This window comes from Paenibacillus sp. YYML68 (genome assembly GCF_027923405.1).
In the GTDB taxonomy this organism is placed as follows: domain Bacteria; phylum Bacillota; class Bacilli; order Paenibacillales; family NBRC-103111; genus Paenibacillus_G.
Map to the genome: position 1 here is coordinate 4,282,501 of NZ_BQYI01000001.1, position 57,671 is coordinate 4,340,171.

A 57,671-nucleotide genomic window follows, 5' to 3' on the forward strand; every position below is an offset into this window, starting at 1 on the left:
CATTATAGTTATAATCTCGAGATTGATCGGTGATCAAACTCTCCAATATAGTTCCTCGATATTTCCGAGTTTGATCGGGGATCAAACTCTCCACCAAGGGCTTAAGTTGAGTTGACTTGCTCATTCAAAGCTATCTGAGATCCTAAGATCTCATATAAAGCACTCACTCATTGTTCAGTTTTCAAAGGGCAAATCAATCAGTTGTACTTGTCATTTCTTGTCGCTTTGTTTAGCGGCGACTTTTTTAATATACCACATTCACCATCTGAGATGCAAGCTTTTTTTAAAACTTTTTTTCAAAGCTTTTTTGAAGCTCTTTTCCTCAGCGGCAGAAGGACAAGTCCTTCAAGCGGCGAGGTTTAATTTATCATAAGCTCAAGAGTAAAGTCAAGTGTCTGTCTCAAAAAAATTAATAAAGGAGCTCGGCATACGCCAAGCCCCTTCATGCACTACTCAATCATACCTACTTCAGGGCTGCTAGCAGACGCGTAACGCTTCTTCGGGATACGCCCTGCAAGGAAGCCCTTACGGCCCGCTTCTACGGCCAGCTTGAACGCTTCTGCCATCAATACTGGATCAGTTGCACCAGCAACAGCCGTGTTCAGCAGCACACCATCTGCGCCAAGCTCCATCGCAAGTGCAGCGTCCGCAGGTCCGCCAATGCCAGCATCCACAATAATCGGAACTTTAGCCTCTTCAATAATGAAACGCAAATTACCCGGATTCACAATACCTTGACCAGACCCGATCGGTGATGCGCCAGGCATAACGGCAGCTGCCCCCGCCTCTTGCAGCTTGCGAGCAAGGATTGGATCATCAGAGGTATACGGAAGCACGATAAAGCCTTCATCTACTAAGATTTTAGTCGCCTCCAGGGTGCCTATCGGATCTGGCAGCAAAGTTTTCGGATCGCCGATAACCTCGACCTTAATCATATCGCACAATCCGGACGCTTTCGCGAGTCGAGCGATACGCACTGCCTCCTCCACCGTATAAGCACCTGCCGTATTCGGGAGCAATGTGAACTTTTTCAGATCAAGACTTTCCAGAAAGTTCGGCGCATCCGGGTTGTCTATCGGCAGACGTCTGATCGCAAAGGTCAGTACCTCCGCCTCAGAAGCCCGAACAGCCCGCTCCTGAACGTCTAGCGCCGCAAACTTCCCTGTACCGAGCAGCAAGCGGGAACGAAATTCGTACGGTCCTATCTTTAATACTTCACTCATTGAGTATCGTCTCCTTAATAGATGTTGGATTCATTATGACCGTAGCAGAGCCTGACTCCTTAACCTCCGCCTACAAAATGTACAATTTCCAGCTGATCGCCATCCTGCAGCTGTGTCATTGCATAGTTCTGACGTTCAATAATGTTCCGATTGAGCTCGACGACTAATATTTTGTTCTCCAGCTTGAAATATGCGAGAAGCTCCTCGACCGTATGAACACCCTCTAGCTCACGCTTCTCTCCGTTAACGACTAGTGTCATAGCCATACCTCCTTCGCCCTGACATGAGAAACGAAGCCCGTCGCTCAAAAAAGCCAACCCGCTAGGAGTTGACTTCCTGAATGCACAGCCCCGTTCGAAAGCATCAGCACTCGTCCACTTCCCTACGCTGGCATGATCCAGTAGCATCCGAATGTCCATTCAGCAGCAATCGAATGCTTGTACAGGTTCCAAGGGTCAAAGAAACGCTTCTTTATCTCAGCTCCGCAATGTGGAGCACCCCTAGTGGTTATGAAATTGTAAATTGATTATATCATACTACCGCTTGTTTGACATCCTGGTATCTGAGCTCAAGGCTAGAAAGCTCCGGGTCAGCTGCCGCGATTACTTCTTTGGCCAATGTTTTTTTGACAAGCTTGTTCAGCAGGAGCGGCAGCTCATTACGCACATCTGTCAACTGAGGGCACTGCTGCAGCTCTTCCAGACTCCAAGCTTCACTTCGGCTGCCAAGCTGCTGAAGAAGCGGCTTGCAGCATGCGGCCATTTTGGACATAACAGAGAATTCGCAAGCAAGCAACACAAGCTCAACTCTCTGCTTCAGCGTCTCCTTGCTCAAAGTCAATTCCTCATACAGCTTATAGATGCCATGATTAATCTGCTTGACTTGACTCCATACGGTGACCTCCGGATGAAAGCCGGCTTCGATGATCGCAATGCGCGCCCAATGGTGCAGCGCCTCCAGAATATCATGGTAAGCATCGAGCAAATGCTCCTCTGACAAGTAATCCTTGCTGCGCATGTAGCAGCGCAAAAATCTGGAAAACTCGATAAGCAGCTTCTGATCCCGAATTTCTTCCGGAAACTCCAGCATACGATGACGAAGGCCTTCCAAGAATGTCTCCCGATCCAATAAAATCTCCCCTTTGAGAACCCAATAAATAAAGCTTCGCTCTACGCCATGAACAATTTGTTCCTCCAGAGCCTCCGGGGTGATCCAACGTTCTTGTATACGAAAGTTGTCTTTTATATAATGAACATGGTGCCGCTGTGCTTGTCCGTCCTGACGGGTGACGACGAGAAGCAAGCAATCGAAGCCATCGGTCACAGCCGAATACAACGAAGGCTTATGCACTGCCAATACGCTGACAATGGCATTGTGCTCTCGAATGACCTCCAAGCGCTGTTCGATGAAATTATGCATGATGGAAACGGCCTCCTGACGTTTGACAGTCAAGTCACTTTAGTCATGTTATATTTCTACAAACATCCGTCGTTTCCTGCAATATTTTCGCGATTTACTCAAACTTTTGGCGAAAGAAGTGAAAAAACGTGCTACTTAGATCGAGTAAGGCTAACGAGTTCCGTTTATGGGGATTATTGCTCACCATGTTCGGTATGGTGTTTATGATCGCAGGCTTGGCCGGGATTGTCTTCAAGTGGGGAGCGCTTGGACAAGTCATTGCCGCCTTCGGCATGGTCATCGGGGCCATTATGATGCTGGCGAGCATGGGCATTTATTTCGCAGCGGGCATGATGTCAACCAGCGCAACGGTCGTCGTATGTCCAGAGTGCGGGAAGGCGACCAAGATTATTGGCAAGACCGACCGCTGCATGTTCTGCAAAACGATCCTGTCGCTCGACCCTGCTCATGCGCCGCAAGCGAAGGAGCAAGCAGACGCTGACAAGGAAGTAGAACAAGCTTCAGACAGCAATAACGGCGATACGAGTAATAAGCCTACTTCCTGACAAAAAAGGCTTGCCCTCACTTATCTGTGAAGGCAGGCCTTTTGCATGTACAGCTTTCTACTGAAGCTCCTCCTGAATCCATCTCCATACTTCTGGCAGCTCGAAGCCTCTCCGCCACGAGGCCACCCCGGCTAGCCCATACTTATGCACAAGCTGAATGCGCGCTCGCACGCTGCGCTCATCCTCAATCCATATTTGGTGAGGCTTGCCGTTCTCCTCGTACTGGATATAGTTCTGACCTGTCTCCTCCGAATATACGGGATTCAGCTTATGCTCACGGATGATGCGCTGAGGCATCTCCATATAGACGGCCCGCGACTTCACCTGCCGCTTGCCGTCCTTCTCCTCCTCCGTCCATACACGAGTATAGAAGGGAACGCCCAGCACAAGCTTCTCCGGTGGGATGCGATCGTCCTTGAGCAGCCCCTGAATGGAAGCCTCCACCCAAGGAAGCGAAGCGACGGAGCCAGCCTTCGGACTGCTTGCCCAGTGCTCGTCATACGCCATCAGCATCATATAGTCGACGGATTCGATCAGCGCCTTACGGTCGTAGAACAACGACCACATCTCACTGTTCGAGCGGGGCGTCACATCAATCGAGACGACGAGTCCCTGCTCATGCAGAAGCGGAGTCAGCTCGCGTACGAATTGCACGAACGGCTGCTTGTCGGCGGTTCTCACATTTTCGAAATCGATATTAATACCATCAAGCCCATACATCTGTGCATACGATAGCAGCTGCTTCGTCATCTTCATTCGCGTATCATACGTGGCAAGCGCCTTACTTGTTCGATCCGGATCGAAGCCGTTGCTGAACAACGCCCATACGTGGTAGCCTTGCGCCTTCGCCCATTTCATATAGGATGCATCTGCCAGATTGCTTAAGCTGCCATCTCCGTCTTGAAGATGAAACCATGTCGGACTGATCACGTTCACTCCGGGCATTTCGCCAATTTTGGAGGTGTCCGGATTTTTCGTGACGACGTGCTCCCAGGTCATATTAATCTTCCCCGTAATCGGCTTCTTCGGCTTGAAGCTCGCCTCTGCCGCAGGCAACGGGATCGTCTCGATATCCGCAGATGTAAGCTCTTGCTTGTGCATATAGCCAATATGACCATTGGTCAGCTGGACGCGATGCCAGTCCCCTTGCTCGCCCCATACGATCAAGCGCTCTCCATGAGCGATCTCAGCAAGGATCGGTGACTTCATGGAAGGGTCGCGGCGCAGGATGACGGTCTTATCGTCATTGGGCGCTCCGTTACCCGCCGTATACCAGCGTATGCGCTCGCCCTGCTTGAACAGCAGCACAGCTCCTGTATCCGCCGATTCACGCAGCTCAATCCCGTACAAGCTCTTCAGCGGCTCAATAGGTACATACAGCTTCTCGCCCGCCTTCTCAAGCGGAAACTTGAGCGTAAATGGCTTCTCGTTGATCCATCCTGTCAGCTCGCTCGTCCGCAACCGAACGACCTTGTTCTGTGTCGTAATGATCGTCGACTCCGTCTTCGGCTCATAAGCAATAGCGGGGTCGATCTGCTCCCGAACGAGGTCGAAGGTCAGCTTCAACGTCTCCCCCGTGCCGCTCGCGGCATCCTTCAGCATGGAGCCTTGATAGAACACTGGCTTCGGATTGCCGTGAAAATGCGGCGTCTCACGCTCCCAGCTCGGCATAAGGACTATGACATAGTAGATCCCCCACGCAATCGCAACAAGCAAGGTCAAGCCTGCAAGTGCCACTGCTCGCTTGCGGCGTCTTGCCCTAAGCTGCTTCCGTTCATTCGATTCCTGTAGCATATGTTCACTCCTGATAACGATAATCTATGACGTCGGCTGATAGACTGTAAATAAATAGACGTGTCCAGCTTGCCCCAAGGCCCCGCATGTACACGTCCATTATACGTTAACTCTATAAGTTGATCATTCATACTTGCTGCAAGCTGCATTCCCCACATACGCCATATACCTCGATGCGATGACTCTTGACATGAAAGCCTGTCATCTTCTCAGCGGCATGCTCCAGATCATTCAGCGGCTTGTAAGCAAAATCGACCAGCTTGCCGCACTGCTCGCACAAAGCATGATAATGCTCGGACATATCGGCGTCGAAGCGGCTGGAATGATCGCCGTACGTCATTTCTCGCACAAGTCTCGCTTCAATAAACACCTTCAAATTATTGTATACGGTCGCGACACTCATGCTCGGAAATTGAGGTGAGAGCGCTTTATAAATATCGTCCGCTGTAGGATGTGCTCGTGTGCCGATCAGAAAGGAAAGAATCGCATGGCGTTGAGGGGTCATCCGAACTCCCATCGACTTCAGCTTGCTTAATGCTTGCTCCAATGTATTCATGATGCTCACCGTCCCGCCGTGAAAGCTGTAATGTCCAGTACACTCATCTCGCTTAGAAATACATATACACGCCTGGAAGGTACGAGCGCATATAGCTGTTTCGTACACCAGACGTGTATATTGTACTCGGTCGGTTTGAAAATTGTCAATCAGCCGCACGAACGGTTATCGAGCTGTTCGTATCGATCGCAAGTAGATACGCGCCCGTACCTACTGTGCCGCGCAGCGTTTTCTCGTGAATTGTAAGTGGCAGGTTAGTGTCCAGATCCCCGTATCCGCCTTCGCCCTCTACGCGGAAGCTGGCGTCTGCGGGAACCTCTAGGTCGATTCTACCATTCATCGTCTCGACGTCCCAATCTCCCCCAAGCTTAGTCGCTCGCACATTAACAGCGCCGTTCGCCGTCTCCACCTGGAGCCGATCCAGCTCGCCGTCAGCTGTCACGGCTCCGTTCACCGTTTCTGCCTTCAAGGAGCCTTGATGCCTGATGACCGCATGCTCACCATTCATCGATGACAGCTCTGCTGCTCCAATATGATCGATCAGCGTCAGCTTACCATTTACCGTCTCCAGCTTCACGGCACCCTTAGAGCGCGATACTTGGATTCGGCCATTCGTCGTAATTAGGGTGAGATCGCCCTCCATGCCCTGTGCGTCCAGCTCGCCGTTAGTCGTCTCCGCCTTCAGCTTCTGGACAAGAGGCAACCCGACAATGTCAATATCTCCGATCGCTTGGCTAATGTCCCAATTCAAGCGTTGTTGCTCCGGCACCGTAATGACGAGGTCCATTCGCGGCTTGCGCTTGCCCCAGAAGCCCGAGCCGTACTCCATCGGATTCGTGCGTATATCGAGCTGACTGCCCTTCACGCTGTGCTGCAGAGTCGAGGCTTCGGCAATCGATTGCGCTTCGGATTCGCTGCTCGTATCTACATATACGGTCAATTCAACCTGAAGTTGATCGACCTTCCCCGTCTTCAGCGACATGTACCCGCTCGTATTGTTAACAGTAACTGCTTGCACCCCTTGTGGCAATTCTATCGAAGTTGTGCCCTGTTCGAAACGATGCCCGCCTCCTGCACCGCCGCCTACAAGGCCAGCGAGCAGACTCCCGAGTCCCGACCGCTCATGCGATGCTGCAGCTGCGCCACGAGATTCCTCTGGCGAACTCGTCACGTGTACCGCCTCAAGCCGGTCCATCAAGCCAATGCTGTGCAGACTCATGATGGCTATCGCTGAAATAATGAGCGCGAGACACAGTCCCTTTATATCGAGACGAATCGAGCGTTCAGCTGCTTTATTCTTATGGTTGACATATACATATTCCAGACCGAGCATGATCAATAAGACGGGCCAGGCGCTCAGAAGCTGAACTGTCAGATCTGTGTCTGCCAGCCGGTCGGACAGCGCAGCTCCGCCAACGGTCACGAGCATTAGCGCCGCCGTATAGCGGCCTACCTTTTGCATCGCGAGCACCTCCTCATTATTTGCGGGACTCCCGCACGAACAGGAACAGCCCTAATCCGATCAATAGCAGCGCACCGAAGGTCGAGCCGAAGAAGGCGAACAGCTGCTCCAGCCACGCCGGCCTGCCGGCCGTAAGAAATATGAGAACGCCAGCGCCAATCAACATATAGCCGAGATTATTTCCCTTGCTCCATCGCTTGTAGAAGGGAGAAGTCGTCCGTTCCTCCGCAGCTCTGAAGCTTCCTTCCTTCTGGGGTCCCTCGCCTCGAGCGTCGAAATAGCCCCAGCCGTTCACCCGATCCGTCTGCTGCAGCGCATCAAAGATGTTGTAGAAGTACATCACCGGCAGCAGAAGCGAGAATAGCACGCTTAACGGGATGATTTCGCTAATGCCAAAAAACACGATCGCAAATATGTTGAGTACGAACAGCACCATGATGCCAAGTCCATGCTTCATCAAGCCGAGATATAGCTGACCGGTGCCTGGGAACAGGAAGGACAGCAGACCTGCCAGCCACTTGGACTTACGAGCTACAGGACGAAGATAAGGCTCATGCAGATACCTTCCCTTCTGCCCCCATCGTTCCATTCGTTCCCGCAAAAACTGGTCCTCCGCATCGTCCAGCTTGTGCTGCTTCACATTAAACTTCGATTCATCCTCCATCATCTTACCTCCCTCTAGGACAAAAATTGCCGCGATATCGTCTCGACCGCTTGCTGCAACTGCAGAGTGCCCACTTGTATGCCGTACTGCAGCCTTCCTTCGTTGAAGGAAGCAATTGCGCCAATCACGCCCGACGATATGAACAGATAGGTCGCTGTGATCGCTACAAAACCGTTCACGAGCTCCGGCCTTGCGTGTCGCTTCCTGCGGGTGCTAGTTGCTTGTGTGCGAGATGAGCGCTTAGTACTCTCAACTACAGCAGCCTCGTCCTCTCTCAGATGCTGCATAATCCGGTCCTCGAGCTGTTCAGGCGCCCTGACTATAGGAAGCTCATCCAGCATGAGCTCGACGTCGATTAATGCTGCAAGCCGTTCCTTGCATAGTCGGCACCCGTGCAGATGACGATGAATGCGCCACGCCTCAAGCTCTGGGTATTGGTTATTCATATAGTGCTGCAGCGCGTGATCGTTCGGATGCGTGTGTGTCATGAGAGCCCCCCTTCAGCCATTGGTCCTTCAGCATCGATTTCCCGCGATATAATCTCGTTTCAATCGTCTTTAACGGCAGCCCGGTTACATCGGATATTTCTTGATAAGACAGCTGCTTATAATGATACAAGTACAGGACGAGCCTATATTTGTCCGGCATGCCGGCTAGGAGCCGCTGCACCGATTCCCGTTCCTCCTGCTGAACGGCCTTCGCCTCCGGTTCCTCCCTGCGGTCACCGAACCATCCCTTCACCTTATCCAGTACAGCCTCGTACGGCTTACGCTTCTGCGAGCGGCGGTAATCGGTCACCAGGTTGACCGTGAGCCGGTACAGCCACGTCTTCAGCAGCGAGTCTCCACGGAATCGAGCCAGTGACCGAAACAGCTTGATGAACACTTCCTGCGTTAAATCCTCAGCAGTTTCCCGATGTTCGACCATACGGTATACGAGCGTATAGATGTAATCCTGATAGCGTTGAATCAGAATACGGTACGCCTGCTCATCACCCTCTTGAATGAGTTCGACGAGCTGCTCATCCGTCATGCCCTCCATCGGTTCACCGCCTTCCCAATTCAATGCTTAACAATGACTTAGACGACGAAGCAAGAGTTATCCCTTCATGATTCATTTTTTATCAGTAGCGTTGCATAAATCATGACATCTAAAATGGTGGAATATTCAGAAATTAGTTTTCAAATTCCAAGGGCCAAAAACTTACGGGGTACCCCTGAAACAGGCAGTTGCTGTCCATTTTGTAATATTCATCCTTTTCAAGTTGATGATTGGTTTTTTTCGACTTAGGCGACTTACTGGTCTTTCTGTTTCTTCTGTCGCCCTCTCGAAGTTCGACTTGGTTTTCGCTCTACTGCTGCGACCATCCTCAGCCACGGTTGCCACATGAGTTCTTTCAAAGCCTCAATGAGTTCCGTTAACGTTCGACTCGTTCCCAGTTCTACCTTCATAAGCAGCAGCAAGCAGTATGCAATTAAACAGATCCAAATCTGATTCATCACTGCGTTCTCGCTGTCACCGTAAAAACAGGTTAGCTTCAGGTTCTGCTTGACCCACCGGAAGAACATCTCGATCTGCCAGCGGCTACGATACAGGTCACCAAGCTCTTCTGCCGTCAGGTCGAACCGATTCGTAATGATACGGACCTCATTACCGCGACCGTCTGTGGTGACGATCATACGAAGGGGGTGCTGCATGCGCTTGTGAGCTTTGCCTAGCACGACTTTGACATCGCGGATGATGTCTGAATCTGTGTTCACCGAAAGTTCTTCCACTTCTTCGACAACAGCATTGTCCTTTAATCGTGATACGAATCGAATGCCACGCTCGCAGTAACTGTCGTATTTGCCGTAGTCCAGATACCCGCGGTCCATCAGATACGTGACGTCCGACTCATCGATCAGGACGTCCATTTGGCTGCGGTCTGCGGGCCTTGCAGGCGTAACCACTGCCTTATCCGGATAAACATGGTCGGGGTCAGCAAATGCCACTCGCAGGTGCAGTTTCACGCCTGCTTTCGTTTTTCGGAAAGTCGCCCATTTATACCGCTGTAGGCAAACGCTGATCGTAGAAGAGTCTATAATCTTGACCGTTCCGATGCGCCCTGATACCGGCCTAGCATCTCGATGCAACTGTGTAATGAGATTACAAAGGATGGCTTGAAGTACTTCTGGGTCCAGTTGATTATTTTTACGGGACAACTGGGATGCGCTGATCGAAGCAATGCCGAGTTGCTTTTGAAATTCCTCGTCGTGCTCCAGCTTTCGCATGATGGAACGAAGACCCTTTCGCTTCTCTAACTGTGCTTCGATGAAGATGTACAGAAAGACTAAGGTGTCGAGCTTTTTCACATAACGGTCGAGCGTAGTCGTGCTTTGCCAATTCGGGATGATGTTTGGATTTATTGGTGCAACCCATTTACCAAATGCAGAAAATAGTGTATCCTTGTCCATGCGTATCTCCTAAGTTAGGGATTTGGACAGGGCTACCTGTTACCCTAATTTTAGGAGTTTTTTGTTGCAGAGGACGACCTATTTATTACAATAATAGCACAATTTGTCCAAGCTGTTCGCGTGTTAGTTTTTATGCAACGCTACTGATTTTTTATGTGATAAAAAAAGCTACTCCATACTAATCGACCGAACCCCTTCAATGTTGAGTAATTGTTCGATCGCCGCAGCAACCTTCATTTCCTTGGATAGCCGCAGCGTTAGCGTAATACGCAGGCTGGCTTCGGACTTACCCTCCAGCTCCTCCACCGACCACTTCTGAATGTCGCAGCCTTGATCGTGTAGCACATGCGTCACACGCCCGACCAAACTTGGCACATCTGCTGTTTCCATAATCAGCTTACGAGAACGCTTGTTCGACATCAGTCGCTTCTCAACGGTGTGGAACACGAATAGGCTCATCAGCGCGAAGAAGCAAGCCAGCACGGCAGCATAGTAGAAGCCCGCTCCGATCGCAAGGCCGATGGCCGCTACGACCCAGAGCGAGGCTGCCGTCGTTAGGCCGGTAATCGTCTTGCCTGTGAACAGAATCGTCCCCGCTCCAAGAAAGCCAATTCCGCTAATGACCTGCGCAGCTAATCGGGCCGGATCCATACGAACATTGGGCAGCTCGGCAAAATCTGCAAAGCCATAGATGGACAGCAGCATGATCAGCGTTGCGCCGAGACAGACGAGCATATGTGTACGCAAGCCCGCCGCTCTGCTGCTATACTCCCGCTCGAAGCCAATCACGCCTCCGAGCAGAAGTGCCAGAGACAGGCGGAGCGTAATATGGTACGAATCAATAAACCACGGATCATTCATGGGGTGTCCCTCCTTCGTGCCGCCTAGCCTTCGATGCAGGAGCATTTGAGCTATATTGTAGCATGCTCAGGGCTGTCTGCTCCCGATTATCGCCGAAAAAAAACGAAAAATCCTTGCAGATGCTCACAAGGATTTCGTAAATCGCGTCAGAAAGATGCCTGGAGCCAGCTCCTGCTGCTCGACAGGCTCGAAGCCATGCTTCCGATACAAGCTGACCGCAGGCTCGTTGTAAGCTCCGGTGGACACAGATAACGTATCTCCGCTGCTCAGCATCGATCCGATCGTCTCGAGCAGTCGGCTCGCAATCCCTTGTCGGAAGAAATCGGGATGTACCATCATGCGTGTAATCGTACACGCTCTCCCGCTCAGCCTGTAGGCGATTGCCCCCACGAGACGCTCATCGTCCCAGTAGCCAAGGAATGCTTCGCCTGATTGCTGCAGCGTCAGCGGCGAATCGAGCAAGGGCGGTGGCTCCGTATACCGCATACGTTCAACCTCGATCCGGTACGCCAGCTGCTGCAGCTCGAGCAGCGGTAGCGTCTTATGTATATCATACAGATCTATTCGCTCAATGCTCATACGACTACCACTGCCTCCTGTATCGGCAAAACGCCGCTATAGCACCTAGGTAAGGCGCGTTATAGCGGCGTACTGCTTCATGCTATTCATATTCAATCAGGTTAACGATTAAGACGCTCAAGGATCAGCTTATTGACAAGACCCGGATTCGCCTTCCCTTTCGTTTCCTTCATAATTTGTCCGACAAGGAAGCCGACCGCCTTATCCTTACCGGCCTTGAAGTCGGCCACGGACTGCGGATTCGCTTCGACGATCTTATCGACGACAGCAGCGATCGCGCCTTCGTCGCTGATCTGAACGAGCCCCTGCTCCTCGACAATCGTTTGCGGCGCCTTGCCCGTCTCCAGCATCGACTTGAATACGGTCTTCGCAATCTTCGTGCTGATCGTGCCCTTCTCGATCAAGCCGATCATTTCGCCGAGGCCCTGTCCCGTTACCTTCACGTCGCTAAGCTCTAGGTTACCCGCGTTCAAGTAGCCGAGCAGATCGCCCATAATCCAGTTGGCAACCGCCTTGGCGTCGCTCGTGTACTTCAAGCTCTCCTCGAAGAAATCCGCGAGCTTCATCGAAGCGGTAATGACCTCCGCGTCATAGCTCGGCAAGCCGAATTGCTCGACGTAACGCGTCTTGCGCGCATCCGGAAGCTCCGGAATCGTCGCGCGGACGCGCTCCTTCCACTCCTCGTCGATCAGAGCGGATACGAGATCCGGGTCTGGGAAGTAGCGGTAGTCATGCGCCTGCTCCTTGCTGCGCATCGACAGCGTCTTCCCTTGCGACTCGTCCCAGCGGCGCGTCTCCTGAACGACCTTGCCGTCGCTGTCGAGTACGTCAGCCTGACGCCACTCCTCATACTCAAGTCCGCGCTGTACGCCGCGGAACGAGTTCATGTTCTTCAGCTCGGCCTTCGTGCCGAACTGCTCTTGTCCGTACGGACGCAGAGAGATGTTGGCGTCGCAGCGCAGCGAGCCCTCCTCCATCTTCACGTCCGATACGTCGCAATATTGCATGATCGCCCGCAGCTTCTCGAGGTACGCTCTTGCTTCCTCGGGAGAACGCAGGTCCGGCTCGGACACGATCTCGATTAACGGTGTACCGACACGGTTGAAATCAACGAGCGACGCGATGCCGCCATCGACGTGCGTTAGCTTCCCTGCATCCTCCTCGAGGTGGACACGGGTAATGCCGATCCGCTTCGTCTGCCCACCGACCTCAATCTCGATCCAGCCATGCTCGCCGACTGGCTTGTCATACTGCGAGATCTGATAAGCCTTCGGCGAATCGGGATAGAAATAATTTTTACGGTCGAACTTCGTCTCAGACGCGACCTGGCAATTCAGCGCCATCGACGCCTTCATCGCATATTCCAGCGCTTGCTTGTTCAATACAGGCAGCACGCCGGGATGACCGAGACAGATCGGACATGTATGGGTATTGGCCGGGGCACCGAAGGACGTGGAGCAGCCGCAAAAAATTTTGGACTTCGTATGAAGCTCTACGTGAACCTCTAGCCCGATGACCGTTTCGTATTTACTGGAAGTCGTTGTCAAGTGATCTCACTCCTTTCCTTACAGCTGCGGACGCTGCTTATGGAATTCCGTATGCTGCTCGTAGGCATGTGCTACGCGAAGCACGGTCGATTCGTCCAGCGCCTTGCCGATAATTTGCAGACCGACCGGCATGCCGTCCGCGAAGCCGCAAGGCACGCTGATTGCCGGAACACCTGCCAGGTTGACCGGAATGGTCAATATGTCGTTCAAATACATCGTCAACGGGTTGCTGACCTGCGAGCCGATGCGGAATGCTGTTGTCGGGGCCGTCGGTCCGATGACGACATCATATTTGTCAAATACATTCTCAAAATCTTGCTTGATCAGCGTACGCACCTTCTGCGCCTTCAAATAATAAGCGTCATAGTAGCCGGAGCTAAGCGCGTACGTGCCAAGCATAATGCGGCGCTTCACCTCGTCGCCAAAGCCGTTGCTGCGCGACTGCACGTACAGATCGAGCAGGTTCTTCGGGTTGTCCGCGCGGACACCGTAACGAACGCCGTCGAAGCGAGCGAGGTTCGAGGATGCCTCGGACGACGCGAGCAAGTAGTAGGTGGCAACCGCGTATTCGGAATGCGGCAACGACACCTCTTCGACGATGGCACCAAGTCCTTCGAGCACCTTCAGCGCCGTCTGGATCGCATCCTTCACCTTCGGGTCGATGCCTTGTCCCATATATTCCTTCGGAACGGCAATGCGAAGTCCCTTCACGTCGCCTGTCAGCGCGCTGATGTAGTCCGGCACGTCCACTTGCAGCGAGGTCGAATCGAGCGGATCGTGTCCTGCGATCGCCTGCAGTAGATAGGCACTGTCCTCGACGTTCTTCGTCAGCGGCCCGATCTGGTCGAGCGACGAAGCGAAGGCGACAAGGCCGAAGCGCGACACAAGACCGTACGTCGGCTTCAGACCGACGATGCCGCAGTACGAGGCCGGCTGGCGAATCGAGCCGCCGGTATCGGAGCCGAGCGAGAAGAACACCTCGCCAGCCGCTACCGCTGCAGCGGAGCCGCCGCTCGAGCCGCCCGGCACGTGCTCCAGATTCCACGGGTTGTAGGTTGGGTGGAAGCTGGAATTTTCGTTGGAGCCGCCCATCGCGAATTCGTCCATGTTCAGCTTGCCAATCGTAACCGTATCGGAGGCGTCGAGCTTCTTCATTACGGTAGCGTCATAGACTGGGTTGTAGTTGCTGAGGAACTGGCTCGCACATGTCGTCGTCAAGCCCTCGGTAACGATATTATCCTTAATGCCGATCGGCAAGCCAAAAAGAAGCCCGCGCGCATCCGCGGACCCAAGACGTTCATCGAGCGACTTCGCTCGAGCGGCCGCTCTCTCTTCATCCAGCTTCAGGAAAGCCTGCACCTTCCCATCGACCTCGGCGATTCGTCGGAACGATTCGTTCACGAGATCCGTTACCGTTAATTCCTTGGCATGCAGCTTGCTATGTACGTCCTGCAATCGTAAATTCAATAATGACAAGCGAGCGTCCTCCCTTCAATGTACGGTTAAGTTCAATCCGGTTATTCCAGTACTGCCGGCACCTTAATCTGTCCGTCCTCTTCATCAGGCGCATTCAGCATGACCTTCTCGATCGGCAGCGACGGTCTGACCGTATCCTCGCGCATCACATTCACGAGCGGAATTGCATGGCTCGTCGGCTGCACGTCATCCGTATTCAGCTCGTTCAGCTTCTCTGCATATTTCAAAATCGCATTCAGCTGCTCCGCGAACTTCTCCTTATCATGCTCACTCAGCTCAAGGCGAGCCAGTGCGGCTACATGCTCAACATCCTTGATCGTTATGCTCATTCTCAACACCTCGCTTCTTGGACAATCATTCCTATTATTATAGCTCAGTTAACAATTGAACTCAATTGCGGAGGCACTCTGGAACAGAAGCTGTTATAATCAAACTTGTGTATACAGAATACAGGTGAAAGGGTTGAATACGAATGAATTGCCCCCAATGTCAATACACAGCACCGATTCAGGATCAGGGACATGTGACGATTCAATCGTTTAAGCCCGACGTCCTCAAGGCGGCAGCCGGCATGGAGCCTTTTGCTCGACCTGCTGCTGTATATAACGAGCAGGAAGGCAAGCTCACGCTTCCCTACAGCTCGAAGGAGGAGCTCCTGCATTCACTGGATACGCTACGAACAGCAATTGCTGTTCCCGATCAAGAACAGCTGCAGCTGCACATCCGCAAGAGCGAATACGTGCCGGAAGATGAGCGAGTTGGCTCGATACCGCTTCCACTGTTTTTTGCGCGCATGCAGCATTACGATATCGTCAAGATTATTACGGATGGGCAATTCACGAGCTACATGCAGCCGATCGTTCATGTGCCATCCCAGAAGCTGTATGGCTATGAGTTTTTGCTTCGCGCGGCGTCAGGCGGTCCACAGTTCAAGCCGTATGAGCTGTTCAAGGTGGCAGGCGAGACTGGTCTGCATTCGTTCCTTGACCGTTCAGCCCGCATATCGGCCATCCAGACAAGTGCAATGCACGTGCGCCGGGGCTTAAAGCGTTTTATTAACTTTTTGCCATCATCTATCTATAATCCGAATTACTGCTTAAGCCATACGTTCGCCGCCATTAACCGCTTCTCCCTCGATCCGAACGACTTCATCTTCGAGGTCGTGGAGACGGAGCAAATCGACAGCATCGAGCACCTGCAGCAAATATTCAACGTATATCGCAGCAATGGCGTCCGAGTGGCGCTCGATGATGTAGGCGCGGGCTATGCGACGCTAGACGTGCTCTCGTCCCTGCAGCCGGATTATGTCAAGATTGACCGCGGGCTTATCGACCATTGCGATGAAAGCAAGGAGAAGCAGGAGAGCATTCGCGACATTATGGCTCGCGCCCGGTCGTTCGGAGCGCTCGTGCTTGCCGAAGGGCTGGAGCGCCCAGCGGAGTGGGAATATTGCAGACAGGCAGGCGTCGACCTCGCACAAGGGTACCTGCTCGGCAAGCCTGCGCCGCTCCCACTGGAAGGTCAAGCGTGGGTGCGACCATTTTTATCATAAGCAACCGTGAATCGTAGTGAAAAAATAAGCACCTCACCTCTGCAAGGGCGGATCCACTATGGGACACACCGATTCAGAGTGAGGTGCTATTCACATGACGACGATCGTTCCAAGCCGTAACCGTTAGATCCAAGCCTTCAGACGAATCTGCCGCAAAAATTCTTGCTGGGACTGCAGCTCATGCGGGCTCGCTTCCGGCTCTTCGTAAGCTTCACCGTTCATTAATCGCTTGAACAGCTGCTCGTTCTTCGTAGACAGCGCGAAGTCAATCAGCGCCTCGCGTTCAATCCGCTCAGCCTCCTGCATCAGCAGCGTTTCCTCCAGCTCAATATCGGCACCGGGCACGAAATGGTGCTTGTTCGTCTTCGGCACGCGAACGACGTAATCAAAAACGTTATCTGCATTGCGATCGTACGCAATAATATATCCGTATTCACCGACAGGCAAGTTTTGCTCGAAGCTGTCACCGATAATAATTACCTTCTCACCTAAGCGCAGCAAGGCCGTTCCCCCTTCACTCAACCGGTGTCTTCCCCTCTAGAGCCACGACATGTACATGAATTCGGCAAAAAACGGGCATGCACCATAATACAAATGTTTAATTCTATTAATCATATCATCTTTTTTTCGTAGAGGCAATTGAGAGAAAGAGAGTGGCAGCGGCCCAAGCAATCCAGCTTACAGCCTGATAATTCCTTCGCGCGTCAAGGTCAGCTTCTCGTATCCGCTCTCCGTTATCGCGTAGCTGTTCTCTACTCCGACGACGCCCTGACCGGGGAACGTAAACTTCGGCTCGATCGCCAGCACCATACCAGGCTCAAGCGGATACCGGAAGCCGCGGGCCAGAACAGGCAGCTCGTCAATCTCCAGACCGATGCCGTGACCGAGAAATCTCGCCTGATCAGCGCCAAAGCCCATATAATGCTCAGACAGTCCCGCCTCCGCCGCCAGCCGCAGCGATTCCATATACAGCTGCTCGCTGATCGCTCCGGGCCGCAGCTGCGCTTCCGTGCTTCGTAAGATATGCTCTGCGACATCGTACGCGCGGGTCAGCTCCTCGGATAGCGTGCCGATGACTACCGTCCGCGTCTGGTCGATGACGTAGCCGTCCACGCAGCAGCCCAGATCGATCAGTATCGGCTCATTCGCCTGAATGCGCCTTCGGCTCGCGCTCTGCGGGAATGCCGGGCTCAAGCCTTGACCGCCTGCTGGCCCGTCGAAGTAGCTAGGCATCGCAACCGCTTCGCCAGCTCCAAGCATGCCTGTAGCGACCTCTTGATTGTACCCCCGCATCCGCATCATGCCGAGGTGACCACGTACGCGGAGGAACAGCTCGACACGGGCCAGCACTTCAAGCTCCGTCATGCCTGGCACTAGCCACGTCAGCGCATCCTCGAACGACTCGTCGATCAGCTGCGCCGCCCGCCGTATGATAGCGAGCTCAGACGGAGACTTGATCATACGCGTCTCTCGAATCCAGGCTGAGCCGTCGACCCACACCGCTTGCGGAAGCGCTGCCTGCAGCCTGTTCAGCTGCAGGACAGGCAGCACATCGTACTCCGCTGCAAGCGTGACCCGTCCACCGCCGCCAGACATGTTCGGCATGCCCGGCATGGCGCGTGCTAGCTGGGCGGCGAACTCGCGCATGGAGCCGAGCGGCTCCACGGGCCAAGCCGACTCCTGCTGCGCCCTTACCGCGCTGCGCCGAACGAAGAAGGTAGGTTCTCCGTCCGCAGGAATGAGCAGATAGCCAGTTTGCATCGAGCCGGTGAAGTAGTAGAGGTCGACATTTTGACTCATCATGATCCCGTCGACGCCTCCCGCCTGCAGCTTCTGCTGCAATCGCTTCATTCGTTCTATATATTCGTTCGTCACGCTGAACACTCCTCTTCGTCCTATGCTTCGATCCTAGCATTCATTCTAATATGGACGACTGACAAAAAAAAGAGCAACGCCGTCTCTGCTTCGAAACGGGCTGCTCTTCAACCTCAGCGCTATACGGGTGACAACCTGGGGACAACCCGGGTGAGAAGCGGTGACACGCAGCCTATAAGCTTCTCCTCACTGTCTTACGCCATGCTAGCGCAATCTCACATTGGCTGCGCTGCTGATGACGACAGGCTCCGTCCGCCCGGTGCCAAGCTGACGCTGCTCCAGCTCCACAATGGCGACGACCGAAGGACCGAATACGGTCACGCTCACACTGCGCGTCGTCTGCCTGTCGGTTCCCGAATGAACCGTGATGGAGCGGCTTAGCGTGTAGGGATACGTCGGATTCGTTACGAACTCCAGTCGATGCACTATCGGTGCCGCTGTGAGCGGACTATTTGTCTTGGGCCGCATATCGTCATGAAGCTTGAAGTTCAGGCGCACGTATTGGGCAAAATCAGCCCGTCCTGCCGCCTCGTCCCACACGAGTCTGCCCATTGCGGCCTGCTCGGGAACGATGTTGAGCGAGGCGGCACGCACCGCCTGATCGAGCAGCGTCTTCGCCTTGTTCACGGTGTGCCCGTGAACTAGCGAGTTCCAGCCGGTAGCCAGCAGCAGCACGGCGAAGGACATCGCGAGCAGCGCCGTCAGCAGCAGATGGACGCCGCCCCGCTCGTTACGGAGCGGCTTCAGCCAGCGCACGAGACGATCCGCCTCAGTACGCCTCGCTTTTTCCATAAAGAACGACCCGGTAATAGCCTGCATCGCTCGCTGCGCCTCCTCCCCCTCGAATAAGTCCGAGCATGCGCGCCAGCCCCGGTGCGGGATACGTCAGCTCCAGCTTCACCGCAGGATCTGCCGAGGAGCGAAGCACCCGAGTGGTCGTGCTCCCCGCATAGGATGGGAATGAAACGCCATTGACAGCGGTCGGCGGCAGCCCGAGCTGCTGGAGCCTCTGACTCAGCCGTTGCTGCACCTGCGGACTTACGTAGCCGACGGCCTCCGCCTCCTTCATGGCGTGACTTGCCGCCGTATAGATATGGTTCGCCTTCATCACATAGACGAAGAAGGGCACGATCGCGAAGGCCAAGAAGAGCATAATCGGCATCACCATCAGCGTCACCAGCATATTCGTCATTCCACGCTCATTGTGCAGCCGTCGATGCATGACGTCCCCTCCTCTCCTGTTCATACGAGCGACTTAGTCTGTAATGTAGTCGAAGCTGCGTATCGTACGGGTCATCGTGTCATGCCCGCTCCGAATGTCAGACTGCATGCCTCCGCTGCCCGGACGAAAGACGTAAGCCGCTGCCCCGAATACGAGCACGACGAGCAGACACATCGTGACGAGCTTACTCATCGGTTACGGTGCGGTAGCCGTCACACCGCCATCGGTCTGACTCACAGTAGCGGTCGAGATGCTCGTATTCAGCTTGGTGCCCTTCCCGCCTACCGCCGGCCCTACCTGTGTTCCTGCCACGAACATCGCTGCTCCTCCGAGCAATACCGTTAATAAGCATGCAATTACCAATTTACCCATCGATTCCATCTCCTCTTCATTATTAAAATATGGTCACTGTTATTGAAACGCGTTCTGAATTTGTACACGAGTTTTCCCACCTGATACTGTTGCTGCCGGTACGAGCTGACCTCCTACTACGTACAGCACGGTGCCGCCCAGCAGCACACTGAGCATCACTGCAATGACGAGCTTAGACATTCCATTCCCTGCTTCCTGTACGAAGCGCCGACGCTACCCTTGAAAGCTCGTCGTCAGCTGCTCCGATATCGTCAACAACCACGGATACAAAAACAACAGCACGATCATCCCGAACGGCACCATGACATAGATGCTAATCCACACCGGCGCATTCTCGAGCTGACGCTCCCGTTCGGCCGACAGCGCAGCCTCAATCCCGGCCGTCTGCTCCTTCAGCACCTTGGCGATGTCCTGAGGGTCCGCCCGGCTGATCGCTTCCAGCGCATTAGCAAGCGGGAACACCTCCGAGATGCCAATCGATTCGCGGAACCGGTAGATGGACGCTCGGCGATCGTTGCCCCACATAATCGCCAGCTCCTGCAAATAAGGCTTCATCAGCACGAGCGGCCTGCCTGCACGAAGGAGCAGCTCGCGAATATCCGCCCCTTCGCTGACACATACGGATAGCCGATGCGACAGCTTCGCGATCTCCATCAGCATCTTGCCTCTTCTCGCCTGCGCCAGCACCGTCATCCAGCCGACAGGCACGAACACGCCGATCCCCGAGGCGACGGCCAGCTTGAACGCTAGCGTCCAGCTGAATGCGAAGCCGCCCTCGACGCGTACAGGTACAGCTGCCGCCCCAAGCGCCCCCGTGTCGATCGCCTCCCGGATGAGCACCAGCGACACCAAGACAGCAGCAGCCAGCGCTTGCAGCAGCCTGAACCTGATATACGTCCACTCCGCCGGAAGGCCGGACAGTCTCGCCTTCTCGGCAAATTGACGCTCCCGAATCGATTGCTTCTCCGCAATGGCGCGGCCGACCGAGGATGACCGGTATGCTTGCTTACGTCGATGGAGCTGCTCGAGCATCCAGGCCAGTCGTCTTTTTCGCCCCCAGTACAAGGCGGACGCCGCTACGAAGGACAGCATGCCGCTGCCTACTATGAAGGCTATTGCAAATACTATCATCGGCCATCCGACTTTTACTTCATCTATATACGTTGTTCATCACCTCCTCAAAATGATTTACGACCAGTTCGCACGACTAGCACCATCGATACGAACATGACAGCAAACGAGGCAGCAAGCACGGCTATACCGCCCGGCTCCGCGAAATAATGCTTGTAATTGGTCGGATCGGCATAGACGTTGAACCCGATCACGAATAGAGCAAAGCCGACCATGAACGACGTGCCTATCCGATAGACGGTAATCATGGCCAGACGCTTGTCCTCATGCCGCTTGGACGTCTGCATCTTGCTCACCAGATGGTGCAGTGATTCGGTCATATCCGCTCCATAATGCGCGCCTATAAGCAGAAGATCGACCAGATCGTGCGCCCACTCGTTATCGACTCTGCGTGCGAACTCATGCAGTGCCTCCTCGATCGACTTCATGTGCAGCGCCAGCTCCAGCCTTCTCCATTCGGCACGAACCTCATAGGGCATCGCCTGACTGCTCCCGGCAATGATCTCTGCCAGCGTCAGACTTGGCCTGTAGTGGCCAATGACGTTCTGAACGAGCACGATCATCCGCAGGGCGATGCGGTGCCGCTTGCGTTGCACGCGAAACCGTATCGCGAAGTACGGGAGCGATCCGCCTATGCCGGCAAGCAGCACACTGAGCGCCCATACGTGCGTACTGCCAGTTCTGTACGCCTCGGGCACAGTAGCGGACATCATCTGCAGAGCCGCGTCCGAGCCGAAGAAGCCAACGAGCGCCGTCAGCACCATCCCAACGAGCGCAAGCTCAGGGCTGACCTTCAGCTCGGCAAGGTCCAGCTCGTCCTGCAGATGCCTCAGCACCTTGCTCAGCAAGCCGCGCCTCGCTTCCGTTCCAGCCTGCAGCCTGTACAGGGCAGGATGACGGCTGCGGTATGTCCAGCTTGAGCTGATGTGTCTGGTCAGCACCAGGATGACCCCTAGCGTACCGGCGATCCACATCGCAAGGAGCAGCGCACGAATGAGGCTCAGCCACAGCTGACCGTCCGCTACAGCTCCCTGCATCGTTCCCATACCCCCAACTCTTCGAAATCGGCAGCCTGCGCTCCGTTCGCGAGCAGATGTCCGGTCAAGGAATGGCTGAAGCGATGCTCCGTGAACTGCCAGCATTGCTTCATGTAGCTCCATTCGACCAGCGGCTTGATCTGCACTGCCCCTTCCCGATCCACATATAGCTCCGTAATCTCGGTGACGATGCGTCTTGGCTTCCCGTCGACCTGAACGATCCGCAGGAACACGATAATATTGAATGCCCGCGCCACCCGACAGATCGTATCCGCCGTATCGTGATGCCGTCCGTCCTGCTTGATCATGTCCACGACGTCGCTGATGAACGATTCCCTGTACTTCGTATGCATCGTCCCCATCATATCGTGACCGCGAAGCGCACCCTGCACCATCTGCGACACCTCCGCCCCCTTCGCCTCGCCGACGATGACCCAGTGCGGACTCATGACGAGCAGCGGCTTGAATGCCTCCTCCATCGTCAGCTTCATATCCTCCACCTCTCGCACGGCCAAAATGTTGCGCGTTCCGCGAAGCCGCTCCCGAAGCGCCACCTCGAACTCCTTCTCCAGCGTCCGAATACGCTCGTGCTCCGGAATTTCATTCGCCAGCGCGAACAGAAACGTCGTCTTCCCGGTCGCCGTCCCGCCGCCGATGAGTATGCTGGCGTGATGACGAACGAGCAGCCGTAGCAGCTGCGCCATTCGCGTATTCAGCGTGCCCAGCTCCACGAGCTGCTCCAGTGTCACATCCTTCACGATGAAGTTTCGAATATGAATGCTGGGCACGTCTGAATAGGGCGGTCTTGTCATCACGAGACGGGACCGATTCCACATGTACGACTGCACGAACGGATGCCGCTCGTTAATCGGCTTCTTCCCGCACAGCGCGAGCCGGTCCTGCAGCCGGAGCACAGCCTCACAGCTCGCAAATACACGCTCATGACGCTCCATCTGCCCACCCTTCAGCAAGTAAATATGGTGACCGATCACCTGCACCTCCTCGACATCGGGCAGACGGTACAGATCCTCAATGAGCCCAGCCCCGCACGTCTCGGCGAAAATGCTCTCCGTCGGCGTCAGCGACGGAATGAGCGTACCTGCATCGACATGAATGCGATATTCAATGAGCAGCATGTCGATCACAGCCTTCATACGCCGCTGAGCAAGCGGCTCGCCGAGTCCGGCTTGGACGATATCGTCGTACAAGGGCTGATCCGTCTTCGACCGTTCGGTCAAATGCTCATAGATGAGCATCGAAGCGTCGGCTAAGCTCATGCTTCGCTCTTCTCTTGTGCTGCTGAGCGGACCTGCCTGTCCGCCACCTCCTCCGTTCCGCCTGCGGATGAACGGTGTCCCCGCCTGCACCAAATCCTTGGCATACCGACTCGCGTCGAAGCGAATGCGTGGAGGATGCGCGATATGCTGCGCTTGTTCAGCCTGCATCGTCATTCCTCCATTCTAGCCGAGCATGGCCGACAGCCGAGTCAGCCAGCCTGTCTTACGCGCCCCAGCGACTTGAGGCTGGTCTAGCTGCAATCGTTCATCCACAGCTGACGGAAGCAGCTGCATCGCCAGTCTGTCGATTGCTTCTGCGAAGCTATCGGCCTGCGGCATGCCATAGAGCGGGATGCCTTCGTCGGCAGAGGTGATTCCGACACCTCCGGGAACATTCGGCACGGCAGCAGCAAGCTTCATATTTAAATATTGAGCGACACGCTCCGGCTTTTCCCCTGGCAAGCAGCGATTCACGACCAGCTCCACATCTGCCGGAGAGAGCCCGCAATAAGCCCAGTAGGAGGCATGCCACTCTCCCCAGCTCGTTCGGTAGGATGCATATCGATTTTGCGTAACCAAGAGCCTCCGGTCCGCCTCACGCACAGCGCAGATCGTAGCCGCGTTATCCGGACATGTGCTCACATCAACGAAGGTCAGGTCGAAGGCCGAGCGTGAGACGGCGAGCAGATGCTCCATCATATCCGGTGACAGGTCAAGCGCCGTATCTCGTCTTGGTGAACCTGGCAAAATATATAGCTCCGGCTGATTGCGATAACGGCTGCACGCCTGCCGCAGCTCATCGGGGAGCAGCCGCTGCGTCTGCAGCTTGGAGCGAAGCATCAGGGACGAGTCCGCCTGCGAACGGAGCGCGAAGCGCGCCCGCAGCTCCGGGTTGCGCAGATTGCCATCCAATAAGCCTACGCGCAACCCGCTTCGAGCTGCGGCAGCCAGTGCGGCGCTCATCGCAATCGTCGTGGCGCCATCCTGACTGGCGGCCGACCAGACCGCAACGAGCTGTCCAGCCGCCTTCAAGCCGAGCTGATGCGGACGGGATGACGGCTCCGAGCCGAGCAAGAAGCTATACAGCGCATCGACCAACTGCTGTCGATGAAGACCTGCAGGTACAGTCGTCATCGACAGCGAATTCGCCAGCCTGCAGATCGCCTCCAGCATGAACGAATCGTACACCTCAGCGTCCAGCACCACCGCGATGCGTGCTATCGGCTGCAGGCGTCTCACCTGCCGCATCCAGTCCCATGGATAATGCTCGCTCCATAACGCCGAATGAACGACGAGCGCCTCGTATGGCTGCTCGATCCGTGTCGAGAGAGCCTCTCTTCCGCATACGTACTCCGGCCGGTCTTGTCCGATCGGCCACACAGCCTGTAGACCGGACACCAGCCCGTCTTCCAACTGTGGCGGCAGGGCTATCAGTATGTTCATGGTCGCTTCACCTCCTTGTGAGCATTCGATGTTGTGTGCTTGTCAGTCGCGGCTCCGGCTGCTGCCTGTGGCTCCTTCGCCTGCACGTGCTGACTCGGTATGTCCGAACGAACATTTACCTCTGACTTCGTTTTGACGAATGCCTCGGCTTCCTTCAGCTGCAGATACAGCTCGGTCACACGTGCGGCGTCGGACGCAGGAGCCGTGTAATCAGGAAGCGCGAGCTTAATTTGGCCGCCGATCGTCCCAAGCACATAGGCTTCGTATACTTCGTCATTCATCAGAAAAGTATTCAGCTCCGGCTTACCGTTCGGCTGCCCGCGCGCGTCCTCTACTGCAGAGGCGCTGCCCGGTACAATTGCGGTTAAGGCTGCGCTGTCCGTCAGCTCTTGACCCTCCGCTGTTTTCACCGATGCCACGGGTAGCTGCTCGATGATCTTCACAGCACCGACGCTCGTCAGCACACCGCCTGGAGTGATGATGGACTTCGGCTGCTCCAGCTCAACCCATACATCGACTCTGTCACCGCGTCTGACCGTATTGTTCACGTTCATCATCGCATCTGTCTTGAAGCTGAAGTACCGCTCCTGGGCCAGCGGCGTTATTCGCTTGTGTGTCAGCTTCCAGGGCAACAGCTCCTCCTGCTCGGATATGGGCACCTGCACCGTCAAGCCGATGAGCGACGACATATTCGTAACGGCCTCCGGATGGTGGGCCGCTTGCGCGATGCGGACCGTCTGCAGCAGGCCCGGTTCTATCACCTCTCCGCTCTGCAGAAGCCGCACCGGCTTGATCGTCTCGACCGTATGCAGAGCAAGCTCCGTATGCTTCATGAAATACCAATAGCCTGCGGCTGAGCCCGCCATCAAGAGCACGCCGATCAAGCCGACGATCCACGATTTATACAAGACATGAACTCCTCCTTCCAAAGCTCGTTCCAGCCTAGACTAGGCGTAGGTATAGCGCTGAGGCAGCTTCAATTCCTTGAGCAGACTGCGCAGCAGCTGCTTCCATCGAAGACGGCGCATGGCGGTATTCCTCCTTCACATTCAAATGATTGATGTCATTAACTAAACCAGCTTCGCAGCGCTCGCTTCACGAGGACCGCTCCGCTGCTACGCTCGGGTGTTACCCCATCGGTCGGTAGCCACTTGCGCAGCCACGATTGGACAAGAGGGCCCGTCGCCGCCCGGATTCTCGGATGCTCCGAGGGCAGCTGCCCCTTCCAGCATGCCTCGACGATCTCATCGAAGGAGACGGCGGGAAGCTGGCAAGCGGGCGGCTCCGGCAGAAGCTTGAGCCACTTGTCGCCAGCGGACACACACTTGTTCGCGAACGCGAACGTTCGGCGGGAAGCATGGACGGGGTGTCCCCCGCCTTCATAGAGCAGTCGCAGCCGTCTGCTGCAGGCTGCTTGCTGCAGCTTGTGAATGAGCGGATCTGCAACATAGATCAGATCGGTTGCCGTCTCCAGCAGCGCTTGCACCGCCGGCCGCTCCCAATCAGCTCCAATGTCCACAATGACAACCGGTCTTCGCAACGTGTGAAACAGCTTCAGCCAGCTGCCCGCCGTATCCAGTGTGACCTCGTCCCTCTGCTTCCACGCTGACAGCTCATCACTTGCAGCCGGCAGCCACAGCGTGTGCCCCGATTGCCAGTACGTATGGCCAATCGTTGCAGCTCCCAGCTCCAGCTCCTCCTGATACGAGCGGCGATGCGAGGAAGACCTGCGGCTTGCCGTCAGCAACGCCGCAAGCTCCGCGTCATGCCCCGGGGGCTCGATGACGGCGTGAGGCACCTCAAGCGCATCCAGCGCTTGCGCCAGCACAAGCGTCGTGAACGTCGCACCCGCTCCGCTATACAACCCGCCTACCGCTATAATGCGCGGCGGCGTCCACACTAGGCCGACGCCGCCGGGCCCGGCCGACGGCTCGAATGTCAGCGCTGTGCGCTGCCCAGGCTGCTTGCCCGCCAGCTCCACTTGGCAGCCACAGAGCGCGGCTGCCGTCTCGGCAGCGCTGCGGAATCGCTCATCCGGGTCCGCGCGCAGCAGCCGCTGGACGATACGCCTTAGCGCAGGCGGAATACGCTGCTCCGCTTCCTCCATCGGGCGAGCGGGGTGATAGTGCAGCCCGCCGCACAGCAGATAGTACATGAGGGCGCCGACTCCATATAGATCGGTGCGCGGGTCCGACTGTCGGTCAGCCTCGAACTGCTCTGGCGCTGCGAAGCCGATCGTGCCGAGATTCACCGTGTCATTGGCTCTACCGACCTTGAAGCTTCGGGCGGTCCCGAAGTCGATCAGCCTTACCTTGCCGGCTGCATCAATCATCAGGTTGGAAGGCTTCAAGTCCCGATGAATGACTGGCTCGGGTTGAATGCTGTGCAAATATTCGAGCAAGCCGCACAACTGCAGCGCCATGTCGATCACATCATGAACATCCATCTGACAGCCTTGCCGTTGGAACCGAGCCTGCACCGTCTCGCCTTCAATGAAATCCATAATGAGATATAGACGTCCGGAAGCATGATTCGGCACGACGTCGATAATGTGCGGTAAGCTAGGATGAGACAGCCGACTCATCGTCTCCGCCTCGGCCGCCATCAGCCTTCTCCATACAGCGTGCTCCTCTTCTGTGGTCACACCCCCTGCTGCTGCGGCACCGCACCAATTCAGCTCCTTGACGGCCCAGCGCTTGCCCCGCAGCTTCAGATCCTCGGCGAGCCATACCCGACTCATGCCCCCGCTCCCAAGCGGCGCCAGTATCCGATATCGCTCGGCCACAAGTGTGCCAGTCTGTAGAGCATTCGGTGTATTGTGCATCGTATTCGTCCCTCTTCTCTCTCCTGAATGGTTCAGCAGTAAGACAACAAAAAACCGCCAAATCAGGCATAATATGCGCTGATCTGGCGGTTCTTCCGCACTAGAGTATAGATTTTGTTAATAAATTAACATAAAAACCTCTAATGAACAAGCGTATTTAATGTCGAAACGACATCAATATTTTGTAAATTTATGTAGAATGTCCATAATAAATTTACATGTATTTGAATCCTTGTTAACAAGCTATCTACGTGAATCCGTGATAAAAGAATATGAAAACAAGAGAAAAATAGAGGGAATCCAAGATTTTGTGTCGAAATTAAAGGATTATAACGATCCAATACTTTCACCAATGGGGTGATTGGCTTGAAGTTCGAATTCGTCCAATCTAATGAGTACTTAACCACACATACCGGGTTAACCGCTATTGGAGCTTTGCTAGCAAAGACTAATCTCGGTGCACGTTTGAATAAAACGGTATTGCCCGAGAACCCGAATCCAGATATCTCGAATGCTGATGTGATGAAAAGCTACTTGGGTCTGCTCTGCCAAGGCAAGAGCGACTTTGATCATATTGAGCCATTCCGGCAAGACGATGCGTTCAGCATCAGTCTTGACATTCGCGATGTTCCATCTAGTCCAACCTTGCGCCAGCGCTTAGATATGGCGGGTTCGTCGATATGGAAAGATATTGTGCTGGAAGAGTCGGCGGACCTGTTACGCCGAGTGGCCGCCCCGCTTACGGGTGTTGATCTTCTTGTCCTGGGCGAGAAGGAACGGACTACGTTGTTGCCGCTCGATATCGATGTGTCTCCCTTTGACAACTCCCGCACGAAAAAGAAGGCGTATCTCGCACCTACAAAGGCCATGATGGTTTTGCTCCGATCTTCTCTTACTTGGGCAAAGAGGGCTACGGCGTCCATGTGGAACTGCGTGAGGGCAGCGTGCATTGCCAGAAGAACACGGATGAATTTTTGAAGGCCAGCATTCAATATGCACGCCGAGTCACAGACCGTCCGCTCCTTGTTCGAATGGATGCAGGCAACGACTGCTTGGCGAATCTGAAGGTCTGTCACACTCAAGAAACTCGTGCCGATTACATCATCAAGAAAAATCTGCGAAGAGATCCAAAGGAGACGTGGCTCTTGTTCGCACAAGATCTGGGCATATGCTGCGAAGAACGCGAAGGAAAGAAGGTATACATCGGGTCGATGCTCATTCGTGAACAAGGATTTGACGAGCCGCTGCGTCAAGTGTTTCGTGTCATCGAACGAACCATAAGCCGTGAAGGTCAAATCTTCCTCGTTCCTGAGATCGAGGTCGAGGTGTACTGGACTTCCTTGCGTTGCTCGGCTTGGCGGGTCATTGAACTGTATCGCGATCACGGCACCAGTGAACAGTACCACAGTGAGATCAAGACAGACCTTGATCTGGAACGCTTGCCCGCTGGCAAGTTTGCAACCAACAATCTCATATTGCATGCGGGCGTGTTCGCATACAATATGCTTCGCTTGATGGGGCAACTCAGTCTGCAGATTCCCGACTCTCCGATTCGAAACAATGTTGGCCGCAGACGGATTCGCACGGTCATTCAGAATATGATCTACCATGCTTCACGACTCGTAAGACATGCTAGGCAAGTCAAATTCGCATTTGGAACGCACAGTCCTTGGTTTCAAACGTTGCGACGTGTGTATCTCACCATCCTAACCACTTGAGACTCAATGTTTAATAGGGGTGTATACGCCTTCACGCGTAGGCGTGTTTCAACATGTGCTTTTTTTGTCCACGCGAGGAAGTTCAATTGAAATGCTCATTACCTTGATGCTTTTACCATTTCCCTACAGTCACGAGCGGGCTGTCACGGATTCACGATCTATATAATTAGGAACGTTCTGACAAGTTTAGTAGGAGGTCCCGCATGTCATATCTGGATCCGAACACCGCTCTCAAGCGTCCCGTAGCGAACGCACGTCAAGGCCGTGCAGCTCGCACGCAATCGCTTCGCTCCTTGAAGCATAAGGAAGCGTTACTCGCCTATTTATTTCTAGCCCCATCCCTTGTGCTGTTTACGATCTTTCTTTTTTATCCACTTGTGAAATCGGTTTATTTAAGCCTTCACTTAACTGATCCGCGCGGCCGAATCGCTGCCTATGCAGGTCTCGACAACTTCAAGGAGCTGTTCGCCTCCGACCTGTTCTACCAGAGCCTTGGCGTCACGCTGGGCTTCACCGCCCTTACAGTGCCAACTGGCATTGCATTAGCGCTGCTGCTCGCTGCACTCACGCATCAGAAGCTCAGAGGGATGAAGACGTTTCGCTTCATTTTCTCCCTGCCGCTCGCGATATCGGTCGGTACAGGCTCTGTCATCTGGATGATGCTATTCCATCCGTCGCTCGGTACGCTCAACTACATGCTGACCCGTATCGGCATGGAGCCGGTACAATGGCTGACGGACCCCGCATGGGCGCTCATCTCGATCTCGATCATGACGATCTGGATGAATCTTGGCTTCAACTACATCGTCCTATTAAGCGGAATTCAAGGCGTACCGGAGGAAATCTACGACAGCGCGAAGATCGACGGCTCCGGCCCGCTTCGCACGTTCTTCGGCATTACGCTGCCGCTGATCTCGCCGACTCTTTTCTTCACAGCGGTGGTCTCGATCATCGGGGCGTTCCAATCGTTCGGACCCATCCATATCCTGACCAAGGGCGGTCCTGCGAACAGCACCAACGTAATCGTATTCAATATTTACCGCGATGCGTTCGTGAATTATAACTTCGGGATCGGCAGCGCCCAAGCGCTCGTCCTGTTCGTCATCATCCTCCTATTAACACTTATTCAATTCCGCTTCTTCGAGAGGAAGGTGCATTACCAATGATTGTGCGAATTCAGCGCATCGTCGGCTATATCATCCTGGTCGCAGCCGCTGCTGCTATCTTATACCCGCTGCTGTACGCGTTCACGGCAGCCATGATGACCGAGGCAGAATCCATTACGTATCCACCGAGATTTATACCAAGCAGTCTGTATCTGCAAAACTTCCTTGAGGTCGGCGCTCTGATCCCTGTTGGACGGTTTATCGTGAACAGCTTCATCGTATCGATTGCGATTATGGCCGGGCAGCTGCTGACCTCCAGCCTTGCCGCTTACGCCTTCGCATACTTACGCTTCGGGGGTAAGGCACTGCTGTTCACCTTATTCCTGTCGACGATGATGATTCCTTGGGAGGTGACGATCATTCCCAACTACTTGACGATCAAGGGCTGGGACTGGCTCGACACGTACAAGGCGCTCATCGTTCCGTTCTTGGCCTCGGCCTTCGGCACGTTCTTGCTCAGACAGTGGTTCCTGCAGCTTCCCCGCGAGCTGTTCGAGGCAGCGAAGATCGACGGCTGCGGCCACCTGCGCATCTTCGCCGGTCTTGTACTACCGCTCTCTAAGCCAGCACTTGCGACGCTCGGCGTCTATTCGTTCCTGAATCATTGGAACATGTACCTGTGGCCGCTGCTCGTCACGAATAGTGAGGACCGTCGCACCGTACAGATCGGCGTCAGCATGCTGCAATTCGAGGAGATGACCGCATGGAATCTCGTGTTAGCCGGCGTCGTCCTTGTGCTGCTCCCATCGCTGCTATTGCTCGCGCTCGGCTTGAAGCAGCTTGTCGGCGGCATGACTGCCGGTGCATTGAAGGGCTGATTCGATGGGGCGGTTACGCTGAATCGATAGAACTGAATCGATAGAGCTGAATCGATAGAACCGTTCCGCAGTACCGTCTAGCTTATCGAAATAGTGCGCTCCCTTCGGCCCTGTTTGCCGAAGCTGACGCTCTATCATACATATATTTATATTAAAAGGAGAGAACCAACAATCATGAAGCTTCTGAATTCGAAAGTAGCCTTGCCGCTCGTCCTGTCCGGGATGATGGCCGTAACTGCAGCATGTGGAGGTACAACACCAGCATCCAGCGGTAACGCAACAGACAACAAGCCTGCTGCCGAGGCTGAGAAGAAGGACGCTCCTGCTGCGAAGACTGCTGAGCCGGTCAAGGTCGTATGGTGGCACTCGATGGGCGGCGAGCTCGGCAAAGCGGTAGACAAGCTCGTAACGGACTACAACGCTTCCCAGGACAAGGTGAAGGTTGAAGCTGTCTTCCAAGGCACGTACGATGAGAGCTTGAACAAGATGAAGGCGTCGATGGATTCCAAGAGCGGCCCTGCGCTTATTCAAGTATACGAAATCGGTAGCCGCTTCATGATCGACTCCAAGGCGATTACTCCGATGCAGACGTTTATCGATAAAGAGAAATACGATGTGTCCTCCCTCGAGGAGAACATTCTGAACTACTACCGCTTCGACGGCAAGCTGTACTCGATGCCATTCAACACGTCGAACCCGATTCTGTACTACAACAAGAACATGTTCAAGGATGCAGGTCTTGATCCGGAGAAGCCGCCGACTACGTATGAAGAGCTGGCGGAAGCGGCGAAGAAGCTGACCAAGGACGGCAAAGCCGGTGCATCGTTCGCCATCTACGGCTGGTTCATGGAGCAGCTGTTCGCGAACCAAGGCGCGGAGCTTGTGAACAATGGCAACGGTCGTACACAGCTGGCTACCGAGTCGCTCCTAGCTAGCGAGCCAGGCGTGAAGACGATGACTTGGTGGAAGCAGATGATCGACGACAAGACGATGCTGAACCTCGGTCGCAAAACAGACGACACAAAGAAAGCGTTCGCTGCAGGTCAAATCGCGATGACGCTTGACTCGACAGCTTCCCTCCGCGGCATCGTAAACTCCGCTGAAGGCAAGTTCGAGGTAGGTACAGCATTCCTGCCGAAGCCAGCTGGCGCTAAAGAAGGCGGCGTGATCGTCGGCGGCGCGAGCTTGTACATCATGAACAATCGCTCCGACGCAGAGCAGCAGGGCGCATGGGACTTCATCAAGTTCCTGGCTGATCCGAAGCAGCAAGCGGTCTGGTCTGTGAACACAGGCTACTTCCCGATCACGAAGAAGGCTTATGACGAGCAGCTGGTGAAGGACAACATGACGAAGTATCCGCAGTTCAAGACAGCGGTAGACCAACTGCACAGCACGAAGGCGAACCTTGCGACGCAGGGCGCGGTCATGGGCGTATTCCCTGAAGCTCGTCAGCTGACTGAGGGCGCGATGGAAGAGATCTTGACAGGCAAGAAGGATGCGAAGACTGCACTTGAAGGTGCAGCGAAAGAAATTACGACGAAGATCGGCAACTACAACAAGACCGTATCGAAGTAATTCACGATTGCACGACTCCTCGGCTGTACACAAAAACTCCCCGGCACCATTCCACATGGTTCCGGGGAGTTCCTCATTCACTCGGTTACTTCGTCATTGCGTTCAACAGGTTCACGAGCACCTGTGCACTCTCTGCGCGTGTTGCCAAGCCTTGTGGGTCGAATGCGCCCTCCGACTTGCCCTGCAGCAGCGACAGCTGTACGCCGGCATGCACGTAGCCTGCCGCCCAGCTGCTGATGCGTGCCGCGTCGGTGAACTTGCTCTCAAGACCGTTCGTTACAGCCTGCTTACCCGTCTTCACCTCATAGGCACGAACGATCATCGCCGCCAGCTCTTCGCGGGTAATCGTCGCGTTCGGTGCGAACGTGCGTGCGTCTCTGCCACTGACAAGGCCGAGCTCAGACGCCTTCGCTACCGCTCGCGCATACCAAGCGCTGCTATCCACATCAGCGAAGCTTGCTTGAGCGTGAGCCGAAGCTGCATCCTCGCCAAGCGCACGTACGAGCATTGCCGCGAATTGCGCACGAGTGACGGACTGCTCGGGTGCGAACGTCGTTGACGTTACACCGTTGATGACGTGCTTCGCTGCAAGCTCCTTGATTGATTGCGCCGCCCAGTGGGCAGCCTTCACGTCTGTGAACGATTTGGTATACTCGAGCACCGCATACTTACTGAAGTGATACACATCTGCATGCAGCTGTCCATCAATCCAGCGTCCCTGCACAAACTCGAGGCTCCCTGTCTCATCGATATAGTAGACGCCGGCCAGCTTCTGATCTGTGCCTGCGTTCACATCGAATACGAGTGTGATCGGCTCTTCGAAGCGTTCTGCCTTCGTTACCTTGCCGTCATCGTCTACGACCGAGAGTGTGAAGCCATAGACCGTGCTCGCAAGCTTCAGCCCAGCAGCAGCCTTCGCCTCGCTCTTGCCGATCAGCGCAGCCGCTTGCTCCTGTGCAACCGGTGCGGCCTGCAGCTCAATGGTCGACTCCGCCTCCTTGCCCTTCGGAGCGAGCTCCTGCAGCTTCTTGAGCAGCGCGGATGGAAGCTGTAGCTTCACGCCTTGGCTGACCACCTCAAGCGGCTTCGTGCCGATCGCTTGCGCAGCTTGAACTGGAATCGCGACCGTCTTTTCTTGCGCACCTAGCTGTATGGTTACTTTGTTCCCGCTGCTCTTCAGCTGCTCCTCCGATACGCGCTTCTTCGACGTGTCAGCAGGCGCTGGTGTCGGTGTTCCTGTTCCGCCTGAGCTTCCACCTGTATCTCCGTCACCCGGTGTCTCTCCGTCGCCCGGTGTGCCTCCGTTATCCGGTGTGCCTCCAGTCGTACGCGTTACCTTCATCGTAATCGTCTTCGTCGCTTGCCCTGCGCGGCCCTTATCGGTGTACCACGGCAGCGCCAGCGTCTGGGCCGTCGGCTCGATATGCAGCTTGAACGTATTCAAGCCTGCTGCGAGTGGAATGCTCGGCACATCGACATGGCCGTATGCATCCATTGTGCCCGCTGCAATCGGCTCATCATTAATCGTGAACGCTACGCCATAAGGCACTACCGCCTTCAGACGAATGCTCTCCTCCGTCGTCTCGAACGTCATATCTTCACCGTACGAGATGCGTGGGATCGAGATCATCATCGGCATATCGACCCAGCGAAGCACGTAATCGTTGACGAGCATCTTGTTATCGCCCTGATTCGTGATCGTCAGCTTCATGTTCGTGTCGGTCGAGCTGTATGCCCAATTACCGTAGTCAGCTGTATCATTTGGAATACGGCTATGGCTTGCGAACGCCTCAGTCGACCAGGATCCGCGCGTATACTTATACTCCATCGTCTTGCCAGCCATCATCTTGAACGTGTACTCTACAACGTTACGACTCGTCGCACCGCTCGGCACATGCAGCTTCGTGCCGCTCGCGTTCCAGCCATTGGTGCTGCCCGCGAGGAAAATATCATCTGTCGTCGGCGTATAACTCGGCAGATGCAGACGCAATGTCACGTCGACCATGACGAGGCTAGGCGTGACTGACTTTTCATCCGAATACGAACGGTTGTACGCCATATCGAAGGCTGCCACCTTGTACGTATAGGCAGTGCCGTTACTTACCGCATAGTCCACATAGCTGGTTGCCGTCTTAGCCAGTGTAGCCAGCTTCGTGTAGCTTGTATCGGTGCCTGACTTCCGGTACACCTCATATCCGGCTGCTGTATCATCGGAGGCCGTCCATTTCACATTCGCCAGATTCGACTCTACTGTAAAATCAGACAGCATCGGCGCAGCAGGTGGAGTCGTGTCGTTCTCATCGGCATACACCTGTACCGTTACGGTAGGCGAATGCGTATAATGCTCACCGTTATCCGTAGAAGCCTTCGCATAGTAGTAGTACAGACCAGCCTCGGTAGGCTCGAAGGACGCCCAGTATATTTTGGAACGGTCGAAATCGGACTCATAACGAAGCTTCGTCTCATCCGCCTTCGCCGGGTCGGTGCCTGCCTTGTAGTACGCCAGACGCGTCAGCAGACCTGGAGCTTCCTTGCCTGCATACGCCGTATTGTCGGTCAGACCGTATACGCTCACGGCTACCGTGATCTTGCCTGTCGTCTTCCCGACACCTGCGTAGACCGCATTCGTCACGTCGGACGGTGCCGCTACGTCTTGGATGACATAGGCTGGCGTCGCTGAAGCCATCTCGCTCAGGAAGCTCTCACCCGTGCCGATCTTCGCTGTTACCGCGTAGTAATACTTGTTGCCGTTCGTCACCGTGCTGTCGTTGAACATCGCGCTAGTCGACGTGCCGACCATCGTCACATCGCCGCCCTCGATTGCCGCGCGGTACACCTGGTAGCTCTCTGCACCAGCAACAGCTGTCCATGTCAGCGCGACGTTGCCGTCATGACCTGTTGCCTGAACATCGGTTACCGTCGGAACCGTCTGCAGCTGTGCAGTCGACACCATCATCAGACCCGCTTCAGCCGGAATCGTCAGCAGCACCTTGCCGCCAGCTACCGTTCCTTCGATCGTGCCGTGCAGCTGATCCTTCAGCGTCAAGCCGTTCGGCAAGAAGCCAGCCACATCCAGCTCTACAGCTCGCTCCTGCTCACTGCGGTTGACCACGAGCAGAGCGCCCTTCGTATCGTTCTTACGTGCATAGGCAATGACATCGTCCTTTGCATGAGCAAGCTTCAGCTCACCGGTGCGGAAGACGTCTTCGTTGTTGCGAATGTGCGAAGCCTTCTGATACGTGCTGAACAGCTCCTCGTACTTGCCATTACCCTTGAAGCTGCCATCTGTATTCATCGCGACGCGCTCCCAAGGGAACGAACGGCGGGAATCCGGGTCCTTCGTACCGGTTACCGCAACCTCATCTCCATAGTAGATCGTAGGCGCCCCCGGATAGCCCATCTGGAAAATCGCTGTAAGCGCCTGCTGCTTCATCCCCTTCGCCGTAGCCTCAGGTGCGATCGCCGTACGCTCTTCCTCCCAGCCTGGATGATCGTACTTTGTAATCGAACGAACCGTATCATGGGATGCGACCAGGTTCATCATCGCCTGCCAAGCTTCCTTCGGATAGTCCTCGCGGATCGATTCGAGCGCCTGATGCATCTGCATCGCATTACCGGAAATCATATAGTTCTGAATCGCCCCGCGGAATCGGTAGTTCATCACGGAGTCGAATTGATCACCGAGCAAGTAATGGGTAGCAACGCCCCACTCCTCCCCGATCAGAACCGGGTCCTCGATCGTCTGACCACTTCCATTCGTACGGCCCTTCGCTGACTTGACCGCCTCGCGGAACTTCTCCCATGTTCCAGTCGACACGTCAGGTGCAACGTCAAGACGCCAGCCGGACGAGCCCATCCACATCCAGCGCTGCGAAGCGACCTTCTGCATCTGCTGCGCAGCTTCGTCATCTGTCTTGCCGTGCAGGTCATAGCCAATAACGTGGTCACGGTAGTGCGTGCTGTTCCACTCATGCTGGCCTGGTAGCGCCATCGTATCGGCTGGTAAATACTCAGTCGACGACGTCTGCGGCTCCTTCGAGTCCATCACTGGAAGCGAGTCGTAGCCCCACCATGCATCGTACTTATAGTGCAGACCGTCATCGTCGCGGTTTTTCACCTTCACGTTCTCAACGGTAAACCAGGTGATATACATGAAGTCTTCCGGGAACTTGTAGTTCACGCCTGTCATCGGATTGATCTGGCTTGTGAACTGAGCACGAATCTGTGTCTCGGCATCCTCCTTCGACAAGCCCGGCGTCGCGTTCATCAGATCGTACACCTTCGCCCAATATTCGTAAGCGCCAATCTCCGGGAACTTGCTGTATCGGTCAAAATAAATCGAATCGTCGCCAACATGGTTAAACACGCCGTCATTAATGACCTTGATGCCTGCGTCACGAGCCGCCTTGGCGAACTTCTGGAACACCAGGTCAGACGCCTCGCGCGTCTTCACATAATCAAGACCAGAGGTCGGGTCTCCCGGCGTATTGTACACCGGCTCACCGAACATCGGATCGAGGTGATTGTAGTCGGTCGCGTCATACTTGTGGCTGGAGGCCGCCCATGCAACCGGATTCAAGTATACGGCTGTGATACCAAGCGACTTCAGGTAGTTAAGCTTCTGCTGAATACCTTGAATATCACCGCCATAGAACTCGTTGTGCCACGCCCCGTCCGTTCTCGCATCTGGGAAATATGGCTTGTTCTCTGCATTCGTACGGTCCGGATTTTCCGGAACGGCGTTCCACTCGCCCCATACTTGAGACTGCGCTGGCTCGCTCGCTACACCGCCATCCATGTACTGCAGCTTCTGTCCGCCCTTGGTCGTCGCATACTCCGGCGTTACAGCACCGCGCGAGCCGTCGAGCAGCTTCGCCCGGTTGTTCGCTTCATTGCCGTCGAAGAAGCGGTCCGGGAATATTTGATACACGACCGCGTGCTTCATCCAGTCTGGTGTCTGGAAGCTAGGCGCATACACGGTCAAGTCATAAGGGATCGCCCCTTCGCTTGTTACAGCGCCTGTAGCCCCGCGGTTGCCGTCATCGCCGTACTCGACCTTCGTTAAGCCGTCGACGAGAATGAACTTATAGCCCCATACGCCGATCTTGCCTGCGAAGGCAGCGGCTGGAATCGTCGCTTCGAAATAATCGGTGTCGCCTACGCTCGTCACACGCTTCATATCGTAAGCGCTCGACAGACCGTCCGGTGAGGTCAGCTCGACCTTAGCCGTCTGCACATCATCGCGCTTCGCGCCGATCCGCAGTGTCAGCTCCTGACCGCCTGCAGGTATCGCGCCGAACGGCTTCTTGTACGTGATCGAGCGGCTGTCGAACTTCAGCTGATCCTTCTGAATGTCGCCGTCATACGTGCCTTCTACAGGCACATAGTTGTGCGTCAGCACCCGTGGATTCGCCGAGTAATCAAGCGTGAACGTCACATCCGCAGGGTCCAACGTGACCAGCTTCACGTCCTGACCATCGGCAGTGCCGTAGTTCTCATCCCAGTTCGGGCCGAACGTTACCTTCGCTGCGTAGCTGCCGGCCGGGAAGGTGCGCTGGATTTTGTACACCGTATTGTTGAAGTTGTAATCGACGAAGAACTGCTGGGCAACCTGCGGACTCCAATCCGCTTCGCCGAATACGGTCTGTACCGTTCCTACGAGTCTTGGGCGCTTGTCAGCCGCAAGAGCCGGCGTATATGGCTCCAGACCTTGGACGCCCGCAAGCGAGATACGCGCCTGACCGAGCTCGTCGTTAATGTAATAATCGACCTTCGTCTGTTCCGACAGGTCGAACGCGAAGTTGCCGCCGTTGTTGCTGAAGCCGTCCCACGTTCCGCTCTTCACGAGCTTGAACTCGTAGTTACCAGGCTCCAGTGTGTGTGAGAATTGATAGAACTCTCCCGCCATATGCTTCATCTGCGTCTCAGTTGAGCTGTTATTCCAGCCCTGGAAGCTGCCGACGACGACCCACTTCGACTTGCCGCCCGGCTGATCCGTCAGCTCCGACACAGCAGCTCTAGCAGCGGGCGTGAACGGACTGACGAACACGCTGAGCACCAGCTGCAGAAGCATCAGCACCGCGGTGAGTAACGCCACGGAGCGCAGACTTCGCTTAGTATGCAATAGTGACATCCTAGGAATGACCTCCTGTATAATGGGGTATGTATATCAACGCAGCAGACTGCGCGGATATCAGACTTGACGCTGTGCAAACGTTTGAATGAATGGATGTTAGCGCTTTCGGAATTAAGTGTAGCATAGGCGGCTGCCGACTCGGTAGGGAGTAATATTAACCGATTAGGTAGACGATGTTGACCTCTATGGGAGCTCGTTGACGATGATGATAGTGACAGCTGCACAATGCTAAAAAGACGACTCCCCCACTGCGTCCGTCAGAACGCAGCCGTAGAAGCCGCCTTATAAGTCATAACTATCGTGTGGATAAAGCCATCGTTCCGCTGCGGTGCCCACCGAGCTAGCTTCTAGGGCGGCGGGCTGGCCGCTTCCTACGCCTTCTGTCTCCTGTGCCGCCGCTCACCTTCGCTTGCATGCGATGGCTGACGCGTTCAGGCTTCGCAAGCTCTACAGTGCGCTTCACCTCGCCAAGCAAGCCGCCAAGCTGCTTCAGCGCAGGCGTCAGCTGCTCCGCCGATTGGCATAGCGTGTTCACCTTCTCTATAGCGAGCAACATTTCGTCCAGACTATCATTCACACTCCGGAGCATACCGGGAAATCGATTCATCGCATCCAACCACCTTACATTCGTCGTCTTATGCTTCATCATATGCGATGAACGCCCGGATTGGGCTAGGCGACTGTACCGACATCTATACCGAAATCTGTATCATATACTTGAATCGGGGGACTATCTCAGGTCTGCCAGCAGCTTCTTATGCTTGGAGTAATAGCCGCCCACGCGATCAATCATATAGTTGTAGACGAGCTGATTTTTGGCAAGACTGGCCATCTCGTAATCAATATCTACGTTGTTCTGATTGTTGTTCATGACCGTATGACTCAGCTTTCTGACTTGGTGCGGGACCTCAGTTGGCGGCTTGTGGCCTGGCAGATGCTTCGCTTCCGTCTGATGCAGCTGAAGCTTCGCCTGATCCCCGTTCTCGAGCTGACGGCGCAGCTCGTCCTGAAAGACGACCTCCTTCGCCTTATAGTAAGGCGTATCGACATTAGCGATGTTATCCGCAATCACCTTGTGCTTGAGAGTCAACACATCCAAGAGCGATTCGTTCAGATTATTTCCAAAAGTAACCACGGTGCATCCTCCTCGGTCGATATAGGTGCTCTCAATATAGCAATCAGTACCGTCTAGCGTCAATGAGGAGATTAATGGTGCACAGGTGTGCTGCAATTGCCCTGCGCACAGCTAGCCCTGCACATTCCGAAACTGACTGTGGAACATCTCGTAATACGTCTTCCTCTGCTCCAGCAGCTCCTCGTGACTGCCCTGCTCGGTCACGGTGCCGCGGTCGATAACCATGATCGTATCGGCATCCCGAATCGTATTCAGCCGATGCGCAATAATGAAGCTGGTCCGCTCCTGCATCATGTGCAGCAGCGCCTCTTGAATGTGCAGCTCCGTACGCGTATCGATGCTGCTCGTCGCTTCGTCCAGAATGAGTATCGAAGGCTGGGCCAAAATCACTCGCGCAATCGCCAGCAGCTGGCGCTGACCTTGACTCAAATTCGCCGCGTTCTCCGACAGCAGCGTATCATAGCCTCCAGGCAGACGGCGAATGAACGCATCCGCATTGGCAAGCTTCGCCGCCGCGACGACCTCATCGTCAGTAGCATCTGGCTTGCCGTACTTTATATTATCCCGGATCGTTCCCGAGAACAGGTACGTATCCTGCAGCACGATCCCGAAGCAGCGACGCAGGCTGTCCCGTGTATAGTCGCGAACATCTCGGCCGTCGATCAGGATGCGACCACTGGTCACATCATAGAACCGTGTCAGCAAATTGACGATCGTCGTCTTGCCCGCACCCGTAGGTCCTACCAAGGCGATCATACTATTGACGGGCGCCTCGAAGCTGACGTCCTTCAGAATCATAGCGTCGGGCCGGTAGCCGAAGCTGACACGCTCGAATACGACGTGGCCCTTCGGCTCGCGCAGCACGACGGCCTCTGGCGCATCCTCCGGCTCCTCCTGCTCGTCGAGCACCTCGAATGCCCGCTCGGCCCCGGCAATACCGGATAGCATTACATTGTACGTTTGCGCCAGTTCGTTGAGCGGCCGTACGAATTGTCTCGAATAGCCAATGAAGCTGGCGATGACGCCAACCGTGATGGAGCCGTTCACCGCGAGCAGCCCGCCGACCAGTGCAATGGCCGCGAAGCCAATGTTGTTAATGACGCTAAGGAGCGGCATCATGAAGCCGGACCAGACCTGCGCCTTCAGCGACGCCTGCATCAGCTTGCCGTTCACCTCTTCGAACTGCTCGATCGACTTGCCCTCGTGATTGAACGCCTTCACCAGCTGTTGTCCAGTAATCGTCTCTTCGATATGACCGTTCAATCGTCCGAGCTGCGCTTGCTGCTCCTTGAAGAGAACTCCCGTTCGCTTCGTAATGGTGCGAGCGAGTAGAAACACAAGCGGCACCGTCACCATCGCAGCGAGCGTAAGCAGCGGACTGAGCACCAGCATCATGACGAGTGAGCCGACAATCGCGATCGTCCCTGACATCAGTTGAATCGTCGATTGGGATAAAGTCGTGCTCACGTTGTCCATATCGTTCGACAGTCTGCTCATCACTTCGCCGTGCGGACGGCTGTCGAAGAAGCCGAGCGGCAGCTTCTGCAGCTTCTCGAACAGCGCCTGACGCATGCGCATGACGACGCGCTGTGAGATGCCTGCCATGTACCAGCCTTGCAGTAACGTAAGCGCACCTTCCCCGATATATGCCGCCACAAGCGCGATGACCATCATCATGAGCAGCCCCGGATCGTCCGCCTTCACCGCATCGACCGCAACGCCAATCAGATAAGGACCTGCGACAGTAAGCACGGATTGAATAAGCACGAACGTCAGAATGAGCGCAAGGCCGCGCTGATCGTTGCCGAAGTAGGCCCACAGCCGGCGTACAGTCGCGCGGAACCGCTTCGGCTTCACGACAGGTGCGCCTCTGCCTGGAGCACCCGGATGACCGGGACCGCCCGGCATTCCTCCTGGCATTCCTCCTGGCCGAACGGGAGCGCCCTGCATCGCAGTAGACGCGGACGCTGCATTCAACTCGGGCCGCCGCTGTTCGTTAGACATGGTCCGCCAGCTCCTTCCCAATCTGAGATTGGTAGATCTCCTGATACACCTTGCAGCCTACAAGCAGCTCCGCATGCGTGCCGATGGCCGCCACCTCACCCTGATCGAGCACGACAATGCGGTCGGCATCCATGACAGATGTAATTCGCTGCGCGATGAGGAGGCACGTCACATCGGCCGCAGCCTCCTTCAGCGCCTCCTTCAGCCTCGCCTCCGTCGTCATATCGAGAGCGCTCGTGCAATCGTCGAGAATCAAAATGCGCGGCTTGCGCACGAGTGCTCTTGCGATCGAGATGCGCTGCTTTTGCCCGCCGGACAAGTTCACACCGCGTTGCCCGAGTCTGGCCCCGTATCCCTCTGGCAGCTGCTCGATGAACGGATGCGCCTGTGCGATGCGCGCCGCCCGCTCGATCTCCTCGGTCGTCGCGTGCTCGTTCCCCCAGCGAATGTTATCGGTGATCGTGCCAGAGAACAGCACATTTTTTTGCGGAACGATTGCGATGACCTCGCGCAGCGAGGAGGGGTCAAGCTGCTGCACATCTACGCCATCGATCCGCACATGACCGGACTGATAATCGTAGAAGCGCGGAATGAGGCTGACGAGTGAGCTTTTGCCCGAGCCGGTAGAGCCAATGATCCCGACCGTCTCCCCCGGCAGACAGGAGAAGCTCACATTCCGCAGCACTGGGACCGCGGCCTCTCCGCTGCCGTAGGCGAACGTCACCTGCTCGAAGTCAATGCGTCCTTGAATACGCTCTGGAATTGTATCCGTCCCCTTCACGACTCCCCCACGCTGCTCTCTGAACACCTCACTAATGCGCTGCGCTGACGCCTTCGCTCGGACGAACATCGCGAATACCATCGATACCATCATGAGTGAGAACAAGATTTGCGTCATATAGTTGATGAACGCGACGAGCTCTCCGATCTGGGCACTCTGCATAGCCCCCCTATGTACCCATTGCCCTCCAACCCATAGGATGGCGACGATGCCTAGGTTAACCGTAAGCATGATGCCAGGGTTAAAAATCGCCATCGCCCGCATCGCTCCGGTCGACGCGTGCTGCTGCTCCTCGTTAATGAGACGAAACCGCTCGGACTCATGATCGAACCGATTGAACGCCTTCACGACGCGCACGCCGGCCAAATATTCACGAACCGTACTGTTCAGACGATCGAGCGAGCGCTGTACTTGTCGGAACCGAACGAAGCCGATCTTCATGTTCCATATGACCAGCAGGACGACGATCGGAATGACGACGGCAAACACGACTGACAGCTGCGGATTGAGCCGAATCGCAAGAATAAGTGCGCCAAGACCAATGAGCGGCGCCTTGACGAAGATGCGCATCAGACCGCTGACGAAGTTCTGCACGACCGTTATATCGCTCGTCATCCGGGTAATGAGCGAGGCGCGCTCCAGCTTATCCATACTCTCGAACGATAGCGACTGAATGCTGCGGAACAGGTCCGACCGTAGCTCGGCTCCGAACTGCTGCGACACTCGAACCGCTACGATGTTGCGAATACTTGCCGCTACTGCTCCTGCAGCCGTAATGAGCAGCATGAGACCACCCATTCGCAGCACCGCATCCATGTCTTGCTTCATCATTCCTTGATCGATAATGATCGCGAGCAGCGTCGGCATCATCAGATCAGCGGCGGCCTCCATCGTCAGGAAGAGGATGGCGAGTAGAAAGCCCTTCCAATATTTCTTCATATATGTACGATACGGCATAGCTGCGACATCTCTCCTCTACATGCGTAATCGTCTCTATATTGTATCGCTAATTGCCGTACGTTGCACATGACAACGAAGCGAAGGGCCTCCCTTTACGGAAAGCCCTTCATCCTTACCTATGAGACTAAAGCTCCGACTCGCCTCACTAGCCGCGGAAGCCGCGCAGAATGATGACAAGCAGAATATATAGTACCAGGATCGCTGCCGTAGACGTCCCGACGCCGCCGACATGAGCAGGCTTCTTGGCAGCAGTCGGAGCGGCGTAGATGTTAATCTCCTCGTAGCTCGCGTGGATGTTTACTGGCGCACTGTACACTGGCTGCGGCATGGCAGCAGGGGATACGTAAGAAGGGGCTTGCATCGCGGCATTCGGCATTCCATAAGATTTCATATGTTCCATTAGGGTGGACACCTCCATAGATTGGGCCCGAGCGGGTCGCTCCTACAGCTCGCTTCGGGTGTGGCTGAAGTCGTATCGATCGGGTCATTCGTTCCTGTCGATCACACCATCAGTCTATGGAGGTTCACCTACTCCGCACACGGTATATACCCATTTTTGGATCGTTGCTGTCAAAATACACATTCGCCCTGTTTCGGCTCCCGCACATCAGACAAGCCCCGATTCTCATTCGAATCGGGGCTCTGCTTACACGTACGGATTATGCTCCTTCTCGTAGCCGATCGTCGTGCGGGGACCGTGTCCCGGGTACACGATCGTGTCGTCAGGCAGCTCGAACAGCTTGCCGTGGATCGACTCGAGCAGTGTACGCTCGCTGCCGCCCGGCAGGTCGGTGCGGCCGACCGACAGCTTGAACAGCACGTCGCCGCCGAACAGCTTGTTGCCGTGCAAGAGGCTGACACTACCCGGCGAATGCCCCGGCGTATGCAGCACGCGGAACGGAAGGCCGAGCAGCTGCAGCTGCTGACCGTCATCCAGCGCATGCTCCGCCGGATCGGTGACGATCTCGGCGCCCAGCTCCGGCCAGCGCGCTGAGCCGTTCTTCTTCGGATTCGTCAGCCAGTCCGCCTCGGCATCATGCAGGTAGACAGGGCAGCTCTTCGCGCGCCGCAGCTCGTCCACCCCGCCAATATGGTCGAAGTGCGCATGCGTAAGCACGATCGCCTCGACCTCAAGACCGGCAACCCGCTTCATCAGCGCACCTGGCTGCATCCCCGGGTCGATGACGACAGCCCGGTTCGAGCCCGGCACGGTAAGGAGATAGCAGTTCGTCTGCAGCGGTCCAAGGCTGAGCGTCTCAACATTCAATGTGATCGTCTCGTTGTCCATCATCCGTCTATTAGAACGTGGACAGAAGCTCGCGGAGCTCCTTCACGATGACCGTCTGGTAGGCGGTGCCTTCGCCGTATTGACGGCCCATTTCTTCACGCACAACCTTGAGCTTGTCCTGGTAATCCGCTGCTTCGCGGTCCGGGTTCTCCTGCTTGAAGCGCACCATGACCTCTTGCACATGCTTCGGACGCGGACCCCACTGGCCGAGCACGAAGCCGCTGAAGTCAGTGAAGATGACGACCGGAATGGCCTCGCCGCCCAGTGTCAAGAACTTCTCCATCACGTCCATATGCTCTTCCTTGATCAGCACCTCAGTCGGAATGCCGGAAATCTCCAGCGCGCGGAACACAGCCGGCACGTTGCGGACGACGTCGCCGCACCAGTCAGCGGCCAAGATCAGGCAGCGCAGATCGTCGCGGTTGTTCATCGATTCGAAGAATTCCTTGTCGTCCTCGCTCTCCCAGGTGAACTTCTCGTACCAGTCCATGAAGGCCTCCTGGTTCTTGGTCATGCCGCTCATGAACTGCTCAGGCGATAAGCCCTTGCGCAGCTTGCTGCTCAAATTCGTACTCATGTCTACGATTCATCCTCCTTGGGGGTTGTCCTGCCTATGGTTTATTGTACCAAAAAACGATCCCCGCTCCAACCGGAAGCGGGGATTTCTCAGTGTTCCTAGGATCAAGCTGCTGCTATGCACAAGAATACGTTTGAGTTACTCATATATTGGGGCGACTACTGGCACTTTTGCCATTCAGTAGCATGCGATGCATGTTAACTGCCATAGACGAGCACGATTTCACTCGCCATAACTCGTCTTGAAGGCACCTTGCAGTTACCCAAGCCATTTATCCGCCATCCGCTACAGCTACTCTAAACTTAAAATAGTATTATTTTACTATTTTAGAATTAAAGAAATAATATACCGTTATTTAAGTTTAAAACTATTTTAAAGGAGAGATTCGAATGTTTAGAGTTAAATTATTAAAACAAATGATCAACCTTCTAGTAGCTTGCACTTTACTTATACCCATAAGTGCTCTTGCCAAGACTCATAGCAATGTTAGTGTAACCCCTAAAGAAGCACAGCAGGCAGCCGCATGGCATGTAATGAACGTAATGAATGGTATCAGTAATGATGAATTGGCTTGGAATAAACTTGGAAAAGACTTTAAAGTTAACAAAGCTGTAGAGGTCTATGACCCGACAGGTAACCATGTAGCATATTTTGTGAATATTGCTAACAGAAATTTCAGCCCTTCTGGCTTCGTACTTGTCAGCGCCTTCGAAGATGAAGAGCCAATCTTAGCTTGGAGCGAACAAGGCGAGTCAATTAATCCAGAAGTGCATTCGAGTATTCTGAAAGAGAAATATACGAAAATTAAACAAACCCACGTGATGACTCCCCATCCCTAAAGGGAGGGGCTTCTCAGGTCAACAGAAACGGCAACCCATTTCCTCGCTGAAGGCTCCATCCGAGCCCGTTCATGCTTAGGCTGTTGCTCTTTGCAAAATATTGATAGCCGCGTTCACGTCTCGATCTGCAACGAAACCGCAATGCGGACAGTGGTGCGTGCGTTCCTTCAGTTCTTTTTTGACGACTTCACCGCAATTCGAGCATATCTGTGACGTATTTCGTGGATCGACTTGTTTCACGACTCTACCGGCACTCTCAGCCTTGTATTTCGTGAATTGTACGAGCTGATGCCAGCCAGCGTCTACGATCGACTTTGCGAGGTTGTGATTCTTGACCATACCAACCGTATTTAAATCTTCGAAAGCGATCAAGCCGAAGCGGCTTACGAGATTACGAGACAGCTTATGCGCGTAATCCTTGCGCTGATTGGCAACATGTTCATGCAGTCGAGCGAGTTCACGGACAGCTTTTTTACGTCGATTAGAACCGCGTTTCTTACGGCTTACGGAACGCTGCGCACGCTTTAACCGCTTCTCACTTTTGCGTAAGTACTTCGGAGCGTCGAACGTCTCGCCTTCAGACGTAATGGCCAGATGCTTGAGTCCAAGGTCAACGCCGATCTGTTCCGAGCAATGCGGTAACTGCTGACGTTCGACTTCAACAGACAGACAAGCGTAATACTTGCCGTTCTTCTGGATGACGGTGCAGGTCTTCATCTTCCCTTCAATCAGGCGATGCAGGTTAATCTTTACATCTCCAATCTTGGAGAGCTTCAGCCTGTTTCCTGTGATGCTGTAACCGCCTTGCGGATACGTGAAAGAATCGTACTGCGAAGCCGGTTTGAAGCGTGGAAAGCCTGGTTTTTCTCCCAACTTTACACGACGGAAGAACGCTTGAAAAGCCTTGTCCAATCGTTTGGCTACGTCCTGTAGTACTTGGCTATGTACTTGCTTGAGTGCTGGAATATACCGTTTCCGCTCAGTGAAGGTATTAGCTTGATCGTAATAGGTAAGGCTCTTACCTTCGTTTTTGTAGGCGTGAATACGTTCGTCCAGCAAACGGTTATACAGCAGGCGGCAACGCTCTACAGTGAAGTGAATCACCTTGCGCTGTTCGCGGCTTGGATAGAGTCGGTATTTGTACGTTATTCGCATGTTCAACGATCCTTCTGTTCTTCAATATATCGCTGTACCGTTTCAAGCGATACGCTTCCAACCGTAGCGACGAAATAGCTATTGGTCCACAGCGACGGAAGCCGAGACGTAAGCTGCTTGAACTCTTGGCGCAACATACGCGACGTATACCCTTTCAGATGTTTCACGACTTTGTGAATGCCGAACTGCGGATCGCACCTAATCAGCACATGCACATGGTCAGGCATGATATCCATATGGACGATTTCCGCTTGAAGTTCGTTAGCTTTCAGCAGGAACAACTCTTTCAGTCGTTCGTCGATTGGAGATACAAGCACCTTACGCCGATACTTCGGGCAGAATACGACATGGTATTTGCAATCGAACACCACATTGTTAGTGCTGTATACGTCTCTTGACACGGTTATCACCTCAAGATCAGCATATCACTAAACAGTAGATAGATTCAAGAAAACTAACGAAAGCTGTTCGCAGATGGCGACTTACATCCCCATAGCTCAAGCAAGGGGTTTTACGTCGCAGACTATAACATGGTTCGGTGGATTAGAATTTGTAAAGCGAGTCACATTCAATGATAATAGCAGTGATATTATTATAAATCAGGGGAATGCAGTTACAGAAATTAGCCCCCAATTATCAGAACAACTACATAAGTCTGCTTCTTATCCAATTCCTACTCAAGTTAATGAGTCAAACAGAAAAAAGTGGGCCCACTTGAAAAAAATCGCATTCGGTGCAGTTGGTCAAAAAAATCCTTCTGATGGTTGGACAAATATTGACCCTGAGACATGGGAAGTAAACTATTCAAGTATTGACCGCTACTACATTGACACTCCTTATAACCAAGCCCAATTCTTGTACGATGGATACAATTCAACAGGGTGTTCTCCAACTGCTGGGTCAAATCTAATTATGTTTTATGCTAATTCATATCCAAGTTTAAATCCAACTAATAGTCAAAGAGACATTGTGATGGCATTGAGAACACACATGGGAACGACCCAAACAAGCGACGGAACAGGCGTCACAAATTTCTGGAATATAGACGATGGCCTACAGTCCTACATTCGTTCAGCCGGTTATCCAAAAGCTATCGCTACTAACGGTGAACTACCAGACTATAGTCACTTTAAAACTGCAATTAGAGGACAAAATAAACCTGTACTTCAAAGTTATTGGAATAAGTCTGGGATGGGTGACCACACTTTATTTATAGTAGGCTTTAAAGAGTTTGTTCGTTCGTGGTATGAGTCTAATTCTAAATACCTAGTCGCTAGAAATAATTGGGGTGATGGCACCTTTAATATTTATGTTAAATGGGGAACTTGGAATGCTTCAGTTATGACAAGGATCGATAAAATAGACTAGCAAGTTTGAAATGAGGGGGAACATGAAAAAAAACGTGAACGTCCTGCTCGGCATTTTATTATCTAGTATTATTATCGTTGACACCTACCTACTCTTCAATGCTAAAGTACCCATTACTAATCAATTATATCGCTACATATCCGGTGCACCAGAGGTGCACATGAAGGGTAAGTTATTACTTTATCGTGGTGCACTACATAATGTAGATCTAGTGCAATATATCGATAGTGATCAAGGCTTACAATTGTACAAAGACCTCGGTGTTCCGGATCGTATTCCGAAGTTGCCGCCATATTTATATGTCAAAAAAGATCATAAGATCTACCAGTATAAAATCCCTAAATCACCCTTTACTATAGGATAATTAATAATTCGGTGTCTAAGGTCAGTCCTAACTCAAGCTCATGCTTCCATGGTAAGTACAGTTGGAAGGATAGGCACTACTGAAGCGTAGTCCTCTCCTTCCAAACTGCTAATCGAACTGTTACTTGCTGCTATGCACCAGAATGCGCTCCATCTCCGCGACCTCGGACGCACTCAGCGTCCGCGATGGACGGTGCGACTTGATCTGCTGTACAAGACGCTCCACCTTCACCGCGTTGAACGCCGCGCTCGTTCCGATGAGCGTGGCATCCGGATGCGTGAAGCAGACGATGCCGACGACGTCGGCGCGCAGCTTATGCTGGCGCAGCAGCTCCTTGAGCGCATGCTCCTGGCGGTACAGCTGGGCCGTCGGATCAAGTCCGGCTGCCGTCTCCGCTGTCTGCAGCTGCCCCTCGCCGCCTGCGCCAAGCTGAATCTCCCCATCCCAATGCTTCGTATCGATGTGGAACAGTCCGTTCGGACCGATCACGAGATGATCGATGTCCAGCTTGCCGCCGCCAAGACGCTTGCCATGCAGGACGCGGTATTCGCCGCCGATATATTTCAGCTGGTGAGCGGCGCTGCGCTCGGTGTTGTGCGCGTTCAGATCGAGCTGCTGTGCAGGCTGCTCGGCCTCTGTCTTGCTCGTCCCCGCAGCATCCGCAGCAGCCCGCTTCCTGCGGCTGACGAGCCATTTCCACAATACATATAGAGCTGCTAGCGCAATCGCTCCATACAGCAGCGGCTTCACGTACGGGCCAGCGAGCTCGTCGATCTGCTCCCAGTTGTCGCCAAGCGTCAGCCCGAGCCATACGAACAGGATCGCCCACGGGATCGTGCCGAGCGTCGTGTAGAACATGAATGTCGACATCGGCATCCGCGCCATACCAGCCGGAATCGAGATCGCCTGACGCAGAACTGGCACGAAGCGCGCGAAGAACACCATCCCCGGTCCGTACTTATTGAACCAGCCCTCAGCGATGTCCAGATGCTTCGCCTTAAGATGCAAATATTTCCCGAACTTGTCGAGCACCGGTCTGCCGCCATAGCGCCCGATCGCATACAGAATGACCTGCTGCAGCAAGCAGCCGAGCGTTCCGAAGATGACCGCCATCAGGAACGATGCCTTGCCCGTCGAGACGAGATAACCGCCATAGGCGAGCACGATCTCACTCGGAATGACCTCAAGCCCAAGACCGATCAATATTCCCCATACCCCGAGCCCTTCGATAAAATGCAGCGCCGAATCGATAACATTGTGCAACAGCTCACTCATAGTTCTGCAGCCTCTTCCTCTCCCATAGTCATCTCATTCTCTCTACTTCCTGATCTCATACCTGATCTCTTGCATATGACGGTAAAATCAACCAACTCTACGATAAACCTATCTTATTCTACCATATGCCCGCTTAGACCGCACCCTGCCAAATGCCCATGCAGCAGCTCCGCCGCCCGCGGCAGTGGCCTAGCTTTCAGTCGGAGCAGACAGTGTCGGATGGCCCGCCTCCCGAGCTCCGGGCATTCGACAAGCACGCCGCTATCGAGCTCCGCCCGCACACTCGTGCGCGGCACGAAGGCGATGCCCCAGCCGCTTGCCACCGCCTGCTTGATCATCGCGAGCGAGGCGAAGGCAGCCGTCTCCAGCTGGGGCGTAGCGCTATGGCCTTCCTCCTGCCGCAAGATTGCATCGGCTTCGCCGGTATACAAACATTGCGGTCCGAAGCCGACAAGTCTCACGCCTGCTAGCGCCGCGGCTCCTTCCGACCTTACAAGCTCCGCCCGACTGCAGGACGCGATCCAGATCAGCTCATCGGCAGCGAGCGGGACAGCCTCGATGTCTGACAGCGCTGCCTGTGCCTCAACAAGCGGCACGATGCCGAGCTCCACGCGCCGCTCACGCAGGGCGGCAATCGTATCGAGCTGAAAGCCCGGCTCCAGCTCGATGTCAATGCGCGGGTACCGCTCGGAGAACTGGCGTAGCGGCTCCCACACGTACGACGCACCGAACGACTCGAGCAGCCGCACCCGCACCGTCCCTTGCGGCTCCTGCTCCGTCTCAGCGAGCAGTTCCTCCAGCTCGTCCCCGAGCTGCAGGAAGCGCCGTGCATACGCCGACAGCCTTCGGCCATCCTCCGTCAACACCACCCCGCGCGGCAGACGCTCGAACAGTCTGCGGCCGACAGACTCCTCAAGCAGCCGAATGTGCGTCGTCACCGTCGACTGCACATAGCCGAGCTTCTCCGCTGCCCTGCTGATACTACCCTCCTCCATCACTGTAACGAATGTGCGAAAATAACGTCCCTCTAGCCGATCCAGCATAGCCCAACTCCTTAAACTGCAATGTACATGATATTTGTAATTTCGATACCAAGTATCATTAATATTCATTATACAAATGTATGAATAACATGCTAGCATCATGCTTATTAAGCCACTCTAGGGAGGGATTCATCGGATGAAGCATCATCAGCCTCATGCCTTGACTCAGTCTGGGCCCTCTGGGCATACGGAGCAGTCTGGAAATCTCGAGCTGTCTGGGCTGTCTGGGCTGTCTGAGCCGATTGGACCGTCTGCGCAGTCTGAGCTGTCCGCGCAGTCCGAACAGCTCACGCTATCCGGTCATTCCGCGCAGCTCCGACCTCCTGCGCTCGTGCGGCTGCTCACCTTACTCGGCCCCGGCCTTGGCGCCTTCGCCGCCATCTATGCCGCCTGCGAGCTAGGCGCTCTACTCGGCGCGTTGCTCGTCATGGCGCCGCTCGGCGCCTCGTGCGTGCTCGCCTTCGCGCTGCCCGACAGCCCGCTCGCCCAGCCTCGCAGCATCGTCGGCGGCCACCTGCTCAGCACGGTGATCGGCCTCGTGCTACTGCATACGGCAGGCTCACACACCTGGTCCGCTGCTCTTGGCGTCGGGCTCGCTATCGTGCTGATGCAACGAACGCGAACGCTGCACCCGCCGGCAGGTGCTGATCCGCTCGTCGTCCTGCTCGGCGGCAGCAGCTCCGCCTCATGGAGCTTCCTCGTCACACCCGCGTTGCTCGGCTCCGCGCTCATCGTCGCGGTCGCCTGGGCGTACCATCGGCTCGGCTCGAAGCGGCCATATCCACAGCGCTGGCTATAGTCCTGGATGCACCCTATTTGCAGGCAGGAATCAACACAGACATCATAGAATTACATGGAGAACATATACCATTCATAGGAGATGATGGGAGTGCCGTCGTTAACAGATGAGCACCCCTCACTGATGCGGAACTTGCGGAGAGCCATTTGCTGAGGCTGAGATGGAGGATTTCATCAAGACATCGACCGATGCATATGCAAGAAGACAGCCCACTTGCGGGCTGCCTTCAATCTTAAAAAATTGCGTGCTTCACGCTAGCAAGGAGGAGATCCGTATGAACAAGCATGTTATCTATATCATTCTCAGCATATTATCAATACTTGTACCAATCATAGGAATCATTTATAGCTACTGGGATGCAAGTCAGCCCAAGGTAGGACCTATTGGCGATGGCATACAAGTCGTCTTTACTCCCGTTCAGCTGGCTGCACTAATGGGTGTCATGCTAACGGGTGCACTCAATCTCGTAATAGCGATTAAAGCCTACGTTGAGCATACGAAGCCACCCGAAGATGACTCATCAAGAACAAATGACTGAACGATACCCCATGATCCTTCCCAGCCTGTACTTCCAAGACAACCCCTCGCATACGCATAAGGTAACGCAACCTACAGCCTATACGTGTGGTCAGGAAAGGCAGGAGATTCTCATGAACCGATTCATCATCGTACGTCCACGCACGCTTCACGCCCTGAAGGTCGGGGCGCTCACCGCGCTTCTCGCAGGCGCGTCCTTCTTATGGCTGCAGCGGGAGCTGGCGGAGCCGACCGCCTCGGCAGAGCTTGGCAACACCGCGAGCTTCTCAGCGGTCAACGACTCAGCGAGCGCCTCAGCGTCAGGCTCTAGCGCCGCCAAGCCCGCTTCCGCCGCACCGACCAAGACGGTCGAACGGAAGATCCAGCTCGTAACCGGCGAATTCAAGTCGACTGGCCCGGACGGGAAGACGCTTGAAGCGTACCGCTGGGACCCGGGGACCGTCGTCGTCAACAAGGGCGAGCTCGTCAAGCTGAGCATTTACGGTGTGAACGGCGCGAGCCATCCTTTCATCATCGAAGGGTTGAATGTGAAGGGTGAGGTGAAGAAGGGGAAGGAGACGGTCGTCACGTTCCAGCCGCAGGAGGCCGGCATCTACCGACTCATCTGCTTAACGCATCAAGACATCGCCCAGAACGGCCCGATGATCGGGTACATCGTCGTGCAGGATTAGCACGAGTCCCCCTACCCACATCGCACGACAGCTGGCGAACAAACAGCACACTTCAAGGCGGTACACCTGCCTCTCCTCCCGCATACGTTATAGCAGGAAGGAGAGTGCTTGGGCTTATGAACTCGGGGAACAAGATGAAGCATCAGAAGCCGGTGCCGTCGGTGCGCCAAATTCGCCGTACGTGCAGCCGCGAGCTGTACCGCGCCCGCAAGCGGATCGGCCGCTACGTTACGCCGGAGGCGATCCGTGAGGCGGACGACATCTATTTCAAGAAGGTGCTCGCGCACCTGATGTATATTGTAGAGAACGGCAGCAACCGCAAGCTGCTCGCCGACTGGTTCGACGAGCACGTTTGCGGTGAGGTGGCCGTCCTATACGGGGTGGAGGAAGCGGTGCTGTCGAAGGCGTTCCGCGACTCGTTCGGAGGCTGATGCTTGGCATCGGCTTCTTTTTATTGCTACCAGCACGATCTGTCTATGTAAAAAGCTTGATCGTCTCGTACCGCGCACCGAGCACGTCCTTCGAATCGGCGCCGAGCCAATCGTCCAGCATCGAGGCGTAGATCGAGCGGAAATCGACGTTGTAGGTGAGGTCGCCGTTCGAATCGAGCCGCGTCAGGCTCGGATACTCACCGTACAAGCCGCCCTTCACGCGGCCCCCCAGCACGAACACCGGCGCAGCTGCGCCGTGGTCGGTTCCCCCGCTGCCGTTCTCCTTCACGCGGCGGCCGAACTCCGAGTACGTCATGACGACGACGTCGTCAGCCAGACCGTGGCTCTGCAGGTCGTCATAGAAGGCGCTGACTGCCTCATCGTACTCCTTCAGTAGGTCGGCATGCTGGCCGCGCTCGTCGGCGTGGTCGTCGAAGCCGTCCAGCTCCGCCCAGAAGACGCGGGTGCCCGCCCCCGAAGACAGCAGCTTCACGATCAGCTGCAGATCGGCTGCGAAGGCGGTGTCCGGGTACGTCACCGTCTCCTGATACTTCGAGGACAGCGACTGAATCGCCTCGACGCTCGCGTATGCATCCGCCCCGCGGTCGGCCGTGACGCGAATCTTCGTATTCGTCAGCTGCAGGCCGTACATCGACTGGAAGGCGCGAGCGAGGCGATTTTTCTCCTCAGAGGACGTGTTCGGGTTCAGCCATTGGTACGTCTCAATCGACTGCAGCAGCGGCGCGCTCACTTGACCGCTCTTCAGCGCCTTCGACGACAGCTTGCCGATCTCGATCGCCTTCAGCGGATTCGGGTCAGCCGCGAGCTCCGTCTGCATGTAGCGTCCGATCCAGCCGCTCGTCTCGACCCGCTCGGCGACCGCCGTCTGCCAGATGTCCTTCGAGCGAAAATGCGACCGGTTCGGCTGCGGATACCCTGTCCCCTGTACGATCGCGAGCTTGCCCTCGTCCCAGCGTTTCTTGAGTCCAGTTAAGCTCGGATGGAGGCCGAGTCCGCCATTGAGCGCGAGCACGTCCTTCTCCGCGTAAGCGAGCGTGGGCCTGGCGTCGAAGTAGGCGCCCTGTCCATAAGGGATGACCGTATTCAGCCCGTCATTGCCTCCGGCAAGCTGCAGGATGACGAGCACGGGCTGGCGGCCCGACGCCGAGCCTGACGCCGCATGCGCCTGCCCGCCTTGCGCCTTCGGCAGCCACGTTCCGTTCGAGAGCGACCACGCTCCCGCCGTCAACGCTGCCACGAACGCCGTGCCGCCTGCGAGAAATTGTCTTCGATTGATTTTCATCGCATCGTCCTCATTTCATTTGGGCTTCGGGACTGATCAGGAGCAGATGAATAAGCCCCTTGAGCGCGAGCAGCCGGGACTGCGCCGCGGCCTTCTGCGCCTGCTCAGCCTCTCGCGCCTGCGCGGCTGCCTTCTGCGACTTCTGCTTCGATGGCGCTCCCGATTGGGCCACTTGCTCTTCGTGCGTCGATTGTGAGCTACCACCAGCTCTGCCGTCACTTGTCATACCGTTGCCGAAGCCATACGGCTCCAAGTAGCTCAGCAGCACGCGGCGCGTCGTCTCGGACAGCGGATACAGGCGCAGATGCCGCGCCCAGCTGTCCACCCATGCGGCCGCTCCGCCCTGTCCCGGCGATGCCAGCGCCTCGGGAATGAGCCGCTGCTTCACCGCATTAGCGGCTGCCGCCTCAGCGTACGTGTACCTTGCGAGCACGTTCGCCGAGCCAAGCCATTCGTAGCCGTACGGCCAGCCATTCACGTCAGGGGGCATGAACAGGTCCTGCCCCATCCGACGCGCTTGACCAGCGACCTGACCGTCCGCTGGACGGCCGAGCGTCCCTAGAATCCAGACGATGTACTCCGTCGGCGTTCGGACGAGACTCAGATGGTTCGCTGGGTCATTGAACTCATCGGATAGGAACATGTCGATCATCACGTCGCCGATATCGTACCGCTCGCGGAAGCGGGCGGCGAGCCGGTCCAGCCATGCCTCGGACGGCGAAGGCGAGCCGAACGCGAGCAGCAGCTTGCGCACGACGAAGCGGCTCAGCGCCTCCTGACGGAACAGGATGTCCACGACGTCGTGATCGTTGAACGGCCCGTTCACCCCGAGCACGCGCTTCGTCCCGGCATCGTGCAGCTTCGTCACGAATTCAATGGAGCCTGTCCGCTTATTGACCTTCCAGCCGGTGAAGGCGCGCGCCGCCTCCTTCACATCGTCCTCCGAATAGTGGCCGAGGCCGAGTGTGAACAGCTCCATCAGCTCGCGGGCGTAATTTTCATTCGGCTTGCCGGCTCTGTTGTGATTCGCATCAAGCCAGATCAGCATCGCGCCATCGCGCCCAACCCGCTTGACGAGCTCCTTGAAGTCGCCGCTCGCGTACGTACGGAACAGCTCACTCTGCACGACCATAAGCTCGGCGTTGTCAATCTTTTGCGCATTCGTGGCAAAATGGTCGTGCCAAAACAGCGTCAGCTTCTCGACTAACGGCACGGGCGTATGCAGCATACGATGGTACCACTGCACCTTCGCCGTCTGCAGCTGGGCGCCAGGCTTGCTATCCGCCTTGATCACCTGCTTGAACGCCTCAACGGCGGAAGGCAGGCTACTGGTTGCTCCCGTCAGCGGCTCACCTCGCACGATGCGCCGCACCGTTTCGGCTTGGCCCAGCTTACCAGCAGCTTCCAGCTCCTCATCAGTTATGCGGAACGTCGTCCGCTTCAGCAAATGAATTCGATCTGCTTCCGTCCAAGTCACCTGATCTCACCTCCATGACTCACAGCTTGTCGCTTGCCTTTATCGACGCATACTAGAGTAGCAGACATGGCGTCTGCTCTGCGTGCCATCGATTCATCCCTTCCCCGCCAGCGCCAGCTGCGCCACTTCCTCAGAGCGAATGACCGACTGACTCGGCCTCACCCGCTGCAGCGCCACATTCGTCATCGCCTCGGCAATCGTCCGCGCCTGGATCGGACGGTACGGCCTGAGCGGTCCAGCGAACAGGAACGGCAGCCGCTCCGATACGCTCTGCGCGAGGCTTTCTCCAGCCCGATGCTCCGCACGCGGCCCCATAATGAGCGACGGACGGAAGATGTACAGCTCGTTCAGCCCAAGGCTGAGCAGCTCCTTCTCGACCATCCCCTTGACTCGGTTATAAAAGAACATCGAGCCCGCATCCGCGCCCATAGCGGTGACGATCAGCATACGCGCTGCGCCATGACGCTTAGCAAGTTGTCCGAGGCTAAGCGGATACGCATAGTCGACCTTCATGAACTGCTCCTGCGTCTTCGCCTTCTTCATCGTCGTCCCGAGCGTGCAGAAGACGTCCGCCTCGCGGAACAGCTCCTGCGGCAGCTGCTCAAGCTGGTCGAAGCTGATGATGCGCTGGTCCAGCCTCGGGTCGCTCATCTCCATGCCCGTTCGTACGAGCACGACCACGCGCTCATATGTGCTCTCCTTCAGCAGCAGACGCACCAGCTCCGTGCCGACGAGCCCTGTCGCCCCTACCACTACGGCGTGCTTCCCCATCCTTCATCCGCTCCTCTATGCCTGTCTGCTTGTCCATACTTATATATTCGAATACTCTGATTATTTCATGTCCGCCGATGGAAAACAAATAAGGCACAAGCTGAACTTACATCACAGCTCGTGCCCTAGCATATATACGTACAGCCGTCCCGAACGCCCTCAGTCAGC

The 57,671-nt window shown here is 55.2% G+C and carries 55 protein-coding genes, 1 rRNA gene and 2 pseudogenes (1 of these 58 running past the window's edge); 13 read left to right on the forward strand and 45 right to left on the reverse strand.

The annotated features are described in order from the left end of the window. From PAE68_RS19180 to PAE68_RS19195, 4 genes are all read right to left on the reverse strand, one after another. Nucleotides 1-6 (reverse strand): 16S ribosomal RNA (locus PAE68_RS19180); it reaches 1,527 nt to the left of the window's first position. A gap of 443 nt (nt 7-449) precedes the next feature. Beyond that, complete coding sequence (locus PAE68_RS19185) at nt 450-1,223, reverse strand: thiazole synthase (RefSeq protein WP_281889626.1); 774 nt, start codon at nt 1,221-1,223, stop codon at nt 450-452. A 59-nt stretch (nt 1,224-1,282) separates the two neighbouring features. After that, nucleotides 1,283-1,483 (reverse strand): sulfur carrier protein ThiS, encoded by a 201-nt coding sequence (thiS, locus tag PAE68_RS19190; protein ID WP_281889628.1) that lies wholly within the window; start codon nt 1,481-1,483, stop codon nt 1,283-1,285. Between the two features lie 271 nt (nt 1,484-1,754). Next, the gene (locus tag PAE68_RS19195) at nt 1,755-2,642 is read right to left on the reverse strand and encodes a nucleotidyltransferase-like protein (RefSeq protein WP_281889629.1); all 888 of its coding nucleotides are present in this window, start codon (nt 2,640-2,642) and stop codon (nt 1,755-1,757) included. Nucleotides 2,643-2,770: 128 nt separating this feature from the next. Here PAE68_RS19195 and PAE68_RS19200 point away from each other — a divergent pair, with 128 nt between their 5' ends. Continuing rightward, nucleotides 2,771-3,187, forward strand: coding sequence for a DUF2614 family zinc ribbon-containing protein (locus PAE68_RS19200; RefSeq protein WP_281889630.1), 417 nt, complete (start codon nt 2,771-2,773; stop codon nt 3,185-3,187). A 57-nt stretch (nt 3,188-3,244) separates the two neighbouring features. On the opposite strand, the gene PAE68_RS19205 is transcribed toward PAE68_RS19200, so the two are convergent. From PAE68_RS19205 to gatC, 12 genes are all read right to left on the reverse strand, one after another. Beyond that, the gene (locus tag PAE68_RS19205) at nt 3,245-4,981 is read right to left on the reverse strand and encodes a glycosyl hydrolase family 18 protein (RefSeq protein ID WP_281889631.1); all 1,737 of its coding nucleotides are present in this window, start codon (nt 4,979-4,981) and stop codon (nt 3,245-3,247) included. Between the two features lie 127 nt (nt 4,982-5,108). Then, entirely contained in the window at nt 5,109-5,537 is a 429-nt protein-coding gene (locus PAE68_RS19210; protein WP_281889632.1) for a Fur family transcriptional regulator, read from the reverse strand. Nucleotides 5,538-5,682: 145 nt separating this feature from the next. Then, nucleotides 5,683-6,999 carry a DUF4097 family beta strand repeat-containing protein gene (locus tag PAE68_RS19215; RefSeq protein WP_281889633.1) on the reverse strand — a complete coding sequence of 439 codons (1,317 nt, stop codon included), beginning with the start codon at nt 6,997-6,999 and terminating at the stop codon, nt 5,683-5,685. A 16-nt stretch (nt 7,000-7,015) separates the two neighbouring features. Beyond that, on the reverse strand, nt 7,016-7,663 hold the full coding sequence (locus tag PAE68_RS19220) for a hypothetical protein (protein ID WP_281889634.1): 648 nt from the start codon (nt 7,661-7,663) through the stop codon (nt 7,016-7,018). Between the two features lie 14 nt (nt 7,664-7,677). Next, complete coding sequence (locus tag PAE68_RS19225) at nt 7,678-8,151, reverse strand: anti-sigma factor (protein WP_281889635.1); 474 nt, start codon at nt 8,149-8,151, stop codon at nt 7,678-7,680. Continuing rightward, the gene (locus PAE68_RS19230; protein ID WP_281889636.1) at nt 8,102-8,704 is read right to left on the reverse strand and encodes an RNA polymerase sigma factor; all 603 of its coding nucleotides are present in this window, start codon (nt 8,702-8,704) and stop codon (nt 8,102-8,104) included. Before PAE68_RS19230 ends, PAE68_RS19225 begins: the two co-directional genes overlap by 50 nt. Nucleotides 8,705-8,958: 254 nt before the next feature. Further along, on the reverse strand, nt 8,959-10,116 hold the full coding sequence (locus PAE68_RS19235; RefSeq protein WP_281889637.1) for an IS4 family transposase: 1,158 nt from the start codon (nt 10,114-10,116) through the stop codon (nt 8,959-8,961). Nucleotides 10,117-10,284: 168 nt separating this feature from the next. Further along, nucleotides 10,285-10,977: an MgtC/SapB family protein gene (locus tag PAE68_RS19240; RefSeq protein ID WP_281889638.1), complete on the reverse strand. Its 693-nt coding sequence runs from the start codon at nt 10,975-10,977 to the stop codon at nt 10,285-10,287. Nucleotides 10,978-11,100: 123 nt separating this feature from the next. Next, complete coding sequence (locus PAE68_RS19245; RefSeq protein WP_281889639.1) at nt 11,101-11,556, reverse strand: GNAT family N-acetyltransferase; 456 nt, start codon at nt 11,554-11,556, stop codon at nt 11,101-11,103. A gap of 101 nt (nt 11,557-11,657) precedes the next feature. Then, nucleotides 11,658-13,103, reverse strand: coding sequence for an Asp-tRNA(Asn)/Glu-tRNA(Gln) amidotransferase subunit GatB (gene gatB, locus PAE68_RS19250; protein ID WP_281889640.1), 1,446 nt, complete (start codon nt 13,101-13,103; stop codon nt 11,658-11,660). A gap of 18 nt (nt 13,104-13,121) precedes the next feature. Next, a complete protein-coding gene (gene gatA, locus PAE68_RS19255; RefSeq protein WP_281889641.1) occupies nt 13,122-14,579 on the reverse strand; it encodes an Asp-tRNA(Asn)/Glu-tRNA(Gln) amidotransferase subunit GatA in 1,458 nt (485 codons plus the stop codon). A 41-nt stretch (nt 14,580-14,620) separates the two neighbouring features. Next, nucleotides 14,621-14,908 carry an Asp-tRNA(Asn)/Glu-tRNA(Gln) amidotransferase subunit GatC gene (gene gatC / locus PAE68_RS19260; protein WP_281889642.1) on the reverse strand — a complete coding sequence of 96 codons (288 nt, stop codon included), beginning with the start codon at nt 14,906-14,908 and terminating at the stop codon, nt 14,621-14,623. 194 nt (nt 14,909-15,102) lie between these two features. Between gatC and PAE68_RS19265 the strand changes: the two genes are divergently transcribed. Then, complete coding sequence (locus PAE68_RS19265) at nt 15,103-16,131, forward strand: EAL domain-containing protein (protein ID WP_281889643.1); 1,029 nt, start codon at nt 15,103-15,105, stop codon at nt 16,129-16,131. 123 nt (nt 16,132-16,254) lie between these two features. On the opposite strand, the gene PAE68_RS19270 is transcribed toward PAE68_RS19265, so the two are convergent. The 13 genes from PAE68_RS19270 to PAE68_RS19330 form a co-directional block, all read right to left on the reverse strand. After that, nucleotides 16,255-16,632 (reverse strand): ATPase, encoded by a 378-nt coding sequence (locus PAE68_RS19270; protein WP_281889644.1) that lies wholly within the window; start codon nt 16,630-16,632, stop codon nt 16,255-16,257. Nucleotides 16,633-16,809: 177 nt separating this feature from the next. Further along, nucleotides 16,810-17,982 carry a M24 family metallopeptidase gene (locus PAE68_RS19275; protein ID WP_281891147.1) on the reverse strand — a complete coding sequence of 391 codons (1,173 nt, stop codon included), beginning with the start codon at nt 17,980-17,982 and terminating at the stop codon, nt 16,810-16,812. 228 nt (nt 17,983-18,210) lie between these two features. Next, complete coding sequence (locus tag PAE68_RS19280; RefSeq protein ID WP_281889646.1) at nt 18,211-18,825, reverse strand: hypothetical protein; 615 nt, start codon at nt 18,823-18,825, stop codon at nt 18,211-18,213. Next, complete coding sequence (locus tag PAE68_RS19285; protein WP_281889647.1) at nt 18,776-19,228, reverse strand: DUF4320 family protein; 453 nt, start codon at nt 19,226-19,228, stop codon at nt 18,776-18,778. The genes PAE68_RS19280 and PAE68_RS19285 overlap by 50 nt, the downstream gene beginning before the upstream one ends. A 33-nt stretch (nt 19,229-19,261) precedes the next feature. Continuing rightward, entirely contained in the window at nt 19,262-19,420 is a 159-nt protein-coding gene (locus tag PAE68_RS19290; RefSeq protein ID WP_281889649.1) for a hypothetical protein, read from the reverse strand. Nucleotides 19,421-19,423: 3 nt separating this feature from the next. After that, nucleotides 19,424-19,600 carry a hypothetical protein gene (locus tag PAE68_RS19295; protein ID WP_281889650.1) on the reverse strand — a complete coding sequence of 59 codons (177 nt, stop codon included), beginning with the start codon at nt 19,598-19,600 and terminating at the stop codon, nt 19,424-19,426. Between the two features lie 39 nt (nt 19,601-19,639). Further along, nucleotides 19,640-19,780 carry a hypothetical protein gene (locus PAE68_RS19300; protein WP_281889652.1) on the reverse strand — a complete coding sequence of 47 codons (141 nt, stop codon included), beginning with the start codon at nt 19,778-19,780 and terminating at the stop codon, nt 19,640-19,642. A gap of 33 nt (nt 19,781-19,813) precedes the next feature. Continuing rightward, entirely contained in the window at nt 19,814-20,692 is an 879-nt protein-coding gene (locus PAE68_RS19305) for a hypothetical protein (RefSeq protein ID WP_281889653.1), read from the reverse strand. 86 nt (nt 20,693-20,778) lie between these two features. After that, nucleotides 20,779-21,777, reverse strand: a complete 999-nt coding sequence (locus tag PAE68_RS19310) for a type II secretion system F family protein (protein WP_281889654.1) — start codon at nt 21,775-21,777, stop codon at nt 20,779-20,781. Continuing rightward, complete coding sequence (locus tag PAE68_RS19315) at nt 21,753-23,213, reverse strand: ATPase, T2SS/T4P/T4SS family (RefSeq protein ID WP_281889655.1); 1,461 nt, start codon at nt 23,211-23,213, stop codon at nt 21,753-21,755. Before PAE68_RS19315 ends, PAE68_RS19310 begins: the two co-directional genes overlap by 25 nt. A 15-nt stretch (nt 23,214-23,228) precedes the next feature. Further along, entirely contained in the window at nt 23,229-24,488 is a 1,260-nt protein-coding gene (locus PAE68_RS19320; protein WP_281889657.1) for a CpaE/TadZ family protein, read from the reverse strand. Then, nucleotides 24,485-25,396, reverse strand: coding sequence for a CpaB family protein (locus PAE68_RS19325; protein WP_281889659.1), 912 nt, complete (start codon nt 25,394-25,396; stop codon nt 24,485-24,487). The genes PAE68_RS19320 and PAE68_RS19325 overlap by 4 nt, the downstream gene beginning before the upstream one ends. 158 nt (nt 25,397-25,554) lie before the next feature. Beyond that, entirely contained in the window at nt 25,555-27,312 is a 1,758-nt protein-coding gene (locus PAE68_RS19330) for a serine/threonine-protein kinase (protein ID WP_281889660.1), read from the reverse strand. A 366-nt stretch (nt 27,313-27,678) separates the two neighbouring features. Here PAE68_RS19330 and PAE68_RS19335 point away from each other — a divergent pair. The 4 genes and pseudogenes from PAE68_RS19335 to PAE68_RS19350 all read left to right on the forward strand — a co-directional run bounded on the left by PAE68_RS19335 (nt 27,679) and on the right by PAE68_RS19350 (nt 32,589). Further along, nucleotides 27,679-29,030: pseudogene (locus tag PAE68_RS19335) on the forward strand (IS1380 family transposase). Between the two features lie 203 nt (nt 29,031-29,233). Further along, the gene (locus PAE68_RS19340; RefSeq protein WP_281889661.1) at nt 29,234-30,196 is read left to right on the forward strand and encodes a carbohydrate ABC transporter permease; all 963 of its coding nucleotides are present in this window, start codon (nt 29,234-29,236) and stop codon (nt 30,194-30,196) included. Further along, nucleotides 30,193-31,014 carry a carbohydrate ABC transporter permease gene (locus tag PAE68_RS19345; RefSeq protein WP_281889663.1) on the forward strand — a complete coding sequence of 274 codons (822 nt, stop codon included), beginning with the start codon at nt 30,193-30,195 and terminating at the stop codon, nt 31,012-31,014. Before PAE68_RS19340 ends, PAE68_RS19345 begins: the two co-directional genes overlap by 4 nt. Before the next feature lie 174 nt (nt 31,015-31,188). Then, a complete protein-coding gene (locus tag PAE68_RS19350) occupies nt 31,189-32,589 on the forward strand; it encodes an ABC transporter substrate-binding protein (protein WP_281889665.1) in 1,401 nt (466 codons plus the stop codon). A gap of 85 nt (nt 32,590-32,674) precedes the next feature. Here the strand turns inward: PAE68_RS19350 and PAE68_RS19355 are convergent, their stop codons facing one another. From PAE68_RS19355 to PAE68_RS19390, 8 genes are all read right to left on the reverse strand, one after another. After that, a complete protein-coding gene (locus PAE68_RS19355; protein ID WP_281889667.1) occupies nt 32,675-38,722 on the reverse strand; it encodes an S-layer homology domain-containing protein in 6,048 nt (2,015 codons plus the stop codon). A gap of 343 nt (nt 38,723-39,065) precedes the next feature. Then, complete coding sequence (locus PAE68_RS19360; protein WP_281889668.1) at nt 39,066-39,332, reverse strand: hypothetical protein; 267 nt, start codon at nt 39,330-39,332, stop codon at nt 39,066-39,068. 123 nt (nt 39,333-39,455) lie between these two features. Further along, nucleotides 39,456-39,860 carry a flagellar basal body rod protein FlgB gene (gene flgB, locus PAE68_RS19365; RefSeq protein WP_281889669.1) on the reverse strand — a complete coding sequence of 135 codons (405 nt, stop codon included), beginning with the start codon at nt 39,858-39,860 and terminating at the stop codon, nt 39,456-39,458. A 111-nt stretch (nt 39,861-39,971) separates the two neighbouring features. Then, nucleotides 39,972-41,810, reverse strand: coding sequence for an ABC transporter ATP-binding protein (locus tag PAE68_RS19370; RefSeq protein WP_397379523.1), 1,839 nt, complete (start codon nt 41,808-41,810; stop codon nt 39,972-39,974). Nucleotides 41,811-41,856: 46 nt separating this feature from the next. Next, nucleotides 41,857-43,602, reverse strand: a complete 1,746-nt coding sequence (locus tag PAE68_RS19375; protein ID WP_281889671.1) for an ABC transporter ATP-binding protein — start codon at nt 43,600-43,602, stop codon at nt 41,857-41,859. Nucleotides 43,603-43,750: 148 nt separating this feature from the next. Further along, nucleotides 43,751-44,005 (reverse strand): hypothetical protein, encoded by a 255-nt coding sequence (locus PAE68_RS19380; protein WP_281889673.1) that lies wholly within the window; start codon nt 44,003-44,005, stop codon nt 43,751-43,753. Nucleotides 44,006-44,251: 246 nt separating this feature from the next. After that, on the reverse strand, nt 44,252-44,893 hold the full coding sequence (locus tag PAE68_RS19385; protein WP_281891151.1) for an MBL fold metallo-hydrolase: 642 nt from the start codon (nt 44,891-44,893) through the stop codon (nt 44,252-44,254). A 10-nt stretch (nt 44,894-44,903) separates the two neighbouring features. Continuing rightward, complete coding sequence (locus PAE68_RS19390; RefSeq protein ID WP_281889674.1) at nt 44,904-45,470, reverse strand: thioredoxin family protein; 567 nt, start codon at nt 45,468-45,470, stop codon at nt 44,904-44,906. 389 nt (nt 45,471-45,859) lie between these two features. Here PAE68_RS19390 and PAE68_RS19395 point away from each other — a divergent pair, with 389 nt between their 5' ends. Further along, complete coding sequence (locus PAE68_RS19395; protein WP_281889675.1) at nt 45,860-46,309, forward strand: hypothetical protein; 450 nt, start codon at nt 45,860-45,862, stop codon at nt 46,307-46,309. A gap of 75 nt (nt 46,310-46,384) precedes the next feature. Here PAE68_RS19395 and PAE68_RS19400 read toward each other — a convergent pair whose 3' ends face one another. Then, nucleotides 46,385-47,464, reverse strand: coding sequence for an RNA-guided endonuclease InsQ/TnpB family protein (locus tag PAE68_RS19400; protein ID WP_281889690.1), 1,080 nt, complete (start codon nt 47,462-47,464; stop codon nt 46,385-46,387). Nucleotides 47,465-47,466: 2 nt separating this feature from the next. Continuing rightward, entirely contained in the window at nt 47,467-47,865 is a 399-nt protein-coding gene (gene tnpA / locus PAE68_RS19405; protein WP_281885086.1) for an IS200/IS605 family transposase, read from the reverse strand. Between the two features lie 73 nt (nt 47,866-47,938). On the opposite strand from tnpA, the gene PAE68_RS19410 reads away from it, so the two are divergent. Then, on the forward strand, nt 47,939-48,832 hold the full coding sequence (locus PAE68_RS19410; protein WP_281889691.1) for a hypothetical protein: 894 nt from the start codon (nt 47,939-47,941) through the stop codon (nt 48,830-48,832). Between the two features lie 22 nt (nt 48,833-48,854). Beyond that, entirely contained in the window at nt 48,855-49,196 is a 342-nt protein-coding gene (locus PAE68_RS19415; RefSeq protein WP_281889693.1) for a hypothetical protein, read from the forward strand. Nucleotides 49,197-49,316: 120 nt separating this feature from the next. Here the strand turns inward: PAE68_RS19415 and PAE68_RS19420 are convergent, their stop codons facing one another. The 3 genes and pseudogenes from PAE68_RS19420 to PAE68_RS19430 form a co-directional block, all read right to left on the reverse strand. Then, a complete protein-coding gene (locus tag PAE68_RS19420; protein WP_281891153.1) occupies nt 49,317-49,802 on the reverse strand; it encodes a nuclease-related domain-containing protein in 486 nt (161 codons plus the stop codon). Nucleotides 49,803-49,859: 57 nt separating this feature from the next. Then, nucleotides 49,860-50,471 (reverse strand): annotated as a pseudogene (uptA, locus tag PAE68_RS19425) (undecaprenyl phosphate transporter UptA); the annotation flags it as partial. 113 nt (nt 50,472-50,584) lie between these two features. Next, on the reverse strand, nt 50,585-51,514 hold the full coding sequence (locus tag PAE68_RS19430) for a LysR family transcriptional regulator (RefSeq protein WP_281889695.1): 930 nt from the start codon (nt 51,512-51,514) through the stop codon (nt 50,585-50,587). A 136-nt stretch (nt 51,515-51,650) separates the two neighbouring features. On the opposite strand from PAE68_RS19430, the gene PAE68_RS19435 reads away from it, so the two are divergent. The 4 genes from PAE68_RS19435 to PAE68_RS19450 all read left to right on the forward strand — a co-directional run bounded on the left by PAE68_RS19435 (nt 51,651) and on the right by PAE68_RS19450 (nt 53,952). Next, nucleotides 51,651-52,313, forward strand: a complete 663-nt coding sequence (locus PAE68_RS19435) for an HPP family protein (protein ID WP_281889697.1) — start codon at nt 51,651-51,653, stop codon at nt 52,311-52,313. A 274-nt stretch (nt 52,314-52,587) separates the two neighbouring features. Beyond that, nucleotides 52,588-52,851, forward strand: a complete 264-nt coding sequence (locus PAE68_RS19440) for a hypothetical protein (RefSeq protein ID WP_281889699.1) — start codon at nt 52,588-52,590, stop codon at nt 52,849-52,851. Nucleotides 52,852-52,963: 112 nt separating this feature from the next. Continuing rightward, entirely contained in the window at nt 52,964-53,521 is a 558-nt protein-coding gene (locus PAE68_RS19445; protein ID WP_281889701.1) for a cupredoxin domain-containing protein, read from the forward strand. Between the two features lie 116 nt (nt 53,522-53,637). After that, on the forward strand, nt 53,638-53,952 hold the full coding sequence (locus tag PAE68_RS19450) for a dehydrogenase (protein WP_281889703.1): 315 nt from the start codon (nt 53,638-53,640) through the stop codon (nt 53,950-53,952). 43 nt (nt 53,953-53,995) lie between these two features. Here the strand turns inward: PAE68_RS19450 and PAE68_RS19455 are convergent, their stop codons facing one another. The 3 genes from PAE68_RS19455 to PAE68_RS19465 all read right to left on the reverse strand — a co-directional run bounded on the left by PAE68_RS19455 (nt 53,996) and on the right by PAE68_RS19465 (nt 57,503). After that, on the reverse strand, nt 53,996-55,255 hold the full coding sequence (locus tag PAE68_RS19455; RefSeq protein WP_281889705.1) for a DUF1501 domain-containing protein: 1,260 nt from the start codon (nt 55,253-55,255) through the stop codon (nt 53,996-53,998). A 10-nt stretch (nt 55,256-55,265) separates the two neighbouring features. Beyond that, a complete protein-coding gene (locus PAE68_RS19460) occupies nt 55,266-56,732 on the reverse strand; it encodes a DUF1800 domain-containing protein (protein ID WP_281889708.1) in 1,467 nt (488 codons plus the stop codon). Between the two features lie 93 nt (nt 56,733-56,825). After that, nucleotides 56,826-57,503, reverse strand: a complete 678-nt coding sequence (locus tag PAE68_RS19465) for an NAD-dependent epimerase/dehydratase family protein (protein ID WP_281889710.1) — start codon at nt 57,501-57,503, stop codon at nt 56,826-56,828. Between the last annotated feature and the right edge of the window lie 168 nt (nt 57,504-57,671).

What these genes read in the sequence shown, in the direction of transcription:
- PAE68_RS19310 (WP_281889654.1), bottom strand. Translation starts at nt 21,777, where the DNA reads ATGGGAACGATGCAGGGAGCTGTAGCGGACGGTCAGCTGTGGCTGAGC.
- PAE68_RS19235 (WP_281889637.1), bottom strand. Translation starts at nt 10,116, where the DNA reads ATGGACAAGGATACACTATTTTCTGCATTTGGTAAATGGGTTGCACCA.
- PAE68_RS19455 (WP_281889705.1), bottom strand. Translation starts at nt 55,255, where the DNA reads ATGAAAATCAATCGAAGACAATTTCTCGCAGGCGGCACGGCGTTCGTG.
- PAE68_RS19380 (WP_281889673.1), bottom strand. Translation starts at nt 44,005, where the DNA reads ATGGAACATATGAAATCTTATGGAATGCCGAATGCCGCGATGCAAGCC.
- PAE68_RS19300 (WP_281889652.1), bottom strand. Translation starts at nt 19,780, where the DNA reads ATGTCTAAGCTCGTCATTGCAGTGATGCTCAGTGTGCTGCTGGGCGGC.
- PAE68_RS19360 (WP_281889668.1), bottom strand. Translation starts at nt 39,332, where the DNA reads ATGAATCGATTTCCCGGTATGCTCCGGAGTGTGAATGATAGTCTGGAC.
- PAE68_RS19340 (WP_281889661.1), top strand. Translation starts at nt 29,234, where the DNA reads ATGTCATATCTGGATCCGAACACCGCTCTCAAGCGTCCCGTAGCGAAC.
- PAE68_RS19465 (WP_281889710.1), bottom strand. Translation starts at nt 57,503, where the DNA reads ATGGGGAAGCACGCCGTAGTGGTAGGGGCGACAGGGCTCGTCGGCACG.
- PAE68_RS19295 (WP_281889650.1), bottom strand. Translation starts at nt 19,600, where the DNA reads ATGGGTAAATTGGTAATTGCATGCTTATTAACGGTATTGCTCGGAGGA.
- PAE68_RS19390 (WP_281889674.1), bottom strand. Translation starts at nt 45,470, where the DNA reads ATGAGTACGAATTTGAGCAGCAAGCTGCGCAAGGGCTTATCGCCTGAG.
- PAE68_RS19345 (WP_281889663.1), top strand. Translation starts at nt 30,193, where the DNA reads ATGATTGTGCGAATTCAGCGCATCGTCGGCTATATCATCCTGGTCGCA.
- PAE68_RS19280 (WP_281889646.1), bottom strand. Translation starts at nt 18,825, where the DNA reads ATGCAGGCTATTACCGGGTCGTTCTTTATGGAAAAAGCGAGGCGTACT.
- PAE68_RS19230 (WP_281889636.1), bottom strand. Translation starts at nt 8,704, where the DNA reads ATGGAGGGCATGACGGATGAGCAGCTCGTCGAACTCATTCAAGAGGGT.
- PAE68_RS19320 (WP_281889657.1), bottom strand. Translation starts at nt 24,488, where the DNA reads ATGAACATACTGATAGCCCTGCCGCCACAGTTGGAAGACGGGCTGGTG.
- PAE68_RS19375 (WP_281889671.1), bottom strand. Translation starts at nt 43,602, where the DNA reads ATGCCGTATCGTACATATATGAAGAAATATTGGAAGGGCTTTCTACTC.
- PAE68_RS19290 (WP_281889649.1), bottom strand. Translation starts at nt 19,420, where the DNA reads ATGAGTAAGCTCGTCACGATGTGTCTGCTCGTCGTGCTCGTATTCGGG.
- PAE68_RS19305 (WP_281889653.1), bottom strand. Translation starts at nt 20,692, where the DNA reads ATGCTGTCCTTCGTAGCGGCGTCCGCCTTGTACTGGGGGCGAAAAAGA.
- PAE68_RS19445 (WP_281889701.1), top strand. Translation starts at nt 52,964, where the DNA reads ATGAACCGATTCATCATCGTACGTCCACGCACGCTTCACGCCCTGAAG.
- PAE68_RS19185 (WP_281889626.1), bottom strand. Translation starts at nt 1,223, where the DNA reads ATGAGTGAAGTATTAAAGATAGGACCGTACGAATTTCGTTCCCGCTTG.
- PAE68_RS19440 (WP_281889699.1), top strand. Translation starts at nt 52,588, where the DNA reads ATGAACAAGCATGTTATCTATATCATTCTCAGCATATTATCAATACTT.
- PAE68_RS19220 (WP_281889634.1), bottom strand. Translation starts at nt 7,663, where the DNA reads ATGGAGGATGAATCGAAGTTTAATGTGAAGCAGCACAAGCTGGACGAT.
- PAE68_RS19240 (WP_281889638.1), bottom strand. Translation starts at nt 10,977, where the DNA reads ATGAATGATCCGTGGTTTATTGATTCGTACCATATTACGCTCCGCCTG.
- PAE68_RS19195 (WP_281889629.1), bottom strand. Translation starts at nt 2,642, where the DNA reads ATGCATAATTTCATCGAACAGCGCTTGGAGGTCATTCGAGAGCACAAT.
- PAE68_RS19245 (WP_281889639.1), bottom strand. Translation starts at nt 11,556, where the DNA reads ATGAGCATTGAGCGAATAGATCTGTATGATATACATAAGACGCTACCG.
- PAE68_RS19370 (WP_397379523.1), bottom strand. Translation starts at nt 41,810, where the DNA reads ATGCAGGGCGCTCCCGTTCGGCCAGGAGGAATGCCAGGAGGAATGCCG.
- PAE68_RS19410 (WP_281889691.1), top strand. Translation starts at nt 47,939, where the DNA reads ATGGCGACTTACATCCCCATAGCTCAAGCAAGGGGTTTTACGTCGCAG.
- PAE68_RS19450 (WP_281889703.1), top strand. Translation starts at nt 53,638, where the DNA reads ATGAACTCGGGGAACAAGATGAAGCATCAGAAGCCGGTGCCGTCGGTG.
- PAE68_RS19285 (WP_281889647.1), bottom strand. Translation starts at nt 19,228, where the DNA reads ATGCATCGACGGCTGCACAATGAGCGTGGAATGACGAATATGCTGGTG.
- PAE68_RS19415 (WP_281889693.1), top strand. Translation starts at nt 48,855, where the DNA reads ATGAAAAAAAACGTGAACGTCCTGCTCGGCATTTTATTATCTAGTATT.
- PAE68_RS19225 (WP_281889635.1), bottom strand. Translation starts at nt 8,151, where the DNA reads ATGACACACACGCATCCGAACGATCACGCGCTGCAGCACTATATGAAT.
- PAE68_RS19210 (WP_281889632.1), bottom strand. Translation starts at nt 5,537, where the DNA reads ATGAATACATTGGAGCAAGCATTAAGCAAGCTGAAGTCGATGGGAGTT.
- PAE68_RS19395 (WP_281889675.1), top strand. Translation starts at nt 45,860, where the DNA reads ATGTTTAGAGTTAAATTATTAAAACAAATGATCAACCTTCTAGTAGCT.
- PAE68_RS19330 (WP_281889660.1), bottom strand. Translation starts at nt 27,312, where the DNA reads ATGCACAATACACCGAATGCTCTACAGACTGGCACACTTGTGGCCGAG.
- PAE68_RS19385 (WP_281891151.1), bottom strand. Translation starts at nt 44,893, where the DNA reads ATGGACAACGAGACGATCACATTGAATGTTGAGACGCTCAGCCTTGGA.
- PAE68_RS19350 (WP_281889665.1), top strand. Translation starts at nt 31,189, where the DNA reads ATGAAGCTTCTGAATTCGAAAGTAGCCTTGCCGCTCGTCCTGTCCGGG.
- PAE68_RS19315 (WP_281889655.1), bottom strand. Translation starts at nt 23,213, where the DNA reads ATGCAGGCTGAACAAGCGCAGCATATCGCGCATCCTCCACGCATTCGC.
- PAE68_RS19400 (WP_281889690.1), bottom strand. Translation starts at nt 47,464, where the DNA reads ATGCGAATAACGTACAAATACCGACTCTATCCAAGCCGCGAACAGCGC.
- gatC (WP_281889642.1), bottom strand. Translation starts at nt 14,908, where the DNA reads ATGAGCATAACGATCAAGGATGTTGAGCATGTAGCCGCACTGGCTCGC.
- PAE68_RS19205 (WP_281889631.1), bottom strand. Translation starts at nt 4,981, where the DNA reads ATGCTACAGGAATCGAATGAACGGAAGCAGCTTAGGGCAAGACGCCGC.
- PAE68_RS19430 (WP_281889695.1), bottom strand. Translation starts at nt 51,514, where the DNA reads ATGCTGGATCGGCTAGAGGGACGTTATTTTCGCACATTCGTTACAGTG.
- PAE68_RS19355 (WP_281889667.1), bottom strand. Translation starts at nt 38,722, where the DNA reads ATGTCACTATTGCATACTAAGCGAAGTCTGCGCTCCGTGGCGTTACTC.
- thiS (WP_281889628.1), bottom strand. Translation starts at nt 1,483, where the DNA reads ATGACACTAGTCGTTAACGGAGAGAAGCGTGAGCTAGAGGGTGTTCAT.
- PAE68_RS19215 (WP_281889633.1), bottom strand. Translation starts at nt 6,999, where the DNA reads ATGCAAAAGGTAGGCCGCTATACGGCGGCGCTAATGCTCGTGACCGTT.
- PAE68_RS19435 (WP_281889697.1), top strand. Translation starts at nt 51,651, where the DNA reads ATGAAGCATCATCAGCCTCATGCCTTGACTCAGTCTGGGCCCTCTGGG.
- PAE68_RS19275 (WP_281891147.1), bottom strand. Translation starts at nt 17,982, where the DNA reads ATGAAGCGATTGCAGCAGAAGCTGCAGGCGGGAGGCGTCGACGGGATC.